The organism is Kribbella sp. NPDC050281, assembly GCF_040655855.1.
In the GTDB taxonomy this organism is placed as follows: domain Bacteria; phylum Actinomycetota; class Actinomycetes; order Propionibacteriales; family Kribbellaceae; genus Kribbella.
In genome coordinates, this window is record NZ_JBFAKS010000026.1 from 1 (window position 1) to 56155 (window position 56155).

At 68.7% G+C, this 56155-nt stretch carries 58 protein-coding genes (1 of these 58 cut by a window edge); 24 read left to right on the top strand and 34 right to left on the bottom strand.

The window, feature by feature from the left end:
* A partial coding sequence (locus AB0I34_RS26055; protein WP_360449603.1) for a phosphotransferase occupies nt 1-350 on the top strand: 350 nt, incomplete at its 5' end.
* Nucleotides 351-413: 63 nt separating this feature from the next.
* On the top strand, nt 414-1826 hold the full coding sequence (locus AB0I34_RS26060) for a HAMP domain-containing sensor histidine kinase (RefSeq protein WP_360449606.1): 1413 nt from the start codon (nt 414-416) through the stop codon (nt 1824-1826).
* Nucleotides 1827-1833: 7 nt separating this feature from the next.
* Here AB0I34_RS26060 and AB0I34_RS26065 read toward each other — a convergent pair whose 3' ends face one another.
* Nucleotides 1834-2400 (bottom strand): TetR/AcrR family transcriptional regulator, encoded by a 567-nt coding sequence (locus AB0I34_RS26065; protein WP_360449608.1) that lies wholly within the window; start codon nt 2398-2400, stop codon nt 1834-1836.
* A 79-nt stretch (nt 2401-2479) separates the two neighbouring features.
* Here AB0I34_RS26065 and AB0I34_RS26070 point away from each other — a divergent pair, with 79 nt between their 5' ends.
* Nucleotides 2480-3241, top strand: a complete 762-nt coding sequence (locus tag AB0I34_RS26070; protein WP_360449611.1) for an SDR family oxidoreductase — start codon at nt 2480-2482, stop codon at nt 3239-3241.
* A gap of 108 nt (nt 3242-3349) precedes the next feature.
* Here the strand turns inward: AB0I34_RS26070 and AB0I34_RS26075 are convergent, their stop codons facing one another.
* The 5 genes from AB0I34_RS26075 to AB0I34_RS26095 are packed head-to-tail and all read right to left on the bottom strand — an operon-like array spanning nt 3350 to nt 8607.
* A complete protein-coding gene (locus tag AB0I34_RS26075) occupies nt 3350-4264 on the bottom strand; it encodes a PmoA family protein (protein WP_360449614.1) in 915 nt (304 codons plus the stop codon).
* A complete protein-coding gene (locus tag AB0I34_RS26080) occupies nt 4261-5397 on the bottom strand; it encodes a Gfo/Idh/MocA family oxidoreductase (RefSeq protein ID WP_360449618.1) in 1137 nt (378 codons plus the stop codon). Before AB0I34_RS26080 ends, AB0I34_RS26075 begins: the two co-directional genes overlap by 4 nt.
* Nucleotides 5398-5422: 25 nt before the next feature.
* Entirely contained in the window at nt 5423-6751 is a 1329-nt protein-coding gene (locus tag AB0I34_RS26085; RefSeq protein WP_360449621.1) for an extracellular solute-binding protein, read from the bottom strand.
* A 22-nt stretch (nt 6752-6773) separates the two neighbouring features.
* Complete coding sequence (locus AB0I34_RS26090; RefSeq protein ID WP_360449624.1) at nt 6774-7658, bottom strand: carbohydrate ABC transporter permease; 885 nt, start codon at nt 7656-7658, stop codon at nt 6774-6776.
* Nucleotides 7648-8607, bottom strand: a complete 960-nt coding sequence (locus tag AB0I34_RS26095) for a sugar ABC transporter permease (RefSeq protein WP_360449627.1) — start codon at nt 8605-8607, stop codon at nt 7648-7650. The genes AB0I34_RS26090 and AB0I34_RS26095 overlap by 11 nt, the downstream gene beginning before the upstream one ends.
* A 213-nt stretch (nt 8608-8820) precedes the next feature.
* Between AB0I34_RS26095 and AB0I34_RS26100 the strand changes: the two genes are divergently transcribed.
* Complete coding sequence (locus tag AB0I34_RS26100; RefSeq protein WP_360449630.1) at nt 8821-10587, top strand: hypothetical protein; 1767 nt, start codon at nt 8821-8823, stop codon at nt 10585-10587.
* 11 nt (nt 10588-10598) lie between these two features.
* Here AB0I34_RS26100 and AB0I34_RS26105 read toward each other — a convergent pair whose 3' ends face one another.
* Nucleotides 10599-12773 (bottom strand): glycosyl hydrolase family 28-related protein, encoded by a 2175-nt coding sequence (locus AB0I34_RS26105; protein WP_360449632.1) that lies wholly within the window; start codon nt 12771-12773, stop codon nt 10599-10601.
* Nucleotides 12774-12943: 170 nt separating this feature from the next.
* On the opposite strand from AB0I34_RS26105, the gene AB0I34_RS26110 reads away from it, so the two are divergent.
* From AB0I34_RS26110 to AB0I34_RS26140, 7 genes are all read left to right on the top strand, one after another.
* Complete coding sequence (locus AB0I34_RS26110; protein ID WP_360449635.1) at nt 12944-13969, top strand: LacI family DNA-binding transcriptional regulator; 1026 nt, start codon at nt 12944-12946, stop codon at nt 13967-13969.
* Entirely contained in the window at nt 13969-15564 is a 1596-nt protein-coding gene (locus tag AB0I34_RS26115; protein WP_360449638.1) for an FAD-dependent oxidoreductase, read from the top strand. The genes AB0I34_RS26110 and AB0I34_RS26115 overlap by 1 nt, the downstream gene beginning before the upstream one ends.
* A 27-nt stretch (nt 15565-15591) precedes the next feature.
* Entirely contained in the window at nt 15592-16839 is a 1248-nt protein-coding gene (locus tag AB0I34_RS26120; protein ID WP_360449640.1) for a sugar ABC transporter substrate-binding protein, read from the top strand.
* Nucleotides 16836-17789 (top strand): sugar ABC transporter permease, encoded by a 954-nt coding sequence (locus AB0I34_RS26125; RefSeq protein ID WP_360449643.1) that lies wholly within the window; start codon nt 16836-16838, stop codon nt 17787-17789. The genes AB0I34_RS26120 and AB0I34_RS26125 overlap by 4 nt, the downstream gene beginning before the upstream one ends.
* Nucleotides 17779-18609 (top strand): carbohydrate ABC transporter permease, encoded by an 831-nt coding sequence (locus tag AB0I34_RS26130; RefSeq protein ID WP_360449645.1) that lies wholly within the window; start codon nt 17779-17781, stop codon nt 18607-18609. Before AB0I34_RS26125 ends, AB0I34_RS26130 begins: the two co-directional genes overlap by 11 nt.
* A gap of 70 nt (nt 18610-18679) precedes the next feature.
* Complete coding sequence (locus tag AB0I34_RS26135; protein WP_360449648.1) at nt 18680-19519, top strand: alpha/beta hydrolase; 840 nt, start codon at nt 18680-18682, stop codon at nt 19517-19519.
* 139 nt (nt 19520-19658) lie between these two features.
* The gene (locus AB0I34_RS26140; RefSeq protein WP_360449650.1) at nt 19659-21218 is read left to right on the top strand and encodes a DUF222 domain-containing protein; all 1560 of its coding nucleotides are present in this window, start codon (nt 19659-19661) and stop codon (nt 21216-21218) included.
* 145 nt (nt 21219-21363) lie between these two features.
* Here AB0I34_RS26140 and hemB read toward each other — a convergent pair whose 3' ends face one another.
* The 7 genes from hemB to AB0I34_RS26175 all read right to left on the bottom strand — a co-directional run bounded on the left by hemB (nt 21364) and on the right by AB0I34_RS26175 (nt 28822).
* Nucleotides 21364-22350, bottom strand: coding sequence for a porphobilinogen synthase (hemB, locus tag AB0I34_RS26145; protein ID WP_360449653.1), 987 nt, complete (start codon nt 22348-22350; stop codon nt 21364-21366).
* A gap of 4 nt (nt 22351-22354) precedes the next feature.
* The gene (locus tag AB0I34_RS26150; RefSeq protein WP_360449655.1) at nt 22355-24025 is read right to left on the bottom strand and encodes a bifunctional uroporphyrinogen-III C-methyltransferase/uroporphyrinogen-III synthase; all 1671 of its coding nucleotides are present in this window, start codon (nt 24023-24025) and stop codon (nt 22355-22357) included.
* 89 nt (nt 24026-24114) lie between these two features.
* Nucleotides 24115-24996 (bottom strand): hydroxymethylbilane synthase, encoded by an 882-nt coding sequence (hemC, locus tag AB0I34_RS26155; protein ID WP_360449658.1) that lies wholly within the window; start codon nt 24994-24996, stop codon nt 24115-24117.
* On the bottom strand, nt 24993-26276 hold the full coding sequence (locus AB0I34_RS26160; RefSeq protein ID WP_360449661.1) for a glutamyl-tRNA reductase: 1284 nt from the start codon (nt 26274-26276) through the stop codon (nt 24993-24995). Before AB0I34_RS26160 ends, hemC begins: the two co-directional genes overlap by 4 nt.
* On the bottom strand, nt 26273-27028 hold the full coding sequence (locus AB0I34_RS26165) for a redox-sensing transcriptional repressor Rex (protein ID WP_131360150.1): 756 nt from the start codon (nt 27026-27028) through the stop codon (nt 26273-26275). Before AB0I34_RS26165 ends, AB0I34_RS26160 begins: the two co-directional genes overlap by 4 nt.
* Nucleotides 27029-27137: 109 nt before the next feature.
* Nucleotides 27138-27374: a glutaredoxin family protein gene (locus AB0I34_RS26170; protein WP_360449665.1), complete on the bottom strand. Its 237-nt coding sequence runs from the start codon at nt 27372-27374 to the stop codon at nt 27138-27140.
* Nucleotides 27371-28822: an AMP-binding protein gene (locus AB0I34_RS26175; protein ID WP_360449668.1), complete on the bottom strand. Its 1452-nt coding sequence runs from the start codon at nt 28820-28822 to the stop codon at nt 27371-27373. The genes AB0I34_RS26170 and AB0I34_RS26175 overlap by 4 nt, the downstream gene beginning before the upstream one ends.
* 368 nt (nt 28823-29190) lie before the next feature.
* On the opposite strand from AB0I34_RS26175, the gene AB0I34_RS26180 reads away from it, so the two are divergent.
* On the top strand, nt 29191-29763 hold the full coding sequence (locus tag AB0I34_RS26180) for a sigma-70 family RNA polymerase sigma factor (RefSeq protein ID WP_360449670.1): 573 nt from the start codon (nt 29191-29193) through the stop codon (nt 29761-29763).
* 209 nt (nt 29764-29972) lie between these two features.
* Nucleotides 29973-31055 carry a DUF5667 domain-containing protein gene (locus AB0I34_RS26185; RefSeq protein WP_360449672.1) on the top strand — a complete coding sequence of 361 codons (1083 nt, stop codon included), beginning with the start codon at nt 29973-29975 and terminating at the stop codon, nt 31053-31055.
* A 584-nt stretch (nt 31056-31639) separates the two neighbouring features.
* Here the strand turns inward: AB0I34_RS26185 and AB0I34_RS26190 are convergent.
* The 3 genes from AB0I34_RS26190 to AB0I34_RS26200 all read right to left on the bottom strand — a co-directional run bounded on the left by AB0I34_RS26190 (nt 31640) and on the right by AB0I34_RS26200 (nt 33897).
* A complete protein-coding gene (locus AB0I34_RS26190) occupies nt 31640-32728 on the bottom strand; it encodes a lysophospholipid acyltransferase family protein (RefSeq protein WP_360449675.1) in 1089 nt (362 codons plus the stop codon).
* Nucleotides 32721-33728 carry an NAD-dependent epimerase/dehydratase family protein gene (locus tag AB0I34_RS26195; protein ID WP_360449678.1) on the bottom strand — a complete coding sequence of 336 codons (1008 nt, stop codon included), beginning with the start codon at nt 33726-33728 and terminating at the stop codon, nt 32721-32723. Before AB0I34_RS26195 ends, AB0I34_RS26190 begins: the two co-directional genes overlap by 8 nt.
* A gap of 67 nt (nt 33729-33795) precedes the next feature.
* Nucleotides 33796-33897, bottom strand: a complete 102-nt coding sequence (locus tag AB0I34_RS26200; RefSeq protein WP_008356322.1) for an AURKAIP1/COX24 domain-containing protein — start codon at nt 33895-33897, stop codon at nt 33796-33798.
* 111 nt (nt 33898-34008) lie between these two features.
* On the opposite strand from AB0I34_RS26200, the gene AB0I34_RS26205 reads away from it, so the two are divergent.
* The gene (locus AB0I34_RS26205) at nt 34009-34680 is read left to right on the top strand and encodes a class I SAM-dependent methyltransferase (RefSeq protein WP_360449680.1); all 672 of its coding nucleotides are present in this window, start codon (nt 34009-34011) and stop codon (nt 34678-34680) included.
* Nucleotides 34681-34717: 37 nt separating this feature from the next.
* Complete coding sequence (locus tag AB0I34_RS26210; protein ID WP_360449683.1) at nt 34718-35200, top strand: GNAT family N-acetyltransferase; 483 nt, start codon at nt 34718-34720, stop codon at nt 35198-35200.
* On the opposite strand, the gene AB0I34_RS26215 is transcribed toward AB0I34_RS26210, so the two are convergent.
* Together AB0I34_RS26215 and AB0I34_RS26220 are read right to left on the bottom strand one after the other, a co-directional pair.
* Nucleotides 35197-35367: a hypothetical protein gene (locus tag AB0I34_RS26215; RefSeq protein ID WP_360449686.1), complete on the bottom strand. Its 171-nt coding sequence runs from the start codon at nt 35365-35367 to the stop codon at nt 35197-35199. The genes AB0I34_RS26210 and AB0I34_RS26215 overlap by 4 nt on opposite strands.
* Nucleotides 35368-35461: 94 nt before the next feature.
* On the bottom strand, nt 35462-36316 hold the full coding sequence (locus AB0I34_RS26220) for an LLM class flavin-dependent oxidoreductase (RefSeq protein WP_360449688.1): 855 nt from the start codon (nt 36314-36316) through the stop codon (nt 35462-35464).
* Nucleotides 36317-36415: 99 nt separating this feature from the next.
* Between AB0I34_RS26220 and AB0I34_RS26225 the strand changes: the two genes are divergently transcribed.
* On the top strand, nt 36416-37033 hold the full coding sequence (locus tag AB0I34_RS26225; RefSeq protein WP_360449690.1) for a TetR family transcriptional regulator: 618 nt from the start codon (nt 36416-36418) through the stop codon (nt 37031-37033).
* 37 nt (nt 37034-37070) lie between these two features.
* On the opposite strand, the gene AB0I34_RS26230 is transcribed toward AB0I34_RS26225, so the two are convergent.
* Nucleotides 37071-38957, bottom strand: a complete 1887-nt coding sequence (locus AB0I34_RS26230; protein WP_360449692.1) for a BTAD domain-containing putative transcriptional regulator — start codon at nt 38955-38957, stop codon at nt 37071-37073.
* A gap of 30 nt (nt 38958-38987) precedes the next feature.
* Between AB0I34_RS26230 and AB0I34_RS26235 the strand changes: the two genes are divergently transcribed.
* Nucleotides 38988-39848 carry an alpha/beta hydrolase gene (locus AB0I34_RS26235; protein ID WP_360449695.1) on the top strand — a complete coding sequence of 287 codons (861 nt, stop codon included), beginning with the start codon at nt 38988-38990 and terminating at the stop codon, nt 39846-39848.
* A gap of 75 nt (nt 39849-39923) precedes the next feature.
* On the opposite strand, the gene AB0I34_RS26240 is transcribed toward AB0I34_RS26235, so the two are convergent.
* From AB0I34_RS26240 to AB0I34_RS26250, 3 genes are all read right to left on the bottom strand, one after another.
* Entirely contained in the window at nt 39924-40139 is a 216-nt protein-coding gene (locus AB0I34_RS26240; RefSeq protein ID WP_012923942.1) for a helix-turn-helix domain-containing protein, read from the bottom strand.
* A gap of 121 nt (nt 40140-40260) precedes the next feature.
* Entirely contained in the window at nt 40261-41436 is a 1176-nt protein-coding gene (locus AB0I34_RS26245; RefSeq protein WP_360449698.1) for an acetoin utilization protein AcuC, read from the bottom strand.
* A 17-nt stretch (nt 41437-41453) separates the two neighbouring features.
* The gene (locus tag AB0I34_RS26250) at nt 41454-41771 is read right to left on the bottom strand and encodes a hypothetical protein (RefSeq protein WP_360449700.1); all 318 of its coding nucleotides are present in this window, start codon (nt 41769-41771) and stop codon (nt 41454-41456) included.
* Nucleotides 41772-41847: 76 nt separating this feature from the next.
* Here AB0I34_RS26250 and AB0I34_RS26255 point away from each other — a divergent pair, with 76 nt between their 5' ends.
* From AB0I34_RS26255 to AB0I34_RS26270, 4 genes are all read left to right on the top strand, one after another.
* The gene (locus tag AB0I34_RS26255; RefSeq protein ID WP_360449703.1) at nt 41848-42396 is read left to right on the top strand and encodes a TetR family transcriptional regulator; all 549 of its coding nucleotides are present in this window, start codon (nt 41848-41850) and stop codon (nt 42394-42396) included.
* 274 nt (nt 42397-42670) lie between these two features.
* The gene (locus AB0I34_RS26260; protein ID WP_360449705.1) at nt 42671-43357 is read left to right on the top strand and encodes a hypothetical protein; all 687 of its coding nucleotides are present in this window, start codon (nt 42671-42673) and stop codon (nt 43355-43357) included.
* A gap of 164 nt (nt 43358-43521) precedes the next feature.
* On the top strand, nt 43522-44490 hold the full coding sequence (trpS, locus tag AB0I34_RS26265) for a tryptophan--tRNA ligase (protein ID WP_360449707.1): 969 nt from the start codon (nt 43522-43524) through the stop codon (nt 44488-44490).
* Nucleotides 44487-45230, top strand: coding sequence for an endonuclease/exonuclease/phosphatase family protein (locus AB0I34_RS26270; RefSeq protein WP_360449710.1), 744 nt, complete (start codon nt 44487-44489; stop codon nt 45228-45230). The genes trpS and AB0I34_RS26270 overlap by 4 nt, the downstream gene beginning before the upstream one ends.
* 612 nt (nt 45231-45842) lie before the next feature.
* Here AB0I34_RS26270 and AB0I34_RS26275 read toward each other — a convergent pair.
* Both AB0I34_RS26275 and AB0I34_RS26280 read right to left on the bottom strand, forming a co-directional pair.
* Entirely contained in the window at nt 45843-46745 is a 903-nt protein-coding gene (locus AB0I34_RS26275; protein ID WP_360449713.1) for a TIGR03560 family F420-dependent LLM class oxidoreductase, read from the bottom strand.
* Nucleotides 46746-46769: 24 nt separating this feature from the next.
* Nucleotides 46770-47126: a helix-turn-helix domain-containing protein gene (locus tag AB0I34_RS26280; protein ID WP_131360109.1), complete on the bottom strand. Its 357-nt coding sequence runs from the start codon at nt 47124-47126 to the stop codon at nt 46770-46772.
* Nucleotides 47127-47177: 51 nt separating this feature from the next.
* On the opposite strand from AB0I34_RS26280, the gene AB0I34_RS26285 reads away from it, so the two are divergent.
* Complete coding sequence (locus tag AB0I34_RS26285; RefSeq protein WP_360449716.1) at nt 47178-47612, top strand: TIGR03618 family F420-dependent PPOX class oxidoreductase; 435 nt, start codon at nt 47178-47180, stop codon at nt 47610-47612.
* A 171-nt stretch (nt 47613-47783) separates the two neighbouring features.
* Here AB0I34_RS26285 and AB0I34_RS26290 read toward each other — a convergent pair whose 3' ends face one another.
* From AB0I34_RS26290 to AB0I34_RS26300, 3 genes are all read right to left on the bottom strand, one after another.
* Nucleotides 47784-48362: a hypothetical protein gene (locus AB0I34_RS26290; RefSeq protein ID WP_360449719.1), complete on the bottom strand. Its 579-nt coding sequence runs from the start codon at nt 48360-48362 to the stop codon at nt 47784-47786.
* 81 nt (nt 48363-48443) lie between these two features.
* On the bottom strand, nt 48444-49247 hold the full coding sequence (gene proC, locus AB0I34_RS26295; protein ID WP_360449721.1) for a pyrroline-5-carboxylate reductase: 804 nt from the start codon (nt 49245-49247) through the stop codon (nt 48444-48446).
* Nucleotides 49248-49301: 54 nt separating this feature from the next.
* Nucleotides 49302-50231: a proline dehydrogenase family protein gene (locus tag AB0I34_RS26300; RefSeq protein ID WP_360449724.1), complete on the bottom strand. Its 930-nt coding sequence runs from the start codon at nt 50229-50231 to the stop codon at nt 49302-49304.
* A 221-nt stretch (nt 50232-50452) separates the two neighbouring features.
* On the opposite strand from AB0I34_RS26300, the gene AB0I34_RS26305 reads away from it, so the two are divergent.
* The gene (locus AB0I34_RS26305) at nt 50453-51487 is read left to right on the top strand and encodes a DUF695 domain-containing protein (RefSeq protein ID WP_360449726.1); all 1035 of its coding nucleotides are present in this window, start codon (nt 50453-50455) and stop codon (nt 51485-51487) included.
* 37 nt (nt 51488-51524) lie between these two features.
* Here AB0I34_RS26305 and AB0I34_RS26310 read toward each other — a convergent pair whose 3' ends face one another.
* The 6 genes from AB0I34_RS26310 to AB0I34_RS26335 are packed head-to-tail and all read right to left on the bottom strand — an operon-like array spanning nt 51525 to nt 56042.
* A complete protein-coding gene (locus AB0I34_RS26310; protein ID WP_360449729.1) occupies nt 51525-52262 on the bottom strand; it encodes an ABC transporter permease in 738 nt (245 codons plus the stop codon).
* Entirely contained in the window at nt 52259-52981 is a 723-nt protein-coding gene (locus AB0I34_RS26315; RefSeq protein ID WP_360449731.1) for an ABC transporter ATP-binding protein, read from the bottom strand. Before AB0I34_RS26315 ends, AB0I34_RS26310 begins: the two co-directional genes overlap by 4 nt.
* 49 nt (nt 52982-53030) lie before the next feature.
* Nucleotides 53031-53618: an HD domain-containing protein gene (locus AB0I34_RS26320; RefSeq protein ID WP_360449734.1), complete on the bottom strand. Its 588-nt coding sequence runs from the start codon at nt 53616-53618 to the stop codon at nt 53031-53033.
* Nucleotides 53618-54256 (bottom strand): TetR family transcriptional regulator, encoded by a 639-nt coding sequence (locus AB0I34_RS26325; protein WP_360449736.1) that lies wholly within the window; start codon nt 54254-54256, stop codon nt 53618-53620. The genes AB0I34_RS26320 and AB0I34_RS26325 overlap by 1 nt, the downstream gene beginning before the upstream one ends.
* The gene (locus AB0I34_RS26330) at nt 54253-55104 is read right to left on the bottom strand and encodes a sugar phosphate isomerase/epimerase family protein (RefSeq protein ID WP_360449739.1); all 852 of its coding nucleotides are present in this window, start codon (nt 55102-55104) and stop codon (nt 54253-54255) included. The genes AB0I34_RS26325 and AB0I34_RS26330 overlap by 4 nt, the downstream gene beginning before the upstream one ends.
* A gap of 5 nt (nt 55105-55109) precedes the next feature.
* Nucleotides 55110-56042: a Ppx/GppA phosphatase family protein gene (locus AB0I34_RS26335; protein WP_360449742.1), complete on the bottom strand. Its 933-nt coding sequence runs from the start codon at nt 56040-56042 to the stop codon at nt 55110-55112.
* An 84-nt stretch (nt 56043-56126) separates the two neighbouring features.
* Here AB0I34_RS26335 and AB0I34_RS26340 point away from each other — a divergent pair, with 84 nt between their 5' ends.
* Nucleotides 56127-56155, top strand: the beginning of a protein-coding gene (locus AB0I34_RS26340) for a hypothetical protein (protein WP_360449745.1). Its footprint extends 712 nt past the window's final position; 29 of the gene's 741 nt are visible here — the first part of the coding sequence; the start codon lies at nt 56127-56129; its stop codon lies off the right edge, out of view.

Sequence of the window (56155 nt, forward strand, 5' to 3'; positions counted from 1 at the left end):
ACCATGGTGTCTGCCATGGCGACGTGACTCTCGACAACGTTTTGCTGACACCGCAGGGACTGCTCTTGCTCGACTTCGACCTCGCCGCGATCGGCCCTCGGGCCGCGGACTTCACCGGCGTCGCGTCGACGCCGTACTGGTCGTCGTTCACCTCGGGGTACAGGAAGCGGCGGCCGATCGCGGCGTCCGACGAAGCCGCCATCCCGTACCTGCGGGTCGTCGGCCGGATCTTCAACCTGCGTTTCCACCTGGTCGACAAGCCGACGTTCCGCGGCACCGAGTCGCGGACCGAGGGGTGGGCCGCTGGCGAACTCGAGGCACTGCGGCAGGACGCGGCCGAGATCCTCTGACTCACAGCAATTCCCCAGCCGGCGCGGAGGTTCCTCCAGGGCTGGTTGCTCATGCTGGGGTGCATGACGCGGTTCGTGCCTGCCTCGCTGACCGCACGGGTCGCGGCCGCGGTCGTGCTGCTGGTCGCGGTCGTGAGTGTGCTGATCAGTGTGCTGACGACCGCCGCCATCAGCTCGTACCTGACCAAGCAACTCGACACCAAGGTGATGGCGACGCATGGGCGGGCGCTCGGCGTGCTGACCAACGGCGGCGGGAACAAGCCGCCGCCGGACGTTCCGCACGGGCAGGACGCCGGCACGGTGACCGTCTACCGCAGCCCGTCGGATGCCATCGGCAACGTGATCACAACCGCAGGCGAGGTCACCACCCTGTCCGACCAAGACCTCGCTGTCCTGGAGACCGTACCGGCCGGTGGCACGAATGCGACCGTGGCCGTTCCGGGTCTGGGGCAGTACCGGGTGCACGCTTCCCGGATCGGCGACGTCACGGTCATCACCGGGTTGCCGACCAAGGACATCGATGACACGGTCAACAGTCTGATCGGGTGGGAGGTCCTGTTCGGCGGCGTCGGCGTACTGGCCGCGGGCGGTGCCGCGGTGTTCGTCGTACGACGGCAACTGCGGCCGCTGCGGCGCGTCGCGCAGACGGCCCGTGAGGTGGCGGGGTTGCCGCTGGACACCGGTGAGATCGGGGTGACCGCGCGGGTGCCGTCACGGCTGACGGACGAACGGACCGAGGTCGGTCAGGTCGCGGTCGCCTTGAACACGTTGCTGGGGCACATGGAGCGGTCGCTGGACGCGCGGCATCGGAGTGAGGTTCAGGTGCGGCAGTTCGTTGCCGATGCCTCCCATGAGCTGCGGACACCGCTGACCACGATTCACGGGTATGCGCAGTTGAGTCTGCAGCGGCGTGATCCCGAGTTGTACACGCAGGCGATGGGCAAGGTGATGGTCGAGGCGACCCGGATGGCGGCGCTCGTGGAGGACCTCCTGTTGCTGGCTCGCCTCGATGCTGGCCGTCCGCTCGACCGTCGTCCGGTGGACCTCAGCCGACTGGCGCACGACTCGATCGCCGACGCGCGGATCGTGGCGCCCGAGCACGTGTGGCGGTTGAGCCTGCCGTCGGATCCCGTTGTCGTCATCGGCGACGAGCAACGCCTGCACCAGGTCGTCACCAACCTCCTCGGCAACGCCCGCCGTCACACTCCACCGGGTACGACGGTCACAGTCGCCCTGACCTCGTCCGCCCACTCCGCCGTCCTCACCATCCACGACGACGGACCCGGCATCCCCACCGACCTGCAACCCACCGTCTTCCAGCGCTTCACCCGAGCCGACACGTCTCGCACCCGAGCCTCCGGCGGCGCCGGCCTCGGCCTCTCCCTCGCCCACTCGATCACCCAAGCCCACCAAGGCACCCTCACCCTCACGTCTCAGCCCGAGAGCACGACCTTCACTCTCGCACTGCCCCGCTGACGCTCGTCTACTTCAGGAGGCTCTCCACCAGCGGGCGCGCCTGGGCTGCCGGCCCGACGCTGCCGAGCGCCTGGACCGAGGCGTAGGCGCCCTCGAAGATCAGCGTGAGGTGCGCGGCCAGCTGGTCCGGATCATCGGCCTCCAGGTCGTTGGCCAAGGCAACGAACTGGTCGCGGACCCACTCCTTCAACTGGATCGCCCGCTGGTGTCCGGCCAGCTTCTCGTCCGGGAACTCGGTCAGCACCATCAGGAACGGGCAGCCCCGGCAGATGTCGGGCTGGAGCATCGCGTTCTGCTCGGAGAAGAGCGCCAGCACCCGGTCGCGCGGACCGTCGCCACCGCCTTCGAGCGACGTACGGAACCACTCGCGGTACGCCTCGTAGGCGCGGTCGACGTACGCCGCGACCAGATCATCCTTGGACGCGAACAGGCGGTACAGCGTGGTCGGGGCGATGCCGGCCTCGGCCGCGATCCGGTCCACGCCGATCGCCCGGATCCCCTGCCAGTAGAACAGCTCGTGCGCGATCTCGAGCACGTGCGCACGGGTCTCGTCCGAGCTTCTGCGGGTCCTCATGAGAAACAGGGTAGCAATGTTAGGGATCGTTCCCTTAGATTTATGTTAGGGATCGTTCCACTTCGAGGAAGGCCACGATATGAGCTTGCAGGGAAAGACGGCGTTGGTGACCGGTGGATCACGCGGGATCGGCCGGGCCGCGGCCGAGCGGCTGGCCGCGGACGGTGCGCGCGTCGGGGTGCACTACGGCACGAACGAGGCGGCGGCCAAGGAGACCGTGCAGGCGATCGCCGCCGCCGGCGGGGACGCCTTCGCCGTCGGCGCGGAGTTCGGCACCGACGGCGACGTCGACGCCTTGTACGACGGCCTGGTCGCCGGACTCGACGGCGCCGGTCTCGACATCCTGGTCAACAACGCCGCCGTCATCGACTACGCCGACAGCATCGACGGCATCACGCCCGAAGCGTTCGACCGGCTGATCGCGGTGAACGTCAAGGCGCCGCTCTTCGTCACCCAGCGGGTCCTGCCCCTGATGCCCGACGGCGGCCGCATCGTCAACGTGTCGTCGGGTGTCACCTGGTTCGCCCAGCCCGAGATCGGCTACGGCATGACCAAGGGAGCACTGAACGTCTTCACCCGCTCGCTCGCCCGGACCCTCGGCCCGCGCCAGATCACCGTTAACACGGTGTCTCCCGGCATCACCGAGACCGACATGAACGGCTGGCTGCAGGACCCGAACTCCGCCGCACTGGTGGCCGGCATGGTCGCCCTCGGGCGGCACGGTCAGTCCGCCGACCTCGCCGACGTGATCGCGTTCTTCGCGTCCGCCGACGCGCGCTGGGTCACCGGCCAGGTCCTCGAAGCCAACGGCGGGCTCTGGCTCGGCCCGAACGAGCGCTGACACCCGCTTCACCGAACCGCCAGGCCATCACGATCATCAGCCAACCGCGGCGTCAGGCGGAGGAGACCTGCGCCGGTGGCGATTGTGATGGTCTGGCGGTTCTCGACCTCACCCGGCGGCGAGTGCCTTCTGGGCCTGGGCGGCCAAGGCCTTGGCGCGTTGGTCGTCGGAAGGGCCGTCGGCTACCAGGACGGCGTACTTGAAGCGGAGCGTTTCACCTGCCTGGAAGGGGACTTCTTCGGAGAAGAAGGGGGCGGGGCAGACGGCGGCGAAGTCTTCGGAGCGGACGAACCACTCCGGTGGGTGGCGGACGTTGTCGGCTGCGTCGGCGATGATGATGCTGGAGGCGCGGCCGTTGTTGTCGTGCTTGCCGCTGAAGCCCATCCACGCCGCCCGTTGGCCGCGGAGCTCGTCACCGCCGTTGCCCTGCGGCGCCAGCACCGTGCCTTTGGTGAACGAGCGGGGTCCGCGCCAGAACAGACCGCCGTACCCGGCGTTCGGGCGACCGGCTGTCGTCGGGCTGCCGATCTGGACGGTCTCGCCGGAGACGTTCGTCATCGCGGTCTCGTAGACCAGCACCCAGCCGTCATCGGCGAAGCGCGTCGTCAGGGACCGCGACTCGTCGACCACGTGCTGACCGGCCTGCGTACGCCACGACAGGTGGTGTGCGAAGCGCACCATGTCGTCCGACACGTCCAATGCGTCGATCCGGTCGTGGTCCATCGAGCCGTTGTTGTCGAGCTGCTGGTACCCGGCGTCCTTCGAGAACGTCGGACCACCCCAGAAGTTCTCGTGCCCGAAGTGCGGCAGCGACCAGGTGATTCCCTTGTGCCACACGTGGTCGTGCGGCCGGAACACACTGACCAGGTCGCCTTCGACCGTCCGGATCGGGTGGAAGTAAGGCCGCGGCGACTCCAGTTGCCGATCCGTGGCCCGGTAGACATAGGTGAACAACTCGCCGTCGCCCGCGGTGACCTGGATCGAGCGGCCGACAGCGTGGTTGCAGCCGAGGTTCTGCGTCATCGAATCTCCTGTTCCGGTGGATTCGTCCATGGCGCGCCGAGTTCGCTGAACACGGCGAGTTCGTCGGCGGCCCGATCCACCCACTTCTCCACGTCGAGCACGATCGGCCGCCGCTCGAGTCCCTCCCCCTCCCACCGGACCAGCCCAGCCGGGATCTCGACCGGCTCGTCCGCCACCCGTACCGCTTCGACGACGCGGGTGAATCCTCCGGTCGCGGCCAGCGGGACATACAGCGGTACGCCGGGATCCGCACGATGATCGAGCAGGTTCTCCAGCAGCCCGGCCCGGCCGTACGTCGTCTCGGTCGTACCACTGGCGTCGGTGATCTCGAGCGTGTCCGTCGTGTACCGCAGTTCGGCGCGACCAGCGGACCCGTGCACGATGACGCGCGGCTCGAGATGTTCCGACGCGCACAGCGTCACCGCGATAAGGATCGTCGTACCGCGACCCGTCACGATCCGCACCGTGGACGTGTCGTCGGACTCGATCGGGTTCGCGCGGAACAACTCCGTCTCGACGGACCGTACGTCGTCCGCCCCGGTTGACCCGTCGAGCAACAGCGCAGCCGCGGTCGCATGGGCCAGCGGGTTCGTCACCGCGCCATCGACCACCGCAACACCGTCGAGCGTACGTCGACCAGCCCACCGCGCCCGCTGGAAGTACTGCGCCTTCCGCACCCACTTACCGACCGCGCTGATCCCGCGGATCTCCCCAAGCCGCCCGTCGGCCACCATCGACGCCAACGTGAACGTAGCCTCAGATGCCTGGGCCTGGAAGCCGACCTGGCAGGCCCGGCCCGTCTCAGCGACGACCGCGGACAACTTCTCGAACTCCGCCAGCGACGCCGTCGGAGGTTTCTCCAGCAGTACGTCGGCCCCGGCCCGCAACGCCGCCTCGGCCAGCGCAACGTGCGTCTGGATCGGCGTACTGATGATCACGACGTCGACCGCGGTCGACGCGAGCACCTCGTCCAGCCCACCGAAGACCTCAACCCCTGCGGGCAGATCCTCGGCCGGCCGAGGGTCGGCGACAGCGACGAGCTGCGCCTTCCCCTCAGCGGCCAGTCGGACGACGTTGCGGACGTGGGACGCCCCGTGGCCGTGGACACCTGCCACGGCCACGCGAGGCGTCATGGCCAATCAGTTGCCGTCAGCAACACTATTTGAGCTCCCCGTTGACCTCGTCGATGAACGCAGTCGCGGCCTTGTCGGGCGTGAGCCGGCCGAACAGTACCTCGGTGGTGTAGCGCTGGGTGATCTTCTCCACCTGACCACCACCGACCGGCGGCGCCGGCGACGGGTCGCCGAGTTCCTTGCCGATGTCCTGGATGAACTTCGACGAGGCCGCGTCGGCCGGCTGCAGCTTCGGGTCGACCGCCGCGCGGATCTCGGTGTTCGGCGGCACGCCGCGCTCGGCCAGCAGGATGTTGCCGGCGGCGGTGCTGTTGGCCAGGAAGTTGACGAACTCGGTCGCCTCCTTCTGGTGCTTCGACCGCGACGAGATCGACCAGAACATCGAGCCCTTGTAGTACGAGCCGTTGTCGGCCGCCGTGCCGTCGGTGCTCGGGATCCGCAGCAGCTTGAGCTCGGTCCCGGCCGCCTTGCTGAACGCGACCAGCTGGTTGCTCCAGATGAAGCTCATGCCCAGCTTGCCGGTCGCCATCGCGGACTGGTCCAGCGGCGCGTTCATGTCCTGCGAGATGGACTCGGCCGACGGGATCGCCTTCGCGTCGCGCATCTTCAGCAGGTTCTTGTAGAAGTCGGTCACCTGACCGGCCGAGATGCCGAGCTTGCCGTCCTGGGTCCACAGCGACTCGCCGTGCTGGCGGGCCCACAGGTTCAGCGCGGCCTCGTTGGTACCGGGTGCGCCGGTCCCGAACACCTTGCCGCCCGACTTGGCGGTGATCTCCGCGGCGATCCGCGTGTAGTCGTCCCAGGTCCACTTGGTGTCGTCGGGCAGGGCGACCCCGGCGGCCTTGAACACGGCCGGGTTGGCGACCACGGCGAACGAGTTGATCCCGGCGTTCAGCCCGTAGAGACCGCCGTCGAACTCGCCGGCGCCGAGGGTGTCCTTCTCGAACTTGCCGGTGTCCAGGCCGTCGGCCTTCTTCAGGTCCTGCAGCGCGCCGCGGTCGGCGTACTCACGCAGGTACTTCTCGTCCATCTGGATGATGTCCGGCGCGTCGTTGGCCGCGACGGTGGTGGCGAGCTTGTCCCAGTACCCGGACCATTCGCCGAACTCACCCTTGATCTTGATGTTCGGGTGGTCCTTCTGGAAGGCCTCGATGGCCTGCTGGGTCATCTTCTGCCGGGTGTCGCCGCCCCACCAGGTGAAGCGGAGTGTGACCTCACCGTTGGCGGAGTCGCCACCGCCGCCACCGCCGGAGTCACCACCGCATGCGCTGGCGGCCAGCAGGGTGGAAGCGATCGCGACGGCGGCCAGGGCCCGCAGGCGCCGGCCTGCGGTGGGTGGGATGAGCGGCCTCATGATGTGTGCACCTTTCAGGGGGTTACTTGATGCCGGTGGTGGCGATGCCCTTGATCAGGAACCGCTGGCCGAGCAGGAATGCGAGGAAGACGGGAACGAGGGAGACGACCGACATCGCGAACATCGACCCCCAGTTCGTACTCGAGGTCGCGTCGACGAACGACCGCAGCGCGACCGGCACGGTGTACATCTTCGGATCGGTCAGGTAGATCAGCTGGCTGAAGAAGTCGTTCCAGGTCCAGATGAAGGTGAAGATCGCGGTGGTGGCCAGGGCCGGCGTCATCAGCGGCAGGATCACCCGCAGGAAGATCCCGGCCCGGCCGCAGCCGTCGATCCGCGCCGCCTCGTCCAACTCGCGCGGGATGCCGCGGATGAACTGGACCATCAAGAAGACGAAGAACGCGTCGGTGGCCAGCAGCTTCGGCACCACCAGCGGCAGGAACGTGTTGATCCAGCCGGCCTGCGAGAACAAGATGTACTGCGGCACGATCACCACATGGATCGGCAGCATGATGCTGACCAGCATGATCGCGAACCAGAACTTCTTGCCGTTGAAGTCGAGCCGGGCGAACGCGTACGCCGCCATCGAGCACGACACCAGGTTGCCGATGATCGCGCCGAGCACCACCGCCGCCGAGTTCAGCAGGTAGCGGGTGAACGGTTCGGCCAGCGCGTTCCAGCCGAGCCGGTAGTTGTCGATGTGCAGGTCCCTCACCAGGATCCCGGGCTCGCGGAAGATCTCGTTGCCCGGCCGCAGTGAGCTGACCACCATCCAGATCAACGGGTAGAGCATCACCAGGGCGGCCGCGGCCAGCGCGACGTGGATCAGCACCGGGCGGACCCGGACCCAGCTCACACCGGTGGTCCGCCGCGCGGCCAGGCTGCTGCGGATCGTCTCAGTCGTCATAGAACACCCAGTACTTCGAGGCGAAGAAGTTCGCCGCGGTGAAGACTCCGATGATCACGAGCAGGAACCACGCCATCGCGGACGCATAGCCCATGTCGAAATTGCCGAAGCCCCGGTCGTAGAGGTAGAGCGTGAAGAACATGGTCGAGTCCGACGGCCCGCCGCTGCCCCCGGAGACCACGAAGGCCTGGGTGAACGACTGGAACGCGTGGATGATCTGCAGCACCAGGTTGAAGAAGATGATCGGGGTGAGCAGCGGCAGCGTGATGCTGAAGAACCGGCGCAGTACGCCGGCGCCGTCGACCGAGGCCGCCTCGTAGTACATCGTCGGGATCTGCCGCAGGCCGGCCAGGAAGATCACCATCGGCGACCCGAACGTCCATACGTTCAGCACCACCAGCGTGCCGAGCGCCGTACTCGGGTCGGAGATCCAGCCCTTGCCGTCGATGCCGACCAGTGCGAGCAACTGGTTGAACAGGCCCTCGGTGCCGAACACCTGCCGCCACAGGACCGCGATCGCGACGCTCGAGCCGAGCAGCGACGGCAGGTAGAAGACCGAACGGTAGAACGCCATCCCGCGGACGCCGCGGTCGAGTACGACGGCGAGCAGCAACGCGATCGCCAGTTGCAGCGGGACCGAGACGAACACGTAGGTGAAGGTCACCCGCAGCGAGTTGTGCAGCCGCTCGTCGGACAGCATCCGGGTGAAGTTCTCCAGCCCGATCCACTTCGGCGCCTGGATCAGGTTGTAGTCCGTGAACGACAGGTAGAGCGAGGCCAGCATCGGCCCGATGGTGATCAGGAACAGCCCGAGCAGCCACGGCGTCAGGAACAGGTACGCGGACAGGTTGTCCTTCTTCTTCACCTTCCCGGTCCAACGGTTCCGGTTCGGCTGCTGCCCGGCCACCTTCTTCCGCCGGAGGCTGCCGAGCTCACCCAGCGCACTCATACTTTCTTCCCTCCGGAAAGCTCCAGGCGGTTGCCGGAAAGCGTTTGCCTTGGCCGGTCAAGCTAGTACGAGAAACCGGTTTACGCAAGACCTCGGGGAGGGCCGGACTGACCGGATGCGGTCAGCTGCGAGCTCTTGACAGGACATACTCCCGAGGCAACAGTTCTGCGCAGCGGGAAACCGCTTTCCTGTATTCTTTATGGAGGCCGCCCGATGCAGCGCCGTACCTTTCTCGCCGGTTCGCTGACCACTCTCACGGTCGGTGCACTGCACTCGACCGCCCAGCACCCGACCGCCGCGGCGAACGCCGCAGGAGCCACCGTGGACGACGACTTCCTGACCGTTCTCACCAACGCCAACCAGAAGCAGATCCCGCTGGTGCTCGGCAACTACCAGAACGCCTCCGACAGCATCCGGACCGTGGCCCGCAAGGCGCGGCGCCTCATCTCCGGGTACGTCTGGGGCCGGTCGTCGTACCACCATGACGCCTCGCTGCTGGCGCCGCTGCAGTGGCTGGTCGAGCAGCTGGCCGCGCGGCAGCACGACGACGGCCTGTACGACGTCGGCAACCTGCACTCACCGCCGGACAGCGCGTTCGCGATCCAGGACGTCTGCATGCTCTACGCCCTGCTCGACGCCGACGACCAGCCGGCCACGCTGCCGCACCGCACGATCCTCGAGCAGGTACTGCGGAAGGCCGGCCCGGCCCTGGCGAGCGGTGGGGTGCACACGCCCAACCACCGTTGGGAAGTCTCCGCCGCACTGGCGCGGACCCATCACCTGTTCCCGGATCGCCGGTACGCCGCCCGGATCGACGACTGGCTGGACGAGGGCATCGACGCGACCCCGGAAGGCTTCTACAGCGAGCGGAGTTCGACGTACGCCGCCGAGGTGACGAACCCTTGTCTGCTGACGATCGCGTGGCTGCGGGACAAGCCCGAACTGCTCGGGTACGTCCGGCGCAACCTGGACTCGACGCTGTACCTGCTGGAGCCGAACGGGGAGGTCGACACGACCGCGTCGCGCCGGCAGGACCAGAAGGCGATCCGCGAGGTCTGGTGGTACCTGACGCAGTACCGCGAGCTCGCGCTGCACGACCGGGACGGACGGTTCACGACCGTTGCCAAGAGCATCGAGCAGCGCGGGACCGGTGAGCTCGGCGACTTCCTCGCCGAGGTGCTCGAGCGGCCGGAGCTGGCCGCGGCCCTGCCTGCCGCCGAGCCCGTACCGACCGACTTCGCCCAGCACTTCCCGACCCAGGGGTCGGCCCGGATCCGGCGCGGCGATCGGACCGCGACCGTGTTCGGCGGGACCGACTTCCACGATCTCCCGGTGATCTCGTCCGGGCTGTCCACCAACCCGACCTTCTTCAAGCTCCGCCAAGGTGCCGCGATCCTCGACTCGGTCCGGTTGTCGCCACAGTTCTTCAGTACCGGCCATTTCCGCAGTGACGGACTGCGTCGTACGGGCGATCGCAGCTTCGAGCTCGCGGACGAGGTGAAGGTGCCGTACCACCTGCCGTTGCCCAAGCGGTACCGGCGCACGGACGGGCTGTACGCGCTGACGCCGGACGGCCGGTTCTACGCATCGATGGACTTCCCGCACCGGCCGAAGCAGTTCCGCACGCTGCGGACCGAGGTCACCGTCGTCGAGGTCGGCAACGGCTTCGACCTGACCTTCGATCTCGACGGCGACGAGACGTCGTACGCGATCGAGCTCTGTTTCCGGCCCGGCGGCACGCTGGCCGGCGTCGAGGCCTTGGATGCCCCAGGCAACTACCAGCTGGTGAGCGGCACCGGCAGCTACACCGTCGGCTCCAACCGGATCGAGTTCGGCCCTGGCTCGGGCGCCGCCCGGGTCGGCATGGACCCGGGCGAGCGCTACACCTACCTCGGCGGCAACCTGACCCCGGACGGCCTCCGCGTGTACCTCACCGGCCGCATCCCCACCCGTCAGGTGCTCAGGCTACGGACCGCCTAGGGATTGCCGGATCATCGGATGTCCAGGACGGTGAACTCCGGGTCGGGGACGACGCGGGCGGTGCGGACATCGGCGGCGGACGCGCCCCACTGGGTGAACTCGGGAGTCTTGTCGCGATAGCCGCGATTGCCCCGGAACATGATGTCGCGGGACTGCTCGAGGCCGACGCCGTACGGGGACGGGCCGAGAACGGTGGCGACGCGGAAGAGGACGGAGTTGGCGAAGAGCAGGTCGTGGCAATGGTCGAGTTCCACGGCCTGGGACTGCCAGCCATAGATGTGGTCCTCGGTCTGCAGGCCGAAGAACCGCCAGCCGGACACGTGCCGGAGGACGACCTCGCGGTACTGGTGGTGTTCGATCGAGAGCTCGTACGCCGATGTCGGGACGCTCGATGACTCGATCAGGAGTCCGTTGTCGGCCCAGCCGGCCGCACTCCAGATGTTCGACAGGACGCCTCCGCCGCCGCGGACCCAGACGCCGTACTTGTGCTTGCCCTTGTAGGTGTAGCCGGGATCGCCGCTGGCGACGTCGTCGGGATGCCACTTCACGAACTGGGTGGTGATGTCGGCCAGGTAGGACCCACGCCCCGACCGCCAACTGACGTTCACCGAACCCGGCGTGTTCTGGGCGGTGTCCAGCCCCAGACCGTGCACGATATTGCGCCCGCCGACAGGGGTCTCGACCAATGCCCGCGGCCGCTCGGGATCACCGAAGTACGCCGTACCGGCCGGTGTGCGCAGCCACGTCTGACGGGGATGTAGGCCGATCAGGTTGGAGTTCGTCCGCAGTCGCAGCGTCCCGGCGAGAACATACGCGCCGATCGGCACGAAGACTGTCTCATGCCGATCCACGGCGGCTTGGAAGACAGCAAGATCGTCAGCCCCCGAGCCGACAGTCCGTCCCATCCGCGCAGCTACGTCGGCGATGCTGACCCACGTGGACACCGGCGGAAGATCGGGTACGTCGGACTCCAGCAGCTCACCGATCCGCGTATCGCGAGACCCGAGCGACACCACGACGCCGTCGGCACGCGACTCCCGCGACGATAGCCCGCGGGTGATCCGCAGACCGTAGGTGAGTTCTCGTACGACGCCGTCCCGGGCCAGGGTCCGCCGACCGCTCTGAGCCAGTGTGAGCAGCATCGGTGTGCTGCGGACGACACTGTCGACCAGGTTGACCTGGTTGCTGTTCCGGATTCGTGGATCGGTGGCCCCGGGCAATTGATCGCTGTCGTTCATGACGATGCCTTCGGCAACGTCATCGAGCACGCAGTTCTCCAGGTAGAGATGGAGGAACTGGCCGGGTACGCACTCGACACCGCGCGGAGCGCCACCCAGGACGGTGCGAACGAGGACCAGCTTCGCGTCGTTGTTCGCCCGGATCGCGGTCTCGCGCTGTCCGGTGAAGCGGCAGTCCAGCACGGTGGTCGGCCACCCGGCCGAGGCGGCGTACGCGTTGAAGCCGACCGCGCCGCCGCGGATGCGGACCCGCTGGATCAGGTTCGCGTTGTGGTCGATCCCGGCCCGGCCGTCGCCCACGTCGAGGTCGAGGTCCTGCAGGACGCACAACTGCGCGCCGCCGAACCGGACCGCGATCGCCTGCGGGTTGCCGGGGCCGATCGCGACGTCCAGGTTGATCAGTCCGGAGCCGAAGGTGTCGTTGTTCGCGTAGGTGATCGGCCCACCGACCGGCCGGCGCCGGAACGAGAACACGTCGCGCGGCGCGGTTCCGGCGTACCCGGGACTGTTCTCCGCCAGCACGAACCGCGGGCGTTGCCGGCCGAAGCCAATGATGCGCACCGAGTCGTGCACGTCGATCGGCGCGGACAGGCGGTAGGTGCCTGGCGGGACGAAAACGATGCCGCCACCGTCGCCGAGTGGGAAGTCGCGGCCACCACCGAGGATGTCGCCGAGCCGGTTGACGGTCCCGCGCCGGGAAGCCTCGTCGACTGCCGCCTGCAGAGCGGCCGTCGCGTCACCGGACACCTCGAAGCCTGGTGATCCGAGCACGACCGCGGTCGGATCGGGTGGGCAGGCGTCGTACGCCGACCGGAAGCTGACCGGGTCGCGGTCGGGCCCGTGGGAGTCGCCGCCGACCGTGCTCGCCGACGCCGGGCCGGAGAGGAGCACGACAGGGCTTGCGACGGCTGCGGCGGCCAGACCGGTGAAGTGGCGACGACTCAGCATGGAGACCTCCTCGCGATGAGCGGACTGCCGTGAGTGTTCTTCGCCGCCGCACCGCTGGTCAAGATCCTGGCAATGGTAATTCGCATTATCAGCACTATTGGGCTCTTGACGACGGTTTGGCGGCTGCTCTACGGTTCACGGCAATGCGTATTACTGCGGAGGATTGATCGATGCCGGACAAGGCGACCACCCGACTCACCCAGCGCGACATCGCGCGGCTGGCCAAGGTCAGCCAGACCACGGTCTCGCTGGTGCTGAACAACCGCAGCGACGCCACCGCACGGATCCCTGCCGAGACTCGCGACCGGGTCCTCAAGGTGATCCGCGAGACCGGCTACCAGGCCGATCCGCTGGCCCGCCGGATGCTGAAGCAGCGCAACCAGATCCTCGGTGTGTTCACCTACGAGTCGGTGTTCCCGAGTGCGAGCGGCGACTTCTACCACCCGTTCCTGGCCGGCATCGAGGACTGCGCGGAGCAGCTGGGCTTGGACCTGCTGCTGTTCACCAGTGCGCCGGTGACGTCCGGACGGCGGCAGATCTTCCACGAGAACAACCGGCTCCGGATCGCCGACGGCTGCCTGCTCCTCGGTCGTCAGATCCCGGCCGACGAGCTGGCCCGGCTGATCGCGGAGGAGTATCCGTTCGTCTCCGTCGGTCGCCGCGACGACGCCGGCGGCCCGGTCCCGTACGTCGGAGCCGACTACGTCGAGGCCACGCGAGTCGTGGTGGAGAAGGCGCTGGCGCTGGGGCACCGGCGCATCGCCTTCGCCGGCCCAGGGGCCGGTGCCGAATCGTCGGCCGACAGGCTGCTCGGCTTCCGGGCAGCCGCCGGTGCACGCGCGCCGTGGCTGCCGGGTGCCGATCCCGACGCGCTGCTCGACACCCTGCTCGAGCAGAAGGTCACCGCCGTCTTCGTGGAAGAGCGGGCCGACGCTGTCGCCCTGCTCGCGACCGCGACCGCGCGGGGCGTCCAGGTCCCGGCCGACCTGTCCGTCATCGCCCTCGGTGACTCGACCCGGCCGGCCGAGAGCGACATCGACTTCACCGGATTCCACGTACCGCGACGGGCGATGGGGCTGCAGGCGGTCGAGTTGCTGGAGGCGATCCTGAGCGGCACCGCCACCGAGCGCCAACTGCTGCTCCCCTGCGAACTGACCGACGGCACCACCCTCACTCCACCCAGCAAAGGGGTCTGATGCATACAGATGTTCTCGTGGTCGGCGGCGGGCTCGGCGGAGTCGCCGCAGCCCTGGCCGCGCTGCGCGCCGGTCGCTCGGTCGTCCTGACCGAGGAGTTCGACTGGCTCGGCGGGCAGTTGACCAGCCAGGCTGTCCCGCCGGACGAGCACAGCTGGGTCGAGCAGTTCGGCGTCACGGCGTCGTACCGGGCGTTGCGGGAGGGCATCCGGGCCTACTACCGCCGCCACTATCCGCTGACGTCGGCGTCCCGCGCGGATGTCCACCTCAACCCTGGTGCCGGGTATGTGTCGAAGCTCTGTCACGAGCCGCGGGTGGCGCTGGCTGTGCTGGAGGCGATGCTCGCGCCGTACCGGGCCAGCGGGCGGTTGCAGGTCCTGCAGCCGTACCGTCCGGTGGCCGCTGACACCGACGGCGATCAGGTCACCGCGGTGACCGTGCAGCATGGCGTCCGAGACGAGCAGGTCACCGTGACGGCGCCGTACATCCTGGACGCGACTGAGACCGGGGAGCTGCTGCCGCTGACCGGGACGGAGTACGTCACCGGGTTCGAGGCGCAGAGCGAGACCGGCGAGCCGAGTGCGCCGGCCCAGGCACAGCCACTCAACATGCAGGCGGTGTCGTACTGCTTCGCGGTCGACCACGTCGACGGCGACCACGTCGGGGACAAGCCGGCCAACTACGCCTTCTGGCGGAACTACCAGCCGTCGTTCTGGGGCGATCGGCTGCTGTCCTGGACCGCGCCGAATCCGCGCACACTGGAGAGCTCACGGCGTACGTTCACGCCGAACCCCGACGACGACCCGCTCGCCGTGGTCGCCGATCAGCGCCGGACCGGCGGCGACACGAACCTGTGGACCTTCCGCCGGATCGCGGCCCGCCGGCACTTCGTTCCCGGTGCCTACGACAGCGACATCTGCCTGGTGAACTGGCCGATGATCGACTACTTCGAGGGCCCGGTCATTGACGTACCGGACGCGGCGAAACACCTGGCCGCGGCCAAGGAGTTGTCGCACGCGGTCCTCTACTGGCTGCAGACCGAGGCGCCGCGGGCCGATGGTGGCGCCGGCTTCCCCGGGCTGCGGTTGCGCGGCGATCTGCTCGGGTCCACCGACGGCCTGGCGCAGGCGCCGTACATCCGGGAGTCCCGGCGGATCAAGGCGGAGTACACGATCGTCGAGCAGGATCTGTCCGTCGCCACTCGCGGCGACCGCGGCGCGGTCGAGTACGACGACAGCGTCGGGATCGGGATGTACCGGATCGACCTGCACCCGTCGACCGGCGGGGACAACTACATCGACGTGGCCAGCAGCCCGTTCCGGATCCCGCTCGGCGCGCTGATCCCGCAACGCGTCGAGAACCTGCTGCCGGCGAACAAGAATCTCGGCACCACCCACATCACCAACGGCTGCTACCGGTTGCACCCGGTCGAGTGGAACGTCGGCGAGGCCGCCGGTCTGCTCGCAGCCTTCTGCCTGGACCGCGACGTCAGCCCGCGTGCGGTTCGCGGCACCCCCGCCCTGCTCGGCCAGTTCCAGGACCGGCTGATTGCCCAGGGCATCGAACTCGACTGGCCGGCCATCACAGGCTACTGAGTACCGGCTACTGACGGAGGACATCTGATGAAGACGCTGACAGCGGCACTGTCCGCCGCGGCCCTGCTGGCGCTGGCCGGCTGCGGCGGTGGCGGGTCCGGCTCGGCCGACGACGGACCGGTCGACCTGCGGATGACGATCTGGAGCGCGAACGCCAAGCACCTGGCGCTGTTCGACCAGATCGCGGCCGACTACAAGAAGGATCACCCCGAGGTCGGGAAGATCACGTTCGAGCCGATCCCGTTCGACAGCTACACGACCACCCTGACCACCCAGATCGGCGGCGGCAACGTACCGGACCTGGCCTGGATCTTCGAGAGCACCGCGCCCGACTTCGTCACCTCGGGCGCCCTCGAGCCGATCGACAAGGACGCCGACCTGGTGCCCAGTACGACGGCCAACTGGGAGAAGGACGGCAAGCTGTACGCCTACCCGTTCTCCACCTCGCCACTCGGGGTCTTCGTCAACACCGATCTGGTGAAGGCGGCCGGTCGGCCGGCGCCGGCCGAGCAGATCGCAGCCGGGACCTGGACCTGGGAAGAGGCCGCGAAGACGGCGGCAGCGGTTCAGGCTCGCGGCAGCAAGGGTGGGCTCGTGGTCGGCGACTTCGACTACAAGGGCTGGGACACGCTGAATGCGGTCTGGGCCGGCTGGGGCGCGCGGCCGTGGAGCGAGGACGGCAAGACGTGCCAGTTCGACCAGCCGGAGATGGCGGACGCGATGACGTTCCTGCACAAACTGGTCTTCACCGACAAGGGCATGCCCGGCCCGGGCGTGACGAAGGACTTCTTCGCGGGCGACTCCGGGATGATTCTGACCCAGATCAGCCGGGCCGCGCTGCTGGAGAAGGCGAAGTTCAAGTGGGACCTCGTCCCGCTCCCCAAGGGTCCGGCGGGTGACTACGCCGTCGTCGGGCAGGCTGGAATCGGGGTGTTCAAGCGCGGCAAGCATGCCGACGCGGCCAAGCAGTTCCTGGCCTACTTCACCAACGCGGAGAACTCGGCCAAGCTCGCGCAGTTCTTCCCGCCACCCCGCAAGTCGCAACTGAACGCTGACACGCTCGGCAAGGCCAATCCCCTGCTCAAGCCGGCGCAGCTGGACAGTGTCGTTGTCCAGGGCATCGAACGCGGCACGATCAAACCCAGCCACACCGGGTACGCCGAGATCCAGCAGACCGTCCGTGCGTCGCTCGACCCGCTGTGGAAGCCGGACGCGGATGTCAAGGCCGTGCTGGCCGGGGTGTGCTCGAAGCTCAACCCGTTGCTGGCGAAATGACCTTGCTCCTGGAGAAACCGGCCCGGGCGCCGGCGTTGACGGACAAAGCGCCGTACTGGACGATGCGGCGGCGCGACGAGTTGGCCGGACGGCTGATGGTCGCGCCGCAGCTCGCCGGGATCGTTGCCTTCGTCATCGTTCCGCTCGGGCTGGTGGTCTGGTACAGCCTGCACGAGTGGAACGTGCTGGCCGGATCCTTCACCTTCATCGGAGCGGACAACTACACGGCGCTCGCGGACGACCAGCAGCTCGGACCGGTGCTCAGGGCAACGGGATTGTTCTCGGCCGGTCTGGTGGTGCTGAACCTCAGCCTCGCGTTGTTCCTGGCCGTGCTGCTCAATCAGAAGCTCCGGGGCACGGTGGTGTTCCGCACGCTGTTCTTCTCGCCGGTCGTGGTGACGCTGGTCGCCTGGACGATCGTGTGGGGGTTCCTGCTCCAGGACAACGGCGGGGTGAATGCCCTCTTCCATGTGCTCCGTCTCGACGTACTCGGGATCGACGGGCCGAACTGGCTGCGGTCCGGCGGTACGGCGATGGCGTCGGTGATCGTGGTCCAACTGTTCAAGAACGTGGGCCTCAACATGGTCCTGTTCCTGGCCGCGTTGCAGGGTGTGCCGGCGGAGCTGTACGAGGCGGCGCGGATCGACGGCGCGTCGGCGTGGGCGCGGTTCCGCCGGGTGACCGTCCCGCTGATCAGTCCGACGATCCTGCTCACGATGATCCTGACGATCGTCGGCTCGCTCCAGGTCTTCGCGCAGATCGCCGTACTGACGCAGGGCGGGCCCGGGACGTCGACGACTGTGCTCGTCTACTACCTGTACCAGCAGGCGTTCCAGTTCCACCACTTCGGGTACGGCGCGACGCTCTCGCTGCTGTTGTTCCTGATTGTTCTCGTGCTGACAGTCGTGCAGTGGCGGATGCGGCGAAGGTGGGTGTTCCATGAGTCCTAGGCTGAAGGTGCTGCTGTACGGCGTACTGCTGGTGTGCTGTGTTCCGTTCGTGTTCCCGATCTGGTGGATGGCGACGACGTCGCTCAAGCCGCTGTCCGAGATCTTCGCGTTCCCGCCGTCGCTGCTGCCGGGGTCGCCGACGCTGGACGCCTACCGGCAGGTGTTCGAGCTGCAGCCGTTCGGCCGGCAGTATCTGAACAGTCTCTACATCGCCGCGGTGGTCACACTCGGGACGCTGGCGGTGTCCGCGCTGGCCGGGTACGCCTTCGCGCGGATCCGGTTCCGGGGCGCCGGCGTCGTGTTCATGATCGTGCTGACCGGGCTGCTGGTGCCGAACGAGGTGACGATCATCCCGCTGTACCGGATGTTCGACACGCTCGGGCTGGTGGACACCCACTGGCCGCTCATCCTGATCCCGATGCTGGGTGCGCCCAGTGTGCTGGCGACGTTCATCATGCGGCAGTTCTTCATCACGCTCCCCGCTGAGCTCGAGGAAGCCGGTCGCGTGGACGGTCTCGGCCGCTTCGGCCTGTTCTGGCGGGTCTGCCTCCCGCTGGCCCGGCCGGCGATCGGCGCGGTCGCCATCTTCACCTTCCTGCACAGCTGGAACCTCTACCTGGAGCCGATCGTCTTCCTGTCCAGCAAGTCCAAGTTCACCATCCCACAGGCGCTGACCCAGTACGTCGACGCGTACGGCGGCCCGATGTGGAACACCCAACTCGCCGCCGCCACCCTGTCGGCGCTGCCGGTGCTGATCATCTTCGTGCTGGCGCAACGCCAGTTCGTCGAAGGCCTGGCCCAGACCGGCCTGAAGGGCTGATCGCCTGCGGCCCGTCCGCTTCTCCGCGCGTGAGGAGTGTGGTCTACTGCGCGAGAGGGGGTGCGGGCGGATGGCCACAGCACGAGAGTTGGGCGAGGTCGAGATCGCGAACACCTCGGGGCGGCCGGTGGTGATGTTCGTGCATGGGCTGTGGTTGCTGGCCGGGAGCTGGCAGCGGTGGCGGGAGAAGTTCGAAGCGGCCGGGTACGCGACCGTGGCGCCAGGCTGGCCGGATGATCCGGAGAGCGTCGGCGAAGGGCGGGCGAATCCGGCGAGCTTCGCGGGGAAGTCGGTCGGCGCGATCACGGAGTACTACGCGGACACGATCTCGCGGCTGGAGCGGAAGCCGGCGATCGTCGGGCACTCGTTCGGCGGGCTGATCACGCAGAAGCTGGCGGGCATGGGCCTCGCGACTGTCGCGGTCCCGATCGACCCGGCGCCAGGGCGAGGCATCCTGCCGTTGCCGTTGTCCGCGCTGCGGGCGTCCTTCCCGGCCCTGCGGAATCCCGCGAACCGGAAGAAGGCCGTGATGCTGACCTACGGCCAGTTCCGGTACGCCTTCGTCAACGCCGTACCAGAGGACGAGGCCCGGAAGCTGTACGACGAGTTCCCGGTGCCAGGGCCCGGGCTGCCGCTGTTCCAGGCGGCGGTCGCCAACTTCAACCGGGGCAGCGAGACGGCGGTCGACCGAGCCAACCCGAACCGCGGCCCGATGAAGTTCCTCTCCGGCGAGAACGACCACACCGTCCCCTGGGCCATCACCAACGCGTCGTACCGCAAACAGCTCGTCAACCCGTCCATCACCGAGATCGAGGAGATGCCCGCCCGCGGCCACTCCCTCGTCATCGACTCCGGCTGGGAACACGTCGCCGACACCGCGCTCGCCTTCATCCAGAAACACCACACCTGACTCGTTGCTCGAAGCAATATCTCGGGATCGATTGTCCACAGGAAGCTCGGCTGTGGATAACCTCGTGTCTTGGGATCCCTTGAGAACAAGGGGTTTTCGGAGTGGGAAACTGTCGGAGGACCCGTCTAGAGTTCTTGGCATGGAGATCCTCGGCGAACGACCCGTCTGGTCGATGAGCGACAGCGAGAAGCTGTCGACTCTCGACGCGGTGGTCGCCGAGGTGGCTCGGCTGGAGACAATCAAGTGGCAGCTGATCGCCGGCCTCGACCAATCGGGGTACGCCGAGGACCTCGGCGCCGGTGACACCGCCCGCCTGCTGTCCCAGCGCTACCGCATCGACGCGACCGAAGCCCACCGGGACGTCCGCGTCGCCAACCGTCTGACCAGGCACCCCGCCACCACGGCCGCTCTCCCTGACCCGGGCGTCCCCTTCGCCAACCCGACCACCGCCCATCCCGCCGCCACTGAGACTGCGGGGCTCAGCGACCCGGACGGCTCCACGGTTGGAGCCTGGCGCGTTCATCCCGCGCAGGCCGAGGCGATCATGTCGGTCATGGCCAGGGTGCCCTCAACGGTGCCGGCCGAGGACGTCGAGTTCGCCGAACGGCAACTGATCGGCCTGGCGGCCACCCACACGCCCTCCGAGCTACGCCGCGCGGGCATGAAGATCCGCGACATCCTCGACCCCGACGGCCCCGAACCGGACGAGCAGACGGCGTACGCCCGCGAATCTCTCACGCTGAAACCCGCCGATCGCGGCGTCACCTTCCGTGGCTACCTGGCCAACGAGAACGCGGAACTGTTGCGCACCCTTATCCATGCCCAAGCCAGACCACACAAGACTGTCGACGGTGAGCTCGACCCGCGTCCTCGTGCCAAGCGCCAGGCCGACGCCCTCACCACCGTCCTGAACACCGCCGCCACCGCACACCTGGCAAGCGGTCCCGCACGCCACACCGACCGTGCCACGAACCCCGCGTCGTCAGCTCCAACTCGGGCCGGGGACGGTGATGGTCCGGGTGTGGATGGTGGGTCCGTGCCGGGGTTCGGCCCGAAGGCACAGCTCAGCGTGACCATCGACTTCGACGATCTCAGAGCCGCGACCGCGAACGCGACCGGTGCCCTGGTGTTCGGGGACAACCTGTCGGCCGGAGCCATCCGCCGCTTGGCCTGCGATGCCGAGATCCTCCCGATCGTGCTCGGCTCCAAGTCGCAGCCCCTCGACGTCGGCACCAGCCAACGCCTCGTCACCCGACCGATGCGGCGCGCGCTGAACGCCCGCGACAAGGGTTGCGTCGTGTGCGGCGCGCCGCCGATCCAATGCGAGGCCCATCATGTCGTGCCGTGGCTGGAGGGTGGTGTGACTGCCGTGTCGAACCTGGTACTCCTCTGCAAGCGCCACCACAACGCCCTGCACTCCGGCCATTGGCACATCCGCATCATCGACGGCATAGTCCGCGTCACCCGCCCCGCCTGGACCAGCCCCACCGCGATCCCACCAGGCAGATACCGACCACCCGCCGCTCCCCCAAGTCACCAACTCACAAGCTCAACCCCACGCGTCGACCCATCCAACGACGGCCCCGAGCCCGCCGTACACATATCCACGCAACCTCCACCCACGCCCGGCGCGCCCCCACACTTCAGTCCGTGGGACGACGACACCTTCACGGCGACCGACGCCCGGCGGCCCGCGTGAACCATCACGCCTGATCCGTTGATGATGCAGTTGGTGAGAGCCAGCACGCCAGACGTTTCACGTGCCGAGCCAACACAAGCCGCCCAGCGAAGACACGGGCCGGCCGGAGTGGGCGCAACGTGCGCGCGGGGTGGACCTCGGTGGGTCAGTGGTGGTTCAGGAGGTTTACGGCTTCTGCTGCCCAGTAGGTGAGGATGGTGTCGGCGCCGGCTCGGCGGATGGAGGTCAGGGTCTCCAGGATCGCGCGGTCGCGGTCGATCCAGCCGTTGGCGGCTGCGGCCTCGACCATCGCGTACTCGCCGGAGATGTTGTACGCCGCGACCGGGACGTTCACGTGGTCGCGGACCTGGCGGATGATGTCGAGGTACGCCAGGGCCGGCTTCACCATCACGATGTCGGCGCCTTCGGCGATGTCGAGGTCGACCTCGCGGATCGCGTCGCGGGCGTTCGCACTGTCCTGCTGGTACGTCCTCCGGTCACCCTGCAGCGACGAGTCCACCGCCTCGCGGAACGGACCGAAGAACGCGGACGCGTACTTCACGGCGTACGCCAGGATGACCGTGTCCAGGTGACCGGCCGCGTCGAGCGCCGTACGAACGGCCCCGACCTGGCCGTCCATCATCCCGGACGGGCCGACCACGTGCGCGCCGGCGGAAGCCTGCGCGACGCCCATCTCCGCGTAGATCGGCAGCGTCGCGTCGTTGTCCACGCGACCAGAGGAGTCGAGTACGCCGCAATGCCCGTGCGAGGTGAACTCGTCCAGGCACAGGTCCGACATCACCAGCAACGCGTCGCCGGCCTCCGAGACAGCGTCCCGGATCGCGACGTTGAGGATCCCGTCCGGATCCAAGGCACCAGACCCGACCTCGTCCTTGACGGCAGGGATCCCGAACAGCATCACGCCGCCGAGTCCGAGCTGAGCCGCCTCGGCGATCGCCTTCCGCGCGGTGTCGCGGGTGTGCTGCACGACGCCCGGCATGGACTTGATCGCGATCGGCTCCCGGGCGCCTTCCCGGATGAACATCGGCAGGATCAGCTGCCGCGGCTCCAGCGTGGTCTCCGCGACCAGCCTGCGCACCGCCGCCGACGACCGAAGCCGCCTCGGCCTGACCTCCGGGAAACCACCAGACACGGACCTAGCTCTTCCTGCGTGAGCCCGAGCGCCGCTCGGACGGGCGGGTGACCGGTTCCCCGGCCTCGACCATGGTGTCACGCCGGTCCGCACCGAACCGGGCGAGGGCGTCGGCCAGCTCCTCGGCGGCCGGCGTCTCGGCCATCGCGTCGACCCGCAGGCCGTGCTCCTCGGCCGTCTTCAGCGTGGCCGGGCCGATGACCGCGATCACCGTGGACGCGTGCGGCTTGCCGGCGATGCCGACCAGGTTGCGCACCGTCGAGGAGGAGGTGAACACGACCGCGTCGAACTTGCCGGACTTGATCGCCTCGCGGGTCGGCGCGGGCGGTGGCGCGGCCCGGACGGTCCGGTACGCCGTCACGTCGTCGACCTCCCAGCCGAGATCGGTCAGGCCCGCGACCAGCGTCTCGGTGGCGATGTCCGCGCGCGGCAGGAACACCCGGTTGATCGGGTCCAGCACCTCGTCGAACGGCGGCCAGTCCTCGACCAGACCGGCGGCCGACTGCTCGCCGGACGGGACCAGGTCCGGACGGATGCCCCAGGCACCGATCGCCTCGGCGGTCTTGTCGCCGACCGCGGCGATCTTCAGCCCGGAGAACGCCCGCGCGTCCAGGCCGTACTCGTCGAACTTCTCCCGGACCGCCTTGACCGCGTTGACCGAGGTGAACGCGACCCACTCGTACCGGCCCTCGACCAGGCCTCGGATGGCCTTGTCCATCTGCTGCGGGTTGCGCGGCGGCTCGACGGAGATCGTCGGGACCTCTTCGGGCATCGCGCCGTAGCGGCGAAGCCGATCCATCAGCGGCCCGGCCTGGTCCTTGGTGCGCGGCACCAGGATCCGCCAGCCGAACAGCGGCTTGGTCTCGAACCAGGACAGCGCCTCGCGCTGCTCGACCACGGCACCGACCACGATCACGGCCTCGCCGGTCACCTTGGCGGCGCGCAGGTCCGCGACGATCGTCTCCAAGGTCCCGACCACACTGGTCTGTGCGGTCGTCGTACCGCCGACGGTCACCGCGACCGGCGTGCCGCCGTCGAAGCCGGACTCGATCAGAGCGTTGGCGGTGTCCTTCAGAACGTCCACAGCGTTCAGCAGCACCAGCGTCTGCTTCGGGTTCAGCCGGCCGAGGTCGAGCTTGGCCTCGGCCAGGTCGAGCACGGTGACCTCGCGGTCACCCTTCATCGTCAGCGGGATGCCGGCGTACGTCGGAACGGCGCTGACCTCGCTGACACCGGGGATGACGTTGAAGCCGATACCGGCCTTCCGGCACGCGGACGCCTCCTCGGCTCCGCTGGAGAACGTGAACGGGTCGCCGGTGAGCAGGCGGACCACGTTCGCCGAGGTCTTGGCCGTCTTCACCACCAGTCGGGCCCGGGCGGCGACCTTCAGCGCCCGGCTGCCCTCGGCGCCGGACCCGTCGATCACCTCGACGCCCGGCCGGCAGTACGCCAGGAACGCGTTGTGCTCGGGGCCCTCGACAACGACCGCGTCGGCGTTCGCCAGTACGTCGCGGCCGGCCAGGGTCAGCAGGGACGGGTCACCCGGCCCGACGCCGACGAACGTGACATGGCCGAGTGGTCTGGTCTGCTTGACCGTACTGGTGGCGGCGGCCTTCGCCGGCACTTTCTGAGGTGTGCTGGATGCTGCGGTGGCCGCTGTCTTCGCGCTGCTCACGTCTGCCTTCGCCCTCGTCCTCGTCCTGCTTGTCTTGTGCGCCGTCTCATGGGCCCCCTTGTGGGCGGCCGTCGTTCCCCGTGCCGGTGTCATGTTCGCTCCAGCAACTCGTTCGCCAGCGCTTTGCCCAGGGCAACCGGATCGTCCACCGGCCCGTTCGCGGAGAGCCGTCGTACGCCGTCGTCCTGGCCGAGCGCGCCCCGCAGCCACAGCTCGGGACCGTCCTCACCGTCGACCACCTCGGCGAGTGCACCGACCGGAGCCGTGCAGCCCGCCTCGAGCGTGGCCAGCAGTTGCCGTTCCGCCGTGACCGCGGCCCGGGTGGCCGCATCGTCCAGCGGAGCCAGGGCGGCCAGCACCTCGCTGTCGCCCGCCCGGCATTCGATGCCCAGGGCACCTTGTCCCGGTGCGGGCAGGACCTGGATCGGATCCAGGGTCTCGGTCACCTCGGCGAGCCGTCCCAACCGGGACAACCCTGCCCTCGCGAGGACCACCGCGTCCAATTTGCCGTCGGTGACCATCCCGATCCGGGTGTCCACGTTGCCGCGGATCCCGGTGCATTCGATGCCGAGGCCGAGCGCATCGAGCTGCGCCACCCGGCGAGCCGCGCCGGTGCCGACGAGCGCACCCGATGGCAGCTCTCCCAGGGTGAGCCCGTCGCGGGCGACCAGCACGTCGCGCGGGTCCTCGCGGACCGGGATCGCACCCATGGCCAGACCCTCGAGAGGTTGGGTCGGCAGATCCTTCAACGAGTGCACGGCGATGTCGATCTCGTCAGCCAGCAAGGCGTCGCGCAGTGCGCTGACGAAGATGCCGGTACCGCCGATCTGCTCCACCGGCGCCCTGTTGACGTCCCCGGTCGTGACGATCGGCACCAGCTCGACCTCGTGGCCGAGCTCGCGCAGCCAGTCGGCGACCATGGTTGCCTGTACGGTCGCCAGCGCGGACCGCCGGGTGCCGAGCCTGATCATGCGTGCTCACCTCCGGGCGCCTTCGGCGTGGTCACCGCGTCGACCGTCGCCTGATCGAGGGCGAAGAGTTCGCGCAGTGCGTTCGCGTACGTCGGCCCGCCCGGATCAGCGGCGAGCTCTTTCACCCGAACCGTCGGGTTGTGCAGCACCTTGTCGACCACGCGGCGGATCGTCCGGGTGACCTCTTCCCGCTGGACGTCGTCCAGGCCGGGCAGCCTGCGCTCCAGCCGGGCCAGCTCGGAGTCGACCAGCTCGGTCGCCATCGCCCGCAGCGCGACCACCGTCGGTGCGACCGACGCGGCCCGCCGGGTCGCCTCGAACGCCCCGGTCTCCTCGCTGACGATCCGGCGTACCTCGTCGATGTCGGCCTCACTGCCGCCGGACGTCCCTGCGATGTCGGCGAGGGTGACCAGCGTGACGCCTGGGATGCGCGCGGCCTCGGGAGCCACGTCCCGCGGCAGAGCGACGTCCAGTACGCCGAACGGCTGCCCGTCCGTCGCGTTCCGGATCATCTCCTCGGTCAGTACGACGCCCCGTGCGCCGGTGCAGGACACGACCAGCTCAGCCTCGGCCAGCGCGTCGGGCACGTTCGCGAGCTGGATCGCCGTACCGCCGACCCGCTCGGCCAGCGCGACCGCGCGGTCATAGTTGCGGTTGGCAATGGTCACGCTCTTCGCGCCGCCGTTGAGCAGCGTCTGCGCGGCCAGCGAGGCCATCGAACCGGCGCCGACGACGAGCGCGCGGCGGCCTTCGTACCCGCCGAGAGCTTCCAGCCCGGCCGACACGACCGAGCGCCCGGCCGAGTCGATGCCGGTCTCGGCGTGCGCCCGCTTGCCGACCCGCAACGCGTGCTGGAGCAGGGCGTTCAGGTCGGTGCCGATGGTCTCCAGATCCTGGCCGACGCGCAGCGTTTCCTTCACCTGGCCGAGGATCTGGCTCTCGCCGACGACCATCGAGTCCAGCCCGACCGCGACCTGGAACAGGTGTGCGACGGCACCTTCCTCGAAGTGCACGTAGAGGTGCTCGGCCAGATCCAGCAGCGGTACGCCGGTGACGTCGGACAGGATCGCGGTGACCTCGTCCATACCCGCGTGGAAGCGGTCGACGGTCGCGTAGACCTCGGTCCGGTTGCAGGTGGCGATCACCGCGGACTCGGCGACAGCCGGAGTGTTCTTGACCGCCAGGGCCAGCTTGGTCGCCGCGTCCGGATCGAGCGCCACGCGCTCGAGGACGTTGATGTCAGCTGAGCGGTGGCTGATACCGACGACCAAGTAGCTCATGCCCCGACACCTCCGCCCACGCTCGGCAGATCCGTCAGACCGTTCATCGCTGGTAGCTCGGGCACCTGGGGGAGCGCCGCCTCTCCGGACTTTCGTTGTTCGTGGTACGCCAGGATCTGCAACTCGATCGAGAGGTCCACCTTGCGGATGTCGACACCGGTGGGCACGGACAGCACCACCGGCGCGAAGTTCAGGATGCTGGTCACCCCGGCGGCGACCAACCGGTCGCACACCCCCTGGGCCGGACCGGCGGGAGTGGTGATGACGCCGATCGAGACCCGGTCGGCCTTGACGATGTCCTCCAGCTCGGCGAAGTCGCGGACCTCCATGTCGCCGATCCGCTCGCCGATCAGGTTCGGGTCGGCGTCCAGCAGCGCCACGATCCGGAACCCGCGGGTGCCGAAACCGGAGTAGTTCGCCAGCGCGTGGCCCAGGTTTCCGATCCCGACGATGACCACGGCCCAATCCTGGGTGACACCGATCTCACGGGCGATCTGGTAGCGCAGGTACTCGACGTCGTACCCGACGCCGCGGGTGCCGTACGAGCCCAGGTAGGACAGATCCTTGCGCAGCTTGGCCGAGTTGACTCCGGCGGCGGTGGCCAGGTCCTCACTCGAGGCGGTCGCGATCCCGCTGTCCGACAGTGCGGTCAGGGCCCGCAGGTAGACCGGCAAGCGCGCGACAGTCGCCTCGGGGATACCGCGTTCGGTTCTCGTCGGCGGGCCCGGTCGACGGCTGCTGGCACGCGTCACAATTCTCCTGGGAACGGTTGCTCGGCCGCGGTCTGACGGCCGGCGGCCCGTTCCTTACTCTAGGAGCTTGTGAACGTGAGAACAAAATCGGCGGGAGTGACCCAGCGCACTACGCGGTCAAGGCCTTCCTGAGTCTCGCCGGGTCGACGCGCCAGAAGTCGTGCTGCTTGCCGTCCACGAACGTGACCGGGATCTGTTCGCCGTACTCCGTGAACAGCCGGTCGTCCCGGGTGATGTCGACCTCGGTCCACTCCACCCCGAGCTCGGCACAGACCGCGCGGACGATCTTCCGGGCGTCGTCACACAGGTGACAGCCGGGCTTCCCGTACAGCGTGACCCTGCTCATCGGTCCGCCTCCCGGAGCCGGCCCTTGGCGACCTTGCCGGTGACCGAGTGCGGCAGATGGTCGACCACCTCGATCTCCACCGGGCACTTGAACCTGGCCAGCCGGGTCCCGGCGTACTCCCGGACCTCGGCGATGTCGACGGTCGCGCCGGCCTGCGGTACGACGAACGCCTTCACCGCTTCGCCGGTCTCCTCGGACGGTACGCCGATGACCGCGGCCTCACGGACCCCGGGCGCACCGACCAGCACCTCCTCGACCTCGCTCGGGAAGACGTTGAAGCCGGACACGATGATCAACTCGCGGAGCCGATCGACCAGGAACAGGTCGCCGTCGGCATCCAGGAACCCGACGTCGCCGGTGCGGTACCACCCGTCGCGGTCCGGGCCTTCGGCACCGTCCGGCCAGTAGCCGGAGAACAGGTTGCCGCCGCGGATCACGATCTCACCGGGGTCGTCGCCCTCGACGTCCTCACCCTGCTCGTCGGCGATCCGGAGCTCGACGTTCGGCAGCGGACGGCCCACCGAGCCGGGCTTCGGCTCGCTCTCCCCCAGCGTGGTGGTGACACCGGGCGAGGCCTCGGTCAGGCCGTAGCCCTGGTGCACGAACTTGCCGGTCTCACGCTCGAACCGGTCCGCCATCTCGCGGTCGAGGGTGGACGCGCCGGTCAGCACGACCTTGATCGTCTTCAGCGCGTCCCGCAGGTCCGATCGGGCCAGCAGGGCGTTCAGTGCCGGCGGCGCGAGTGGCAGCCGCGTCACGCCGTACTTGCCGATGAGATCGAGCGTGTGAGCGGAGTCGAACCGCTGGTCGATCACGAGCGCGGCGCCGGTGGCGACGGCCCAGCCCAGTACGGCGTTCAGCCCGAAGGCGTGGAACATCGGCAGGACCCCGAGGACGACGTCCTCCGGTCCCATCCGGTCCTCGCCGAGCTCGGAAAGATTCTTCACGTTCGCAGCCAGTGCCCGATGGCTGAGCATTGCCGCCCGCGGATCGCCACTGGTTCCGGACGTGTACAGCAGGACCGCGAGTGTCTCAGGGTCGATCGACGGAAGTAACGGAGCGTTACCCTGGAGCTCGCCCGGACGCACCGTCCGGACCCCCTCGCCGACCTTCGCGGCAAGGTCCCCGTCGGTGACCGCGAGACGGGCTCCGGAGTGCTTGAGGACGGCCGCGATCTCGGGCTCGGTCAGCCCGGTGTTCAGCGGTACGGCGACCAGCCCGGCGCGGAGAATCCCCAGGTAGGACGTGACGAACTCGATGCTGTTGGCCATCAGCAGGACGACCCGGTACCCGGGCACCAGGCCGGCCGCGGCGAACCCCTGCGCGGTCGCGCCGACGATCTCGTCGAGTTCGCGCCAGGTCAGCCGCCGGTCCCCGTCGACCAGCGCCAGACGTTCACCGTGACGTTGCGCTGTGTCACGAAGAATGTCAGCGAAATTGAAGTTCACCAGGCGAGTCTGCCATGTCGCCGGTGCGTGCTTCCGGCACGGTTGGGGCGTTCGGCTCGCTCAGAACGGTTGCAGCAGAGCGTGACGGGCGATATACAGGTGAACTCGTGGGCGAGCTTCTGCTGAACCTCACACTGCAGAAACCGTCCAGCCCGGGGTACCTATGCGCAATTAACCCCCGGCAGCAGGCTGCGCCGTTGTCCGGTGCCGGCCCGCTGGCGCATTCGTGACGACTCGGACCGGACGGAAGGCGGCACGCCTCAGGCTGTTGACAGCGAGTGCTTAAGGCATAACGCTCGGTGCTGTCTCAGCCGCTGTGGCCATTCGCGGATGTGTCAGACGACGTGTCAGTTGAACGGGGAGAAATCTTGACGACGCCGGAGCCAAGCCCGGACGGGATGAGACGTGCGGAGCTCGTCGATCGCGCCCAGGCCGGGGACGTCGGTGCCTTCGGTGAGCTGTACGACGAGTACTCGCTCACCGTCTATCGCTACATCTACACACGGGTGTCGTCCTCGGCACTCGCCGAGGACCTGACCAGCGAGACGTTCGTCCGGGCGCTGCGTGCACTGGACTCGTTCCGCTGGCAGGGCCGGGACTTCGGCGCCTGGCTGGTGACGATCGCCCGGAACCTGATCACCGACCACTACAAGTCCGGACGGGTCCGGCTCGAGGTGGTCACGGACGAGATCGAGACGCACGACCGGCAGACCGAGGGGCCGGAGGTCGACGTACTGGCCGCCGCCACCGCCGAGGTCCTGCGGGACGCCGTCGCGGCCTTGCCCGAGGAGCAACGCGACTGCCTGACGATGCGATTCTTCGCCGGATTGTCGATCGCGGAAACGGCCAAGGCGCTGGAGAAGTCCGAAGGCGCCGTCAAGCAACTGCAACTGAGGGCCGTACGGCACTTGGCGAAGGTTATCCCCAAGGACTTGAGGTGAGGAGGATGACAACGAATGTCTTTCGTAACCCGTCAGCGAGTTTCCTCGTTCTCCTTCGTGAGGACCTGTCGGTGACCCCGGCTGGCCATTGAGGAGAACGAGAACACATGAGTGACCTGCACAGGGCTCGAGCGCGCGCGGAGTCATTCGCGCACGCCATCGATCACGGGCCCCGTCACTCTTCGCGACTGAGCGATGATCCGGAGCTTGTGGAGGCTGTGGAGCTGGTCGGACGGCTGAGGACCGCCGGCGCAGTGGCACCGCGTCCGGAGTTCAGTGCCGAGCTACGGCACCGCCTGATGGAACAGGCGGCTGCCCGCGCGGCGACGACTCCGATGGTGGTGCACAGCACTCCCGACGGTCCGGACGACCCGCCGACCCGCGAGGACGTCGACGCGTCCGTGACACAGATCCGCCATCGTCACGGCCGGCGCATCCGGCTCGTGGCCAGTACCGCCGCGCTGGTCCTGCTCGGAGGTGGCATCGGTTCCGCCGCCGCCGCTCAGCAGGCGATGCCCGGCGACACCTTGTACGGGATGAAGCGCAGTATCGAGAACGTGGCCACCAATGTGGGTGTCGGGGACGACTCCCGCGGCCGGCGCGATCTCGAGCACGCGATGACCCGACTGTCCGAGGTCCGCGCGCTGGCCGAGCACGGCGGCGACGTGGGCACGATCAACGGCACTCTGGACGACTTCTCGGCGCAGGCCCGCAAAGGCGTGTCCCGCCTGGTCGCGTCGTACCAGCAGGACGGCGACGAGGGTTCGATCACGGCGATCACCACCTTCATCACGAACGCCCGCCAGGCTCTTGGTGAGCTCGCGCCGAAACTGCCCCCGGAGTCGCTGAAGTCCGCCGTGGAGGCGCTGGCCACGATCGAGCAACTGGCCCAGCACACCACGGCCGCCTGCCCGAAGTGCGATCAGCCGAAGCCGGCCAAGGGCACCCAGCCTGCCGGTCCGAGCGTGGGCACCGAGCCGAGCGATCCGTCCAACGGATCGCCCAGTTCGAAGTCGTCCACCGCGCCGGCGCCCGGTGCGTCCACGCAGCCGAGTGGGTCGCCGACCAAGCTGCCGAACACCACGATCGTCGAGGAGTCCAACACTCCCCCGCCGAGTCTGAAGACGCCCCCGAACCCCAACACCCCGAACTCGTCGACGACTCCCACGATCGTCCCGAGCCTCCCGACGCCAGGCACACCGTCGTGGCCCTGGCCCTTCCCGACCCTCAGCATCCCGACTCTCATCAATCTCCCCGGCGTCATCCAGACCTTGCTCCCACCCTGGAAGTAGGCCCAGACGCGCAGAAGCCCGGCACACACGATGTGCCGGGCTTCTCCATGCCCACCCGCCCGGGTGCTTGTCCTGTCTGATGTGCGAAGCGGGTTCAGCTGGGGGAGGCAGTGTGCAGCTGGACAGGAGGTGTCGGGCCGTTCCTAGTGCAGTCGAGCGCCCCGCGCGTCCTGTGTACGGCGTATCGCAGGTGCACTACCCGTCGAGCTGCACACCGCCGGTCCTGCACACCGCCGGTCGACGACCCACAGGCCGCCCGCTCGGCCCCACCGACCCTCAGGCATGTGAGCGGACATCCCCTCGAATGGCCGGTTCTCTGCCCGAAATACGACCGGACAAGGGGCAACCTCAGGGGTTATCCGTTGGTGTGGGCATCAGCCGGCGGGGGGCGCTTTCATCCCCAGGCTCCTGTGCCCCCGGCCGTCCCGCCGCTCGGCCTTCGAGAGGAGATCCGTTCGCGTGGTGGGTTCTCTGCTCCTATAGGACGGGAGAACCCACCACGGGCAGGGATATCCGTTGGTGTGGCATGAGCCGGGCGCGGGTGTGCCGGGCTTCTGGTTGGGCTGAGGTGTAGGGGCTGTCTGTCAGAAGAAGACTGAGCGGCGTCGCATCAGGAGGGTGTAGAGGGTCTGCTGGATGGTTTCGCGGACCTGGTCGGTGACGTTGAAGACGAGCATCGGGTCGTCGGCAGCGCCGTCGGGGAAGTCGTCGGTGCGGATCGGCTCGCCGAACTCGATCAGCCACTTGGACGGGAGTGGGATCAGCCCCAGCGGTCCGAGCAGCGGGAAGAACGGCGTGATCGGGATGTACGGAACGCCGAGCAACCGCGCCAGCGACGCGATGTTGCCGACCAGTGGGTAGATCTCCTCGGCGCCGACGATCGAGCACGGAATGATCGGTACGCCGGTCCGCATCGCGGCGCTGACGAACCCACCCCGCCCGAAGCGCTGGAGTTTGTACCGCTCGGAGAACGGCTTGCCGAGACCCTTGAAACCCTCCGGCCAGACACCGACCAGATTGCCCTGCCGCAGCAGCCGCTCGGCGTCGTCGTTGCTCGCCAGCGTGGCCCCGCCCTTGCGGGCCAACTCCCCGACGAACGGCGTCTGGAACACGAGATCCGCCGCAAGCGTGCGCAGCGGCCGGTTCGTGTGATCCGCGACGACCACCTGGGTGACCAACCCGTCGAGCGGCATCGTGCCGGAGTGGTTCGCGACCACCAGGGCGCTGCCGGTGTCCGGGATGTTCTCGATCCCCCGCACCTCGACCCGGAACCACTTCTCCACCATCGGCCGCAGCATCGGCAGCAGGACCTGGTCGGTCAGGTCGGAGTCGTACCCGAACTCGTCGAGCTCGTACTCCCCGCTCACCCGCCGCCGCAGGAACGCGAGCCACTCCGCGACCCGCCGCTCCCCGTCCTCGCCGAACAGCTCGTGCACGACCCGCTCGAGTCCCGCGAAGTCCAGCGGTGCTGCCTCGACGACCGGCTCCTGCGGTCGCGGTCCGGCCTCGACCGGCTCCGCCACGGGCGGCTCCACCGACCGCTTGCCCTTCTTCTTCAACCGCGTTCCCGGCCCCGCGAGTGCGCGAGCAGCCGCGGACGGCGTCGTACGGCGTCCTGATCCGCGGCCCGGACGCCCGCCGGCACCGATCGGGATCACTTCGGCGTCAACCACGCAACGCTCCCAGTCCGGCCGTCAGCAGCGACGCCGCGCGGGCGACCGCGCCGGGGCCGAGCGAGTCCCGGAAGTCGTCGAAGGCGGCCGCGGTCGTGTACTTCGGCTCGAAGCCGAACTCGGACCGCATCCGGGTGGTGTCCACCGCGCGGCCGTAGGTCAGGAAGGTGATCTGGTCCGGCGAGAAGTCCGCGAGCCGGGCCCGGCGTACGGCGGCCGCCGTGCCGGACGCGGTGAAGGACGGCAGCCGGAGCGCGGGACGGCCGAGTTTGCGGATCGCCTGGGACAGCGACAGCACTCCGTCGCCGGCCAGGTTGAAGGTCCCGGGCAGGTCGTTCACGGTGGCGTGGTGGATCGCCTCGACGCCGTCGTCCTCGTGCAGGAACTGCAGGCGGGCGTCGTACCCGAAGACGGTCGGTACGACGGGCATCGCGAAGTACCGGGTGATCGGGGAGTCGGTCCTGGGACCGATCCAGTTCGCCATCCGGAGCGTGGAGACGCGGACGTCGGGGCGGCGCCGGGCGAAGCCGCGCACGTACCCCTCGACCTCGACCGCGTCCTTGCTCAGCCCGGTCTGGTGGATCGCCCGCGGCGCCATCTCCTCGGTGAACATGGCCGGATCCCGCGGACCGGCGCCGTACACCGTGGTCGACGACTTCACCACCAGCTTGGCCACGCCGGGCGCCTTCTGGCAGGCGGCGAGCAGCTGCATGGTGCCGATGACGTTGATCTCCTTCATCGACGAGCGGCCGCCGGCGCTGCCGGGGGTGGCCACGACGCCGGTGTGGACGACCGTGTCGACGCCCTCGGCGGCGATCACCTTCGCGATCACAGGGTTGCGGATGTCGGCCCGGACGAACCGGACCCGGCCCAGCTCGGCCCGTGGCGGCACCACGTCGACGCCGAGCACCGTGCCGATCGACGGATCGTCGGCCAGTCTGCGGGCACAGCGAGCACCGGCGTCCCGGGAGACGCCGGTCACCATTACTACCTGTGCCACGAGAAACCCCCAGCCAGACAGCAACCCCACAAGTGGTCGCGCCGGCCCCCGGCGCGGCGGGAACTGCTTACTTGCCGAGCTTGCGGCGCTGCACCCGCGTCTTCTTCAGCAGCTTGCGGTGCTTCTTCTTCGCCATACGCTTACGGCGCTTCTTGATAACAGAACCCACAGTGGACCATCCAAACTCAAAGAGAACGTCGGCAAAGCTTACCCGCAGGTCAGGCGGTGAACCTAAAGCAGGCTGCTTCGCTAGGCTGGGCGGTGACCTGGGGAGGCGCCGATGGCAAGCAGTACGACGGCCCGGTACGACGGTCTCGCCGACTGGTACGACGCGAAATACGTGGCCGGAGCGGAACCACATCAGCCGGGTCTGCTCGAGCTCCTCGGGCCTGGATCCGGTCCCTGCCTGGACATCGGGTGTGGCACCGGGCGCAACTTCGAGACCATTCGGGCGAGTGGGCGCAATGTGGTCGGGGTGGACTTCTCCGCCGACCAGTTGCGGCTGGCACGGAGCCGGACCGACGGTCCGCTGATGGTCGCGGACGCCGCCACCCTCCCGTTCGCCGACGAGTCCTTCGACACCGCGATGGTGATGTGGATCTCCACGGACGTGGATGACTTCGCCCAGGTCGTGCGTGAGGCCACGCGGGTGCTCCGGCCGGACGGGGTGCTCGTCGTGTACGGCGTACATCCGTGCTTCAACGGCCCGCACGTCGTCTGGAACGAGGACGGCAGCCGCCTCATCCACCCCTCCTACCGCCGGCCGGGCTGGCACGAGGAGTCGCCGTACTGGGGCGACGGGATCCGGCGGCACGTCGGCATGCACCACCTCATGCTCGCCGACTACCTGAACGCCTTCCTCACCACCGGCTTGACCCTCGAACGCTTCGAGGAACCGGACACAAGAGGCGTCCCCCACTCCCTCGCCGCCCGCGCCCGCCGCTCCACCTGAGCACAGGCTGTCGGTGCCGGCTGGTTGACTGGTCGGCATGGTGACGCTGGATTCGTGGAGTGAGCAGGACTTCGCCCTGCTCGAGGGCTGCAACACGCCCGAGATGACCGCTCACTTGGGCGGCCCAGAGACCCCGGCCAAGCTGCGCGAGAGGCAGCAGCGGTACGTCGAGAACACCTTCACGGGTCAAATGTTCGTGATCGTCACCGACGCCGGCGACCGGGCCGGCTTGGTCGGCTACTGGGAGCACACCGAGGCAGCCGAGACGGTCTGGGAGACCGGCTGGGCGATCCTGCCGGAGTTCCAGGGGCGTGGGCTGGCGACCGCCGCGGTAGCCGAGGTGGCGAAGGTCGCCGCTGCGGCGGCGAAGCACAGCACGCTGCACGCTTACCCCGGCGTGACGAACGCCGCTTCCAACGCGCTGTGCCGCAGGGCCGGCTTCGTCCTGCTCGGCGATCGCGACTTCGAGTATCCCAAGGGCCACTGGATGCGTTGCAACGACTGGTCCCTCGACCTCTAGGCGGCTTTGCGGGTCGGGAGCTGGACGGGTTCGGTGAGAACGACCAGGTGTGGGGTGGCGGTCTGGTTGGTGGTCGAGGCGTAGGCGGCGGGAGTGAAGGCGACGGCGGCGAGGCCGAGGGTGATGATGGTGCCTGTGGCAACGGTCTTGACGATCTTGAGCTGCATCGTGGGCTCCTGGAGGTCATGGATTCGGCAGTGATTCCATCCTCAGGGCCGGTACTGCGATCGTTCTGGGAGGAAGCTGGGAGCTTCCTGGGAGTCACAGCCCCGCGACCTCCGGCACCGCGGCGGTGAGGATCCCGACCGACTCCGGCGTCCAGGGTCCGGTACGGATCACGATCGCGTGATCGATACCCCATGATGCTTGCTCGCGGCAACGTTCAACGAAGGTGCCGACGGTGTCGTCCGGGGTGAGCCGGGTCGACAGGGTCTTCGCGATCTCGTCGTACCCGCGGCCGAGTTCGTCGCAGTGCGCGCGGAGTACGTCGAGCTTGTGGCGCACCGTCGTACCTGCGTCGGGCAGGTCGAAGAGGTTGCAGGCGTCGGCCCGCCGCGCCACCATCCGCAGCGTCTTCTGCTCGCCCGTCCCACCGATCAGCACCGGCGGACGCCGTTCCGGCCGCGGGCTGCAGATCGGTCCCTCGAGCTGGAAATGCTTGCCCTGGTACGGCGAACTGTCGCCGGCGAACATGCGGTCCGCGATGTCCAGCAACTCCTCGAGTTGCTCGAACCGATCCTTGGTAGGTCCGAGCGGGATCCCCATCGCCTTCGCCTCATCACCTTCCCACCCGATCCCGACCCCGAACCACGCCCGCCCACGGGTGAGCGCGTCCAGCGTGGCGATCGCCTTCACCTGCACGGCGGGCGGCCGGAACGGCACCGGCGACACGAGCATCCCGAGCCGCGCCCGGCTGGTCGTCGCGGCCAGGAACCCGAGCATCGTGATCGCCTCGTACAACTCGGCCTGCGGATGACTCGTCGGGTCCGCCTGGAACAGATGATCCGGCACCCAGATCGTGTCCAGCCCACCCTCGTCCGCGATCGACGCGATCCGCCGCAGCCCGTCCACGCCATCCGCCCAGGCGTGATCCGTCACCGTCACACTGACCTTCACTCGCCCACCTCCGCAATCCCGGCCGCCGACATGTCGTGCCTCCGAATTCTTAGGGTGACCCTATATTTACGGTCACTCTAGAACCACTACCCTGACCGTGTGAAGGACGCGGACGGACTGCGGGCGCGGAAGAAGCGGGAGACGCGGGAGCGGATCGCGGCGGCGGCGCGCGAGTTGTTCGTCGCGCACGGGTTCGACGCGGTCACCGTGGTCGACGTGGCCCGGGCGGCCCAGGTGTCCGAGGCAACTGTCTTCAACTACTTCCCGACCAAGGACGATCTGTTCTTCGGCGGCGGACTGGAACAGTTCCAGGCGGCGACGCTGGCCGCGGTCGGCGACCGCCCGGCCGGAGAGTCGGCGATCGGCGCGTTCCGCCGGTTCACGATCGCGAACGTCGCGCACGCCGGCGACCCGGGCGCGGTCGACCTGATCACCACCGCCGCCCGGGTCGTGGCCGGCAGCCCGTCGCTGCAGGCCCGCGAGCGCGAGATCGTCGCCGCCACCACCGACGCCCTCGCCACCCTGCTGCGCTCGGAGGGAACGGGACGGATGGAGTCGTGGGCGATTGCCAACGCGTTGGTCGGAGTCCAGCGATCGATCGTCACCGAGGTCCGGGCCGAGGTACTGGCCGGACGCCACGGCCCGCAACTCGTCGCCCGTGTCCAGCACGGCGCCGACATCCTCCTCGCCCGACTCGAGTCCGCCTTCAACCGTTGACGAGTAGCCTGCCAACATGGCCTACGTGGTGTGGACACTAGAGGTAGCTCGCAACGGGTCCGAGGGTTAGTAGGCCGGACCCGGCTCCTGCTTGTTCTGCTGCGGCCGGAGCCAGAGCGGCTCGGGCACGTGCCAGCGGTTGCTGGTGATTGAGCGTCTTCGCCGCTGCGGCAACGAGGCTCCAGTGGGCTTCCAGGAGTAGGCCAGGTGGTGGGTCGGGTATGTGGTCGAGCGCCTCGGCTGCTTCGGCGGGGTGGTTCTGCGACAGCAGCACGAGCGGACGGACCCACCGCCTGTGGGGACCATGGTCGGCTTCGAGGACCGGCTGGTCGTGCCGGATGGCGTAGCAGGCCAGGGCTAGTGGGAGGAGCCCGGACCTCAAGCCGGGCATGGACGAGTTGTCGAGGGGGGCGCCGGCCTGGCGGTAGGCATCGGGAGTGTCTTCGCGGAGGGCGGAGTACCACCGAGTGAAGACGGCGACCAGCGGCAACTCGTGCCGGGCGGCCAACTCTTCAGCAGCTTCGGCATGGTGGTCGGCGGCCGCATAGTCCGCCACAGCGCACGACGACTGCAGCCGGATGAGATGGCCCAGAACCTCATAGGTAAAGAGGCCATGGCGTCGGGACAGCTCAACCAACTCAGCACCGATCGCATCGCGGTCGCGGGAGAGGCCAGCGCGATAGCACGTCTGCAGGAAGACGCCGTTCAGCGCAAACGCCAGCAAAACAGGATCATCCAGGCCTCGCGCGATCGACTCAGCCTCGAGCGCCGCCTCCCGCACCCACGGATCCAGCGAACCACGCGACTCGAGCGCAATCGTCGTCAGCAACCGCGCCCGCACCCCCGGATGCTCCTGCGTAGGCAACACCCGCTCCGCCGCCGCCACAATCGCCGCGGCATGGGACTCATCGTCCGACCGCGTCCAGATCGCCGGTACGTCGTACGCCCCGATGACTCGCGCGGTGAGATCGGCATCGCCCAGCTCCTCAGCCGCTGCAATCGCCGCGAGACGGTGCCGGCGGGCAGCCTCGAGACCGCTGCCACCGGTGACGGCGAGATTCCGGAGCAGTCCCACTGTCGACTCCAGCCGAGCCCGAGTGCCCCCAACCGCCCGGTCGTACGCCGCAGCAGCCTCGGCCCAGACATGTCCGGCCGACGCCGGCTCCAGATGCGCGGCCTGGTTGAGGATGTCGGTCTCCAACCCATCGAGCGCCGGGCCGGGATCCACCCCGAGCTGACCGACCAGCATCGCCCGAGCCCGACGCAGTACGGCGAGAGCGTCGCCCTGCCGACCAGTCCGGTACAGAGCCAGCGCAAGCAACCGCCACGCGTCCTCACGCCACGGATGCTCGGTCACATGCGCATCCAGCTCAGGCACAGCCTCAGCAGCAAGCCCCAGCGCCAGCCGCGCCTCCCCCAACCGCTCCACCGCCCGCAGCCGCAACTCCGTCAACCGCGACCGTTCGCCCTGAGCCCATCCCTCGTCTGCAAACTCGGCGTACGCCGGACCGCGCCACAGCTCCAGCGCCTTCGTCAGCTCCGGCACCAACTCCCCCGCCGGCAACGCCGCACCGACAGCCGCTTCGAACCGCCACGCGTCAACAGCATCCGTCCGCAACGCATAGCCCGGACCATCGGTCACCAGCAGCCGACCCGGCGACCGCGGCGCCCGCTCTGGTTCCAACGCCCGCCGCAACGCCGCGACGAACGTCCGCACCGCGCTCAATGCACCCTCCGGCGGATCCACCCACAGGTCGTCCACCAGGACAGTCGCCGGTACGACGCGTCCGCGCGCAACGATCAACCGCGCCAGCACGGCCCGATGCCGCGGCCCCTTCAGATCCACCGGCCGCCCGGAATCATCCCAGGCCACCACCGGCCCGAGCACCCCGAAGTCCACCCGGCCACCGTAGCGCTCATCCACTGCTCATCCGCGCGCGCGATCCTGGCCGGCATGAAGATCAACGGCTTCGACTACCACCGCATCTCCGGCACCGGTGACGTGAAACTCACCGTCGCCGTCGGCGGTTCCGGTACGCCGATCGTCCTCCTGCACGGCTTCCCGCAGACCCATCTGATGTGGCGGCACGTCGCCACCGACCTGGCCGCCGACCACACCGTCATCTGTCCCGATCTCCGCGGCTACGGCGAGAGCGACAAGCCGGCCGACGGCTACGCGAAACGAGTGATGGCCGCGGACATCGTGGCCGTGGCGCGGAACCTCGGACACAGTCAGTTCGCCCTGGCCGGGCACGACCGCGGCGCTCTGGTCGCGTTCCGCGCCGGCCTCGACCACCCGGACACGATCACCCAGCTGATGTGCCTGGACGTGCTGCCCACCCTCGACATGTGGGACGTGATGCGTGGAACGAGCGCCGCCGTCGGCTTCCACCTCTACCTGATGGCGCAGCCACCCGGACTACCTGAGGAGCTGATCGCGGCCCGCCCGGACGCGTTCTTCGGCCACTTCCTCGACCTGTGGACGAACAATCCCGCCGCGATCCCGCCCGATGTCCGCGCCACCTATCTGGACGCGTGCCGGGCCGCGGTGCCGTCGATCGTCGCGGACTACCGCGCCTCGGCAGCGGTCGACGTCACCCACGACCAGGAAGACCTTGCCCAGGGCAACAAGCTGCGAATGCCGGTCACGGTGATCCAGCAGGACTGGGGAGCCGCCCTCGGCTTCGACGCCGCGGCGCTCTGGCAAGCCTGGGCTCCCGACCTTCACCACCAGACCACGACCGCAGGTCACTTCATGGCCGAGGAGTCGCCCGCAGAGATCACCACGGCGATCAGATCTCTGCTCAAGCGGTGAGACAGGCAGTCGACGTGTCCCGGACATAGCGAAGCGGCCGGTCCCGAGGGATCCGGCCGCTTGCTCTTCTCGTGGTTATCCGGCCTGGAAGAAGGCGCCCTTGAGGTAGTCGTGCACGGCATCCTCGGACACCCGGAACGAACGACCCACCCGCACCGCGGGCAGCTCACCGGAGTGCACCAGGCGGTACACCGTCATCTTGGACACGCGCATGGCCGTGGCGACCTCCGCCACGGTCAGGAACTTCACCTCGGCGAGCGGCTGCTCACCACCGGACTTCTTTGATGCCATTGCGCACCGCACTTCCAGCACGGATCGTGCGCCGGCTTCCCCTCCGGCACCTCCGTCCGTGCATGCAACGAGCGTAGTGGCTGTTGGTACGAATGGGAAAGAGGGGGACTCGTGTGACGATCTAGTAGGTGGGGTCGAGGCCCAGGAGCGGAAAGCTGGCGTCGCGGGTCGCCTTGATCGATCGGTCCAGCCAGGTGTCCGGGTTGTAACCGGTCGACCAGTCCGTGTACGACGCGTCCTGGCCGTCGGTCATCCGCATCGGCGCGACCCGCTGGAACCGGATCCGGACCTCTTCGCGCCACGTCTCGGGCACCGGGGTCTGCGGGTCGATCGGGTTCCCCGCGACGATCGCCAGCAGGTGAGTCCAGGCCCGCGGTACGACGTCGATGATCGCGTACCCACCGCCACCGGTGGCGATCCACTTCCCGTCCGTGAGTTCGTGCGCCAGGTCGTGCAACGCCAGGTACGCCGCGCGCTGCCCGTCGACCGTCTTCGTCAAGTGAGCCAGGGGATCCTCGACATGCGAGTCACACCCGTGCTGGGTCACCAGGACCTGCGGCCGGAAGGCCTTCACCACGTCCGGAACGATCGCGTGGAACGCCCGCAGCCAGCCGGCGTCCCCGGTCCCGGGCGGCAACGGGATGTTGACCGCAGTACCTTCCGCGTCAGGCCCACCGGTCTCCCCGGCGCTGCCGGTGCCCGGGAAGAGCGTGGTCGGCGACTCGTGCAGACTCACAGTCAGCACTCGCGGATCGTTGTAGAACACCTCTTGTACGCCGTCTCCGTGGTGCACGTCGACGTCGACGTACGCGACCCTCTCGGCACCGTGATCGAGCAGCCACTGGATGGCGACGGCCGGATCGTTGTAGACGCAGAAGCCGCTGGCCCGGTCGGGCATCGCGTGGTGCAGACCGCCGGAGATGTTCGCGGCGTGCCGCACCTCGCCCTCCCAGACGGCCCGCGCCGCCTCCACGCTCGCGCCGACGATGCGTGCGGAGACGTCGTGCATCCCCGGAAAGCAGTACGTGTCGTCAGTGCCGAGTCCGTGCTCCAGATCCGGCACGTCCGGGTGCTCCCCGGCGCGCTTGACCGCGGCGATGTAGTCGGCCGAGTGCACGGTCCGCAGCAGCGCGTCGTCAGCCGTCGGAGGCGGAACGACCTTGAGTTCGTCGAGTACGCCGAGCGCCCGCGCCAGGTGCATCGTCAACTCCACCCGGATCGGACTCATCGGATGTCCGCGCCCGAAGTCGTACGCCGTCAGCCCCTCGTCGAAGACCAGCATCGCCTCACCGCTCATGCCTCCGACCTTAGCCGTCACTTCACGGGCACTGGTTTCCCGAATCTGGCGTTCAGCCGGTAAGCACCACCACGCGCGTGGAACACGGACATCACCAGCACACCCACGACGGCTGCGCCCGCCGCCGCCAGCGGATGGTCGCCCACCTGCGCCCAGAAGGTGAGCAGCCCGGCGATGACGAACGCGCCCACGCCGCCGACCGCGTTGCGGACCGGCGAGTTGCCGGTCAGGTTCGGGTACTCCCGGGCGGTGATGCCGAGGACGAAGTGCGGGATCCCGTTCGCCCCCATCAGCCCGGCCAGGAAGCTCAGCACGATCGCCAGTGTCATGATCAAGCCCTTTCAGTCTACGTGTGTTGACTGAAATCTAGGCGGGATCGGCGACTGAGTCAACATGCGTAGACTGACTGGCGTGACAACCAGGATGGAGCAGCGACGGCGGACGGAAGAACGGATCCTGGCGGCGGCGCGGCAATTGTTCGGCGAGAACGGGTACGACCGGACCACGATCCGCGCTGTCGCCGAGGCGGCCGGGAGCGACGCCGGCCTGGTGATGCGGTACTTCGGCTCCAAGGACAAGCTGTTCGCCCAGGCCGCGACCATTCCCCCGGACGGGCCGATCACGGGTTCGCCCGAGGAGATCGCCGGAATGCTGACGGCTGCTCTGACCGCCAAGCTGGCCGACGAGCCGGCAGCCGCGCTGGCGGCGATGCGGGCGATGTTCAGTCATCCGGAAGCGGCCGCGGAGGTCCGGGCGGCAATGACAGGACAGCAACGACAGATCGCCGAGCAGTTGCCGGGTGAGGACGCCGTACTGCGCTCAGGGGTGATCGGAGCGTTGACGCTCGGGCTCGTGATCGGGCGGCATCTGGTCCGGCTGGACGGACTGGACGCGTCACCCGAGGAGCTGATGGCGGTGGCCGGGCCGATCATCGAGGAACTGGCCAACGGTTCCGGCTGAGCCGACAGCGGAAACGGGCGGGCGCGGCACCCCTCCAAGGCCGCGCTCGCCCGTCCCGTTCGTGCTCGTGCCAGGTACGTGCTTCATCGCGCAAACACTGCAAGGTGTTACAAGAATTGCAGGAACCTGCAATTCAGGCCGCGATTCGGTCACGGAGGGTTGTACTCGAGGCGGTCTAGGCCTCACTGTCCATCCCGTGAGGAACGCCATGAACTCGGCGAGACCCAATCGGCGGCAGATCTTTACGGCGGGGGCCGTGGTTGCTGTTTCGACGGTGGCTGTCTCGACTGCGACATCGACCGAAGCCGCCTTCGGCGGCCCGTACGGCTCCGGTGACCTCGGGGCCTGGCAGGCCATGAGCAAGGCGATCTCGACCGAGACCCAGATCAAACGGGTGCTCGCGACCAACGGGGTCTTCATGTTCGGCGACAGCATCGCCGTCCAGGACGGGAAGACGCTGGCGACCCGGCTGATCGGCCGCGACGGAAGCCAGCTGGCGGTGCACAACTGGTCCGGGCGGCCGACGTCCGGCGCCGTCGACGCGATGGTCCAGTGGGCGACGGCGTACGGCCTGCCGCGCCGGATCCTGATGGCGACCGGCAGCAACGACATCTTCGACCCGCCCAAGTTCGCCGCCCAGGTCGACCGGGCGATGAAGCTGGCGGGCTCGAACCGGTACGTGTACTGGGTCAACGTGCACGCCACCCGGTGGTCCAAGACCGCGGCCGTGCAGATGGCCGACCAGCGCAACTCCGCCTGGGTCAACCTGCAGTTGTCGGACGCCCAGAAGAAGTACCCGAACCTGCGGATCATCCGCTGGGCCGAGTACCTGGCCGCCAAGCCGAGCCGGATCACCTCCTACCTGCGCGACGGCGTGCACACCTCGATCACGCTCGGCCAGGACGCCCGCAACGAACTGACCGTCCAGTCCCTGGTGGCGCCGCTGCCGGCCGCCAAGTGACCGGACCGTCGATCGGTTATGCTGATGATGTGAACACGAACTTGCAACTGTGGTGGGCCGTCTAGGGCGGTCCCCAGCGTTCACACGCATCCAAGAGGCCGCCTCGCCGAGGCGGCCTTTTTGATGCCCTCGGTGAGGCATCCACGCACCGAAAGGGCATCGACATGACCACGCTTTCCGGCATCACCCCGTCCGGCCGTCTGACGCTGGGCAACCACCTCGGCGCACTGCGCCGGTTCACCGACCCCGAGGGGTTCTACTTCGTCGCGAACCTGCACGCGATGACGACCAGACACGACCCCAGACGGCTCGCCACGCTGACCCGCGAGTTCGCGACCCTGATGCTCGCGGCCGGCACCGCACCGGGCACGGTGTTCGTCCAGTCCGACGTCAACACCCACGCACAGCTCGCGTACCTGCTCGAATGCACGTCGTACGTCGGCGAGCTGTCCCGGATGATCCAGTACAAGGAGAAGGGCAAGGGCCGGCCGATGACGCGGGCCTCACTGTTCACCTATCCGTGCCTGATGGCCGCGGACATCCTGCTGTACGGCGCCGACCGGGTCCCCGTGGGCGGCGACCAGTCCCAGCACGTGGAGCTGGCTCGTGACGTGGCGATCCGGTTCAACCGCGAGTACGGCGAGACGTTCGTCGTACCGCAGCTGGCCAAGGCGGCGTACGCGACCCGGGTCAAGGATCTGGCCGACCCGACGAAGAAGATGAGCAAGTCCGAGGCCGACGACGCGGTCGGGACGATCCGGCTGCTGGACCCGCCGGACGTGATCCGGCGCCAGATCATGCGGGCCGTGACGGACTCCGGCAACGAGGTTCGCCACGACGAGGCGGCGAAACCCGGGATCACCAACCTGCTCGACATCCTGGCCGCCTGCACCGACGGCGACCCGGTGCAGCTGGCGACGGCGTACTCCTCGTACGGCGAGCTGAAGCGGGACGTCGCGGACGCGGTGCTGGCCGTGCTCGAGCCGCTGCAGAAGGAGTACGCCCGGCTGACGACCGACCCCGGCGCGATCGACGAACTGCTCGCGCAGGGCCGGGACCGGGCGCTGGAAGCGAGCCTGCCCCGGCTCCGGGCGGCGGAGCGCGCGATGGGTTTGGCAGGATCTGCTCCATGAAGATTCGCGCCGCCACCTTCAACATCCGCAACTCCTCGGCACCGGACGGCGACAACGCCTGGCCGGTCCGCAGGGATGCGACGGTGGCGGCGATCGAACACCTCGACGCGGACGTGGTCGGGCTGCAGGAAGTGCTGCCCGACCAGCTCGAGTACCTGCGCTGGCGCTTCCCGCGGTACGAGATCGTCGGCGTCGGCCGCGACGACGGGATGGACGCGGGCGAGCGTTGCACCGTCATGGTCCGGCCGGGTGACTGGCGGGTCGACAGGCACGAGACTCGCTGGCTGTCCGACGACCCGAACACGCCGGGATCCGTCGGCTGGGACGCGCAGCTGACCCGGATCGCGACGCTGGTCTGGCTGCGGCACCGCAACGGTACGACGGTCGGCGTGGCGAACGCGCACTACGACCACGCCGGCGAGGTCGCCCAACTCCAGTCCTCGCGGCTGATCGCCCGGTGGACGACCGGTGCGCTGCCGTGGATCGTGATGGGCGACCTGAACGCGACGCCGGACTCGCCGGCCTTGAAGGTGCTGACCGAGGCCGGCCTGCGGAACGCCGTACCGATCGCGACCGGTGGGAGCTGGCACGACTTCACCGGCGCGGAGGACGACGAACGGATCGACCACATCCTGGTCAGCGCCGGGTGGACCGTGGACGAGGCAGCCGTCTCCCACTACCGCCCCGGCGGACGGCTGCCCAGCGACCACTGGCCCCTCATGGCCACCCTGTCCCTCTGACCGTCCCCCGTCCCCCGCCCTCCGCCCCCGGCCTGTCTCGCCCTGCCCGATGGGCTGACCCACCAGACGGCGGGTTCACCCACCGCGTGCGACAGGCCAACCCACCGGCCCGTGGGCCAACCCACCAGAGCCGTCGCCGGGCCAACCGGCCCGTGGGCCAACCCACCAGAGCCGTCGCGGGGCCAACCCGCCCGTGGGCTGACCCACCAGAGCCGTCGCGAGGCCAACCGGCCCGTGGGCTGACCCACCAGACGGCGGGTTCACCCACCGCATGCGATAGGCCAACCCACCGGCCCGTGGGCCAACCCACCAGAGCCGTCGCGGGGCCAACCGGCCCGTGGGCTGACCCACCAGACGGCGGGTTCACCCACCGCATGCGATAGGCCAACCCACCGGCCCGTGGGCCAACCCACCAGAGCCGTCGCGGGGCCAACCGGCCCGTGGGCTGACCCACCAGACGGCGGGTTCACCCACCGCATGCGATAGGCCAACCCACCGGCCCGTGGGTCAACCCACCAGAGCCGTCCCGGGGCCAACCGGCCCGTGGGCTGACCCACCAGAGCCGTCGCGGGGCCAACCAGCCCGTGGGCCAACCCACGAGAGGTCGCGGGGTCAGATCTTGGCGAAGACTTCTTCGCGGAGGCGTTCCAGGGCGTCGAAGCGGCGGTTGCCGGTGCCGAGCATCGAGTCCGGGACGAGGACCTCGTCGATCCCGGCCGCCGGGTACTGCGCGACTGTGTCGAGCACCTCCTGGGCCGAACCCATGACCACGTGCCCGCCGCGGCTCTCCAGCCGCTCCTTGCGCTCGGCCGCCTCGGTGTCCCCCGGTACGACGACCTCCAGCATCGTCTGGGCGGAACGGCGTACCGACCGGGGATCCCGGCCGATGCGCTCGCAGTGCTCGGCGAAGACCTTCCCCTTGTGGGCGGCGAGTTCCGGGCCGCCCCAGTGGTTCCACTCGTCGGCGTACCGGGCAACGATGCCCAGGGCAACCTTCTCGCCGGCGGCGCCGATCATGATCGGCAGGTTGGCCGGCTTCGGCTCCAGCGGGGCACCGGTGAGCTGGTAGTAGGTGCCGTCGAAGGTGGTGCGATCCTGGCTGATCAGGCCCTTGATCACCTGGCAGGCCTCCTCGAACCGGGCCAGCCGCTCACGCACCGGCGGCAGCTCGATCCCGTACACCTCGTGCTCGTTCACCTGCCAGCCGGCCCCGATCCCGAGCACGAACCGGCCGTTGCTCATCTGGTCGATGGTCGCCGCCTGGTTCGCGACGACGGCGGGATGGCGGTAGGTGTTGCCGAGCACCATCGAGCCGACGCGCACCCGCTCGGTGCGGGCGGCGATGCCGGCGATCAGGGCCAGACACTCGTTGACCGGTACGGACAGGTCGTCACCGTTCTGCATGAAATGGTCGGCGATCCAGACACCGTGCCAGCCGGTCCGTTCGGCGTACTCCGCTCCGTCGAGCACTTCCTGCCAGGTCCGGTTGGCCGCGGGCCACAAAGAGAAATCCATGTCCTTAGTTTCTCTTGTGGGTGTCTAGGTTCGCTCCTGGGCGTCCAGGACTGCTTCGCCGTTCTCCTCCGCCCACAGGGTGAGCATCCGGATCGGGCCCATCAGGGTGCGGCCGAGCGGGGTGAGTTCGTACTCCACGCGGGGCGGGACGCCGCCGAAGTTCTCGCGGGTGACCAGGCCGTTCGTCTGCAGCCGGCGCAGCGTCTGGGTGAGCACCTTCTTGGAGATGCCGCCGATCAGGGTGATCAGCTCCGTGTGGCGTCGCGGGCCGTCGTTCAGGCCCCACAGGACCACCACGGCCCACTTGTCCGCGATCACCTCGACCGCGAGCCGTGCCGGGCAGTCGGCGAGAAACACGTTCCCCGGATCCAAACCGTCCACGGGCGTCAGGGTACCCAGAGGTTCCCACGGCGGTGCCTAGCGTCTCTGTCCATGAACGGTCTTCCCGAAAGCGCACACCGGCTCTTCACCGAGCCCAAGGACGCCACAGTCATCACCATCGACCCCGACGGCTCACCCCAGGCCGCGCTGGTCTGGGCCGAACGCGACGGCGACGAGGTACTGCTCGGCATCCAGCAACCCCACCGCAAGACCCGTAACCTGCACCGCGATCCCCGCGTCACCCTCGTCATCCAGGACGACCGCGTCAGCTCCCGCGGCATCACGCAGTACCTCGTCATCCGCGGCACCGCCAAGCTCGAGGGCCCCGACATCCCCGCCGACTACAAGGCCCTGATGGACCGGATGTCCCAGCGCTACCTGAACGTCGGTGAATTCCCTTTCGGCGAAGGCATCTGGCACACCGGCATGATCGCCCGTATCACCGTCGACAAGATCACCGGCGAAGGCCCCTGGGGAAAGCATTAGCAACGTCTGATGGTTGTGCGGACCGCGGACACGTTGTGGTGACCGCGGACAGCGTATTTCTTGTCCGCGGTCCCCGGATCCTGTCCGCAGGGCGGAACACGTGCCCGAGGCAACTGTTCGAGAGCTGCGGAGGGGTGAGGAGTGGGTGTGTCTGCGGCGGGAGGCGGCCGGCTAGACGAGGTGCCAGCGGAGGAGGAAGGCGCCTATGGAGAGGGTGAGGTAGGTGAGGACGAGGAGGGTGCCGATGCCGGGGCGGGGGCGGTGGTGGTGGGTGGGGGTGCCGGCGGCCTCGTGGCGGATGGCCTCCATGACGGCGCCTACCTCGGCGGTGCGGTCGCGGGGGATGCCGTTGATCTCGCTCTCGTCCTGGCCGCGGGTGAGTACGACGTTGTCGTCGCCGACCTCGATCGTGTCGACGTCCTGCCAGGCGAGGCTGCGGACCAGCATGCTGGTGCGGGCGCGCAGCGCGGTCGCGGTGAGCTCGACGCGGTAGAGGACGACGCCGCCGGCGACGCGGACCACCGACGCCCCGATGATCGTGAGCAGCCCGACCGCGAGCATGTCGCGGGCGCCCATCCACAGCCAGGAGTTCAGCGCGGGTACGACGACGAACGGCGCGACGAACAGTGCCCACGCCCACCACGGCGCCGGATCCAGCGGCACCCGCCACGGCAGGTCCGGGACCTGTGCCGCGCGCACGGGGGCAGGGCTCACCTGTTCGGGGCTCTCCTGCTCCGAACGATTACTCATGGGCGGGACCATAGTCGACTCATCCCTTGAACACGGCAGGAAACTGCGGCGCCAACAATAACGCCACCGGTAGCAGAGGTGTTACTCGGCGGCCAACGCGCGCGAACGGTTGCGCGCGGCCTCGATCGCGGACAGGAACGCGGCGCGGACCTTGTGGTCCTCCAGTTCGCGGACCGCGGCGGCCGTCGTACCACCCGGAGACGTCACCCGCTCGCGCAGTACGGTCGGGTGCTCGCCGGTCTCCCGCAGCAGCTTCGCCGAGCCCACAACGGTCTGTACGACGAGCTCCGTAGCGGTCCCCCGCGGCAGCCCCATGTGCACGCCGGCCTCGATCATCGCCTCGACGACAAAGAAGAGGTACGCCGGTCCGGACCCGGAGATCGCGGTCACCGCATCCTGCTGCTTCTCCGGCACCCGGATCACCCGTCCCGTCGCGGCCAACAGGCCCTCCGCCAACTCCAGATGGCTCTCGTCGCAGTGCGCACCACGAGAGATCGCCGCCATGCCCTCGTCGACCAGCGCCGGCGTGTTCGGCATGACGCGTACGACGGCCACGCCATCAGGCAGCCGGGACTCGATGAACCCGGTGGTGATCCCGGCGGCCAGCGACACCACGGTCTGCGACGCCCGGACAGCCGGGGCGATCTCGGCGAGCAGATCCGCCATGTCCTGCGGCTTCACCACGAGCACCAGGGTGTCAGCCTTGGCCGCCGCGTCCACGTTGGTCACGACGTCGACGCCGTACCGCTCGCGCAGCTCGGCGGCACGCTCCTCCCGGCGCTCGGTGATCAGGAGCTCCTGCGGTCGCCGCCCGGCCCGAATCAGCCCGGACAGCAACGTCTCCCCCATCACACCGGCCCCGAGAATGGCCACCTGACTAGTCATGGCCAACACACTACTGATCCGGGCCGCCCGGGGACCCGAGCGCCCACCAGCCGGTTACTTCTTGCTGATCAGGGAGCGGGCGAAGAACTGGAGGTTGGCGGGACGCTCGGCCAGGCGGCGGACCAGGTAGCCGTACCAGTCCTCGCCGTACGGGATGTAGATGCGCATCGTGTGGCCGAGGCCGGACAGACGGAGCTGCTCCTCGGGGCGGATGCCGAACAGCATCTGGTACTCGTAGCTGCCCGGCTGCCGGTTGGCGCGGTCGGCGAGCGAGCCGGCGATCGCGATCAGCCGCGGGTCGTGCGACGCGATCATCGGGTACCCGGCGCCGTTCATCAGGATCTTCATCGCCCGGACGTACGCCTTGTCCACGCCGCGCTTGTCCTGGTACGCCACCGACTCGGGCTCCTTGTAGGCGCCCTTGCACAACCGGACCCGGGAGCCGGCGTGGGCGAGGTCGCGGCAGTCACCCTCGGTCCGGCGCAGGTACGCCTGCAACACCGCACCCGTCTCCGGGAAGTCCTGGCGAAGTTCGCGCAGGATGCCCAGCGTGGAGTCGGTGGTGGTGTGGTCCTCCATGTCGAGGGTGACCGTCGTACCGGCGTTGCGGGCCGCGAGGCAGATCGTCCGCGCGTTCTCGAGCGCGATCTTCTCGCCGTCGCCCGGCAGCGCCTGGCCGACCGCGGACAGCTTGACCGAGACCTCGGCGTTCTTGGTCAGGCCGGCTTCGGCCAGCTTGCGGAGCAGTTCGAGGTACGCGTCCGCGGTCGCGGTCGCCGCGGCCAGGTCGGTGACGTCCTCGCCGAGGTGGTCGAGCGTGACGTTCAGGCCGTTGCTGACCAGCTTCTCGGTGGCCAGCACGGCCTCCAGCGCGGTCTCACCGGCGACGAAGCGCGCGACGATGCCACTGGACACCGGGAGCGCCGAAACCGCCTTCTTGATCTGGGGGCTGCGGGACATGCCCAGCAGGACTCGCCGAAGCACTACGTGTTCCTCCTCATCGACCCACCCGGCCCCATCTGCCAGTGGTGTCAGCAGGCTACGCGGCTGAACCTGAGGCTCGCGAATCGTGTGGCAGGGACCACACCACCAGGGTCACTGGTTCGGTCACCGGTCACTGCTGACGCCGGGTCGGTGACAGTACGTCGCCATCAATCCCGGCAACCACCGGCCGGACGCACCCATGACCGGGAGAGGATGCGTCCATGCCCATCTTCAAGCGTCGCAAGCGGACTGCCGTGGAGGCCGACCCGATCGGCGCGTTCTGGTCCTGGTGGAGCGAATCCGGTGCCGCGCTGGTGGCCGATGCGATCGCACGCCAGGTGCCGGCGGACCTGAGCGACGTACTGACCGATCTGATCGCGCGGATCGATCCGGATCTGGAGTGGGAGCTCGGTCCTGGGTTGCACGCCGAGCACGTACTGATCGTCACGGCGGCCGGGAACCCGAGCCGCCGTGCTGTCGCGCGACGCTGGCTGCGGGCCGCGCCGCCGTCGGACCGGACCTGGGAGTACGCCGACCTGCGGCGGCCGGGGCCCGCGTTCACGATCAGGTTCGACGGGCTGCCGCCGATCCCGATCGACGAGGCCGTGGTTTCGATGGAGCCGGATTCGTCGGCGATCCATGTCGGCGTCCATCATCCGGCGTTTCCCGAACTGCCGGTGGATGTGCAGCGGCGGGTGACGCTCCTGATGCTCGATCTCGTGCTGGGTGAGGAGATGGTGGAGACCTGGGTCGGGGCGATCGACACGTTGGTCGAGGCGCCGGCCGATGCTGTGCCGATCGAGACGCTGCTGCCCGCGGTTGCCGCGTTCGCGGCTGATCACACCCTGGAGGACGGGAGTCCGGCCTGGAAGATGCTCGAGGGGACGCGCGACGGGCATCGGTTGATCGCTACGGCGGAGTACCCGTTGCGGTCCATCCGGCGGCCGCACCTCGACACTCACGTCGCGGTCTCGATCCGCTACCCCGTGGTGCGCGACGACGGGCTACCGGAGTCGGAGATGCTGGATGAACTGCGCCGCTTCGAGGACCACCTGACGGACCGCCTCGGTGGCTCCGGCAATCTGATCGCCCACGAGACCTCAGCCGGGACCCGGACCCTCCACTACTACGCCGACGGCACCACTCCCGCCGGCGCTCAACTCCAGGCCGCCACCACCGGCTGGCCCCACGGCCAGGTCTCCGTCGAGGTCACCGAGGACCCGGCCTGGCACAACGTCTCCCACCTCGCCGGATGACCGGAGGCTGAGGAACGACGACCACTGGGTGTACCCCTCAGGCGGTACGGCGTTTCAGGGTTGCGGCGCCCAGGGCCAGGGCGGCCAGGATGAAGGCGGTGACCACCAGGGCGTCGGTGCCTGCGCCGGCGCCGAAGCCGTTGCCTTGGGCAACTCCGGTGACGGCGTCGACGGCGTACGACAGGGGCAGTACGTCGCTGACGGCGTGCAGCACGCTGGGCAGCTGGTCGCGTGGGAGGAGGAGTCCGCAGAGCAGGATCTGCGGGATCATCACGGCCGGCATCATCTGGACCGCCTGGAACTCGGTCGCCGCGAACGCGCTCGCGAACAGGCCGAGCGCCGTACCGAGAACGCCGTCGAGAACCGCGACCACGCCGAGCTGCCAGGCGGCACCCTCGATGTTCAGATCGAGGGCGTAGAGCGCGATCGACACGACCACGAGGGCCTGGACAACCGCGATCAGGGCGAACGCCAACGCGTAGCCCAGCAGGAAGTCCACCTTCGCCATCGGCATCGTGAACAGCCGCGCCAACGTACCGCTGGAGCGCTCCCGCAGTGTCGCCACCGAGGTCACGATGAACATGATGATCGCGGGGAACACCGCCAGCAGCGGCCCGCCGACGCGGTCGAAGGTGGTCGGTGAGTCGATGAACATCCACCACATCAGGCTGACCAGCAGCGCCGGCAGCACGATCAGCATCGCCACCGTGCGGTGGTCGCGGCGCAACTGGGCGAGCACCCGGGCGGCGACGGCGAAAGTGACCCGGAGCGTCATCGCGCACCTGCCTTCTGCTCGATCAGGGTGAGGAACGCCTGCTCGATGTCGCTGGTGCCGACCGATTCGAGCAGGGCTTGCGGGGTGTCGTCGGCGAGCAGCTCACCGTCGCGCATCAACAGAAGTCGATCGCAACGCGAAGCCTCGTCCATCACATGACTCGAGACGAGCAGGGTCGCGCCGGCGTCGGCGAGCCGGTGGAAGAGGTCCCAGAGATCCCGTCGGAGAACGGGATCCAGGCCGACGGTCGGTTCGTCGAGGACGAGGAGCTCGGGGTCGCCGAGGAGTGCGGCGGCAAGCGACGCCCGCGACCGTTGCCCACCGGACAACCGATCGACGCGTACGTCGGCATGCGACCGCAGATCGACCGCGTCGATGACCCGGCCCACGTCGTCGGCCGGGACCCCCAGCACCGCGGCGAAGAAGCGAAGGTTCTCGGTCACGCTCAGATCCCCGTAGACGCTGGGCTCCTGGGTGACATACCCGATCCGGCCGCGCAGCTTGGGCGCGCCGGCGGGCAGCCCGAGGACGGAGATGTCGCCGGTGACCTTGGCCTGGAGACCGACGATCGCGCGGATCAGCGTCGTCTTGCCGCAGCCGGAGGGACCGAGCAGCCCGGTCACCGTCCCGGTCCGGAGGTCGAACCCGACCCCGTGCAGGACCTCCCGGTCGCCGCGCACCACCACGACGTCCCGGCAACTCACCGCGTTTTTCATCATGTGATGAATTTAGCGCGGAACCACACGCTTGGCAACAACCAGGGCTCCCTCAGATCACCGCGTATCCGGTGGCAGCACTCAGCGACGCCAGCTCCGGATCGCCGTAGCGGTGCCTCAGGCCGGCGAACGCGATCGCCTTGTCCTCACCCCACCGGCGGACGGCGATCTCGTACGACGCGCCGCTCACGAACACCGGCGGAGTCCGCTTGCTGTGGAACTTGTCGGCGTACATGACCAGCTCCTCCTCCCGCGTCTCCGCCACATAGTCGGCCGCCGGGATCGGCAGGCCTTGCCGCAGTACGTCGTCCCGCGTGATGCCGACCCCGCTGTGACGGGAGCAGAACCGGCTGATCGTCTCCGCAAACCCGAGACCCGCCAGCAACTCGTGCCCGAGTACGCCGTGCCGCACATAGTCCGCTGTGTCGAGCACACCAGCCGTGTAGAGACGGTAGACGCCGATGTCGTGCAGAAGCGCTCCGGCGCGGACCAGATCGGCGTCGACGTCCAGCGACAGGAGGTACTGCGAGGCGAGCTGACAGACGATCCGGCAGTGTTCGTACACGGACTCGAAGGCGTCGCGGGTAGGCGCGTGATCGCGATGCAGGGTCTCGATCTCGCGGTCCGTCGGGATCTGCATCAACCGGTCAGGTGAAGTTGCAGGACAGGCCCGAGCCGGTCGATCAAGGTGGCCAGGTCGACGGACGCGACCGGCTCGAGCTCGATCAGGTAGCGCGCCATTGCGAGTCCGATGAGCTGCGTCGCGACCAGCGTGACGCGAAGCTGCGCGTCGGGTACGTCGAGCATCTTGGCGACCGGCTGAATGATCATCCGGGTGATGCCCTCGCGCATGATCCGGGCCACCTCGTCGCTGCTCACCACACTGCGAACGATCGCCTTCATCCGCTGCTGACCTTCGGCCGATTCCCAGACGCCGAGGAACGCGGTCGCGATCCGGCGGCCGAGTTCGTCGCGCGGACCGTCGATGATCCGCGCGGCGATCTGGCGCGGGTCGACCGGGATGGCCATCGCCTCGATGAACAGCTCGTCCTTGCTGTCGAAGTAGTGGTGCACCAGGGCCGCGTCCACCGCGGCCTCCCGGGCGATCGCGCGGATGGAGGTCGCCGTGAAGCCCTTGTCCGCAAAGGATTCCCGGGCCGCGCGGAGGATTTCGCCGCGGGTGTCCGGGCCGCCGGGACGGCGCCCCGCCCGCCCGGCGGTCGTCGTACGGGCCGCGCCGGAGTCCGCCGTACCGCCGGATCCGCCGCGGGCGTTCACGACGTGAGCTCCGAGATCTCGCCTTGGGGAGTGACCGCGAACGACGACCGGCGCGACGTCCGGACGAAGTGCTTGCGGGTGAAGTCGAGCGACTCGACCAGGTCGACCTCGCGCTCGGACCGGCTGGTCGCGCGGCGGGTGTTGATCTCGATGATGATGTGGCCGCGGAAGTCCTGGTTCGCCAGGCCGGCCAGCAGGTCCGCGGCCCGTTGGGTGCCGCGGCCGGGCACCAGGTGCTCGTCCTTGGCAGAGCCGGTCCCGTCGGTCAGGTGGATGTGGGTCAGGCTCCGGCCCATCGTCGCGGCCAGCTCGACGCAGTCCTGCTCGGCGGTCGACGAGTGCGACAGGTCCAGAGTGGTGTGCGCGTAGTCCTGCTCGGTCGGGTCCCAGCTCGGCGCGTACGCCTGCAGGCCCTTGCCGGGCGCGCGCCACGGGTACATGTTCTCGACCGCGAAGACGACGCCGGTCTCGGCTTCGAGCCGGGCGATCCCCTCGACGAACCCGCGCGCGTAGTCCCGCTGCCAGCGGAACGGCGGATGGACGACGACCACGTCGGCGCCCAGATCCTTCGCTGCCTCGGCGCTGCGCTCGAGCTTGCCCCACGGATCGGTCCCCCAGACCCGCTGGGTGATCAGCAGGCAGGGTGCGTGGATCGCGAGCACCGGCAACTGGTGGTAGTCGACCAGCCGCGAGATCGCGTCGATCTGGGTGCTCAGTGGGTCGATGCCGACCATCACCTCGACGCCGTCGTACCCGAGCCGGGCGGCCAGCTCGAAGCCGCTGGCGGTCGACTCGGGGTAGACGGAGGCCGTGGACAGGCCGATCTTGGCGGTCGTGCTGGGGTTCATCTGGTTCACCGCGGTTGCAACTGGTCGAGCCGGGACAGGATGACACCTTCCCGCAGCGCCCACGGGCACACCTCGAGGGAGGGCAGGTTGAACAGATCCATCACGGCGTCGGCGACGAGCGCCCCGGCGACCAGCTGCGACGAGCGGCCGATCGAGACCCCCGGCAGGTCGGCCCGCTCGGCCGCGGCCATCTTGGTCAGCTTCGGCGTCCACTCGGCCAGATCGTCGCGGCTGAGCGCGCGCGACACGTACGGCCCGTCGTCGGACGGCGCCGCACCGCAGATCCGTGCCAGCGACCGGAACGTCTTGCTGGTCGCTACCGACCGCTGCGGCTTGCCTGCCCGCAGTACCGGCCCGGCCACAGCGGCCATCTCCATCCGGATCCGCTTGCGCAGTGCCCTGACCTCGTCCTTGCCCGGCGGGTCCTGGGACAGACCCTCCCGGGTCAGCCGACCGGCCCCGAGCGGCACGGAAACCGCCACGGTCGGCTCCTCGTCCGACCCGGCAGCGATCTCCAGCGAACCGCCGCCGATGTCGAACACCGCGAGGCGGCCGGACGACCAGCCGAACCAACGACGTACCGCCAGGAACGTCAGCCGGGCCTCGTCCTCGCCGCTGAGCACCTGCAGGTCGACCTCGGTCTCGGCGCGGACCCGGTCCAGCACCTTGTCGCCGTTGGGTGCCTCCCGCAGCGCGGACGTGGCGAACGCGAGCACCGACTCGCAGCCCTTGTCCTCGGCCAGTTCGGAGGCTTCCTTCACGAACGACACCAATCCGTCGGACCCGGACTGGGCGATCTTCCCGTCCTTGTCCAGGTGCTCGGCCAGCCGCAGCTCGGTCTTGTGCGAGTACGCCGGGTACGGTGCGGCACCACGATGCGCGTCCACCACCAGGAGGTGGACGGTGTTGGATCCCACGTCGAGTACGCCGAGCCGCATACCAACACGCTACTGGACTGCGGGAGTACCGCGCGTCGGAGTCTGCATTCACTGTCTGTGCGCCGGGGCGCGTACGCTTTCCAGGTGCCTGAGGTTTCTCTCGATTTCCCCCG

Coding starts and splice junctions, on each gene's coding strand:
- hemC (WP_360449658.1), bottom strand. CDS start 24,996: ATGATCAGGCTCGGCACCCGGCGGTCCGCGCTGGCGACCGTACAGGCA.
- AB0I34_RS26275 (WP_360449713.1), bottom strand. CDS start 46,745: ATGGATTTCTCTTTGTGGCCCGCGGCCAACCGGACCTGGCAGGAAGTG.
- AB0I34_RS26215 (WP_360449686.1), bottom strand. CDS start 35,367: ATGCAGCTCAAGATCGTCAAGACCGTTGCCACAGGCACCATCATCACC.
- AB0I34_RS26285 (WP_360449716.1), top strand. CDS start 47,178: ATGAACGGTCTTCCCGAAAGCGCACACCGGCTCTTCACCGAGCCCAAG.
- AB0I34_RS26095 (WP_360449627.1), bottom strand. CDS start 8,607: ATGAGTGCGCTGGGTGAGCTCGGCAGCCTCCGGCGGAAGAAGGTGGCC.
- proC (WP_360449721.1), bottom strand. CDS start 49,247: ATGACTAGTCAGGTGGCCATTCTCGGGGCCGGTGTGATGGGGGAGACG.
- AB0I34_RS26115 (WP_360449638.1), top strand. CDS start 13,969: ATGCATACAGATGTTCTCGTGGTCGGCGGCGGGCTCGGCGGAGTCGCC.
- AB0I34_RS26205 (WP_360449680.1), top strand. CDS start 34,009: ATGGCAAGCAGTACGACGGCCCGGTACGACGGTCTCGCCGACTGGTAC.
- AB0I34_RS26160 (WP_360449661.1), bottom strand. CDS start 26,276: ATGAGCTACTTGGTCGTCGGTATCAGCCACCGCTCAGCTGACATCAAC.
- AB0I34_RS26075 (WP_360449614.1), bottom strand. CDS start 4,264: ATGACGCAGAACCTCGGCTGCAACCACGCTGTCGGCCGCTCGATCCAG.
- trpS (WP_360449707.1), top strand. CDS start 43,522: ATGACCACGCTTTCCGGCATCACCCCGTCCGGCCGTCTGACGCTGGGC.
- AB0I34_RS26065 (WP_360449608.1), bottom strand. CDS start 2,400: ATGAGGACCCGCAGAAGCTCGGACGAGACCCGTGCGCACGTGCTCGAG.
- AB0I34_RS26245 (WP_360449698.1), bottom strand. CDS start 41,436: ATGAGCGGTGAGGCGATGCTGGTCTTCGACGAGGGGCTGACGGCGTAC.
- AB0I34_RS26330 (WP_360449739.1), bottom strand. CDS start 55,104: ATGAACCCCAGCACGACCGCCAAGATCGGCCTGTCCACGGCCTCCGTC.
- AB0I34_RS26235 (WP_360449695.1), top strand. CDS start 38,988: ATGAAGATCAACGGCTTCGACTACCACCGCATCTCCGGCACCGGTGAC.
- AB0I34_RS26270 (WP_360449710.1), top strand. CDS start 44,487: ATGAAGATTCGCGCCGCCACCTTCAACATCCGCAACTCCTCGGCACCG.
- AB0I34_RS26320 (WP_360449734.1), bottom strand. CDS start 53,618: ATGCAGATCCCGACGGACCGCGAGATCGAGACCCTGCATCGCGATCAC.
- AB0I34_RS26110 (WP_360449635.1), top strand. CDS start 12,944: ATGCCGGACAAGGCGACCACCCGACTCACCCAGCGCGACATCGCGCGG.
- AB0I34_RS26335 (WP_360449742.1), bottom strand. CDS start 56,042: ATGCGGCTCGGCGTACTCGACGTGGGATCCAACACCGTCCACCTCCTG.
- AB0I34_RS26310 (WP_360449729.1), bottom strand. CDS start 52,262: ATGACGCTCCGGGTCACTTTCGCCGTCGCCGCCCGGGTGCTCGCCCAG.
- AB0I34_RS26290 (WP_360449719.1), bottom strand. CDS start 48,362: ATGAGTAATCGTTCGGAGCAGGAGAGCCCCGAACAGGTGAGCCCTGCC.
- AB0I34_RS26105 (WP_360449632.1), bottom strand. CDS start 12,773: ATGCTGAGTCGTCGCCACTTCACCGGTCTGGCCGCCGCAGCCGTCGCA.
- AB0I34_RS26080 (WP_360449618.1), bottom strand. CDS start 5,397: ATGACGCCTCGCGTGGCCGTGGCAGGTGTCCACGGCCACGGGGCGTCC.
- AB0I34_RS26130 (WP_360449645.1), top strand. CDS start 17,779: ATGAGTCCTAGGCTGAAGGTGCTGCTGTACGGCGTACTGCTGGTGTGC.
- AB0I34_RS26240 (WP_012923942.1), bottom strand. CDS start 40,139: ATGGCATCAAAGAAGTCCGGTGGTGAGCAGCCGCTCGCCGAGGTGAAG.
- AB0I34_RS26210 (WP_360449683.1), top strand. CDS start 34,718: ATGGTGACGCTGGATTCGTGGAGTGAGCAGGACTTCGCCCTGCTCGAG.
- AB0I34_RS26135 (WP_360449648.1), top strand. CDS start 18,680: ATGGCCACAGCACGAGAGTTGGGCGAGGTCGAGATCGCGAACACCTCG.
- AB0I34_RS26060 (WP_360449606.1), top strand. CDS start 414: ATGACGCGGTTCGTGCCTGCCTCGCTGACCGCACGGGTCGCGGCCGCG.
- AB0I34_RS26120 (WP_360449640.1), top strand. CDS start 15,592: ATGAAGACGCTGACAGCGGCACTGTCCGCCGCGGCCCTGCTGGCGCTG.
- AB0I34_RS26085 (WP_360449621.1), bottom strand. CDS start 6,751: ATGAGGCCGCTCATCCCACCCACCGCAGGCCGGCGCCTGCGGGCCCTG.
- AB0I34_RS26305 (WP_360449726.1), top strand. CDS start 50,453: ATGCCCATCTTCAAGCGTCGCAAGCGGACTGCCGTGGAGGCCGACCCG.
- AB0I34_RS26170 (WP_360449665.1), bottom strand. CDS start 27,374: ATGAGCAGGGTCACGCTGTACGGGAAGCCCGGCTGTCACCTGTGTGAC.
- AB0I34_RS26100 (WP_360449630.1), top strand. CDS start 8,821: ATGCAGCGCCGTACCTTTCTCGCCGGTTCGCTGACCACTCTCACGGTC.
- AB0I34_RS26070 (WP_360449611.1), top strand. CDS start 2,480: ATGAGCTTGCAGGGAAAGACGGCGTTGGTGACCGGTGGATCACGCGGG.
- AB0I34_RS26315 (WP_360449731.1), bottom strand. CDS start 52,981: ATGATGAAAAACGCGGTGAGTTGCCGGGACGTCGTGGTGGTGCGCGGC.
- AB0I34_RS26125 (WP_360449643.1), top strand. CDS start 16,836: ATGACCTTGCTCCTGGAGAAACCGGCCCGGGCGCCGGCGTTGACGGAC.
- AB0I34_RS26140 (WP_360449650.1), top strand. CDS start 19,659: ATGGAGATCCTCGGCGAACGACCCGTCTGGTCGATGAGCGACAGCGAG.
- AB0I34_RS26090 (WP_360449624.1), bottom strand. CDS start 7,658: ATGACGACTGAGACGATCCGCAGCAGCCTGGCCGCGCGGCGGACCACC.